The sequence below is a fragment of the Bacillus sp. B1-WWTP-T-0.5-Post-4 genome, from assembly GCF_009183795.1.
Lineage (GTDB): Bacteria > Bacillota > Bacilli > Bacillales > Bacillaceae_G > Bacillus_A > Bacillus_A cereus.
In genome coordinates this window covers 57,672-115,342 of record NZ_WEIJ01000004.1, presented here as the reverse complement: position 1 = coordinate 115,342, position 57,671 = coordinate 57,672, and the positions used below count along the sequence as shown (strand labels likewise).

Below are 57,671 nucleotides of genomic sequence, written 5' to 3'. Positions count from 1 at the left end.
TAGCACCAACAACTGCTGTTCATGGTGTGTTAGTAGATATTTACGGCGTTGGTGTTTTAATTACAGGTCAAAGTGGTGTTGGTAAAAGTGAGACAGCTCTTGAGCTTGTAAAGCGTGGTCATCGCCTTGTTGCGGATGATAGTGTAGAAATTCGTCAAGAAGATGAAGACATGTTAGTCGGAAGTTCACCAGATTTAATTGAGCATTTATTAGAAATTCGTGGTCTAGGTATTATTAACGTTATGACGTTATTCGGTGCAGGGGCAGTGCGAAATTATAAGCGTATTACACTTGTTATTAATCTTGAAATTTGGGATCAAAAGAAAAATTACGATCGCTTAGGTCTTGATGAAGAGAAGATGAAGATTATTGATACAGAACTTACGAAGATTACACTTCCAGTTCGTCCTGGTCGAAACTTGGCTGTTATTATTGAAGTAGCAGCGATGAACTTCCGTTTAAAACGTATGGGAGTCAATGCAGCACAGCAGTTCTCTGAACGATTAATGAGTGCAATTGAGTTAGGAAATCAGGAGTAAACTTTGGAGAGGGAGGTCATATACATATGCTGTTAGCTTCTGTACCACAGCTTGACCGTGTAGCTATCCAACTTGGGCCGTTTCCTGTGTATTGGTATGGGATTATTATCGGTACAGGTGTGCTATTAGGTCTTTGGCTGGCAACTCGCGAGGGAGAAAGGCTAGGTATTCCAAAAGATACATTTGTTGACCTTGTATTAATTGCAGTGCCGATCGCTATTCTTTTTGCGAGAATGTACTATGTTATTTTTGAATGGGAATATTACGCACAAAATCCGAGTCAAATTATTAATATTCGTCAAGGTGGTTTGGCGATTCATGGTGGTTTGATCGGGGCTGTTATTACCGGTGTTCTTTTTGCGAAGCGACGCGGGGTTTCTTTCTGGAAGTTGGCAGATATTGCTGCACCAAGTATTTTACTAGGACAAGCAATTGGCCGATGGGGAAACTTTATGAACCAAGAGGCGCATGGTGATGAAGTAACGAGACAGTTTTTAGAAGGTCTTCATTTACCAGATTTCATTATTAATCAAATGTATATTGAGGGTGTGTACTATCATCCGACGTTTTTATATGAATCATTATGGAATTTTGCAGGCGTAATTTTACTACTTGCATTAAGAAAAGTGAATTTACGTCGCGGGGAGTTATTCTTCACATATTTAATTTGGTATTCAGTAGGACGCTTCTTCGTAGAAGGCTTACGTACAGATAGTTTAATGCTAGGACCACTTCGTATTGCACAAGTAATGTCAATTGGACTTGTTGTTATTTCTATTATTTTCATTATTGTGAGACGAAAAATGGGGCAAGCTGATAAAAGATATTTAGAAAATTAGAGACAAGTAGCATCTTATTATAAGATGCTGCTTCTTTCATATTCAGGAAGGCGAAAGGACTAAGGCGATGAGAATAAATACAGTGTTATTTGATTTAGATGGAACTTTAATTAATACAAACGAACTTATTATTTCTTCTTTTTTACATACTTTAAATACATATTATCCAAATCAATATAAGCGTGAAGATGTGTTGCCATTTATCGGTCCATCTTTGCATGATACTTTCAGTAAGATTGATGAAAATAAGGTTGAAGAGATGATTACAAGCTATCGTAAATTTAACCATGATCATCATGATGAATTAGTAGAAGAATATGAAACTGTATATGAAACAGTTCGAGAGTTGAAGAAGCAAGGTTATAAAGTGGGTATTGTTACAACGAAAGCGAGACAAACCGTTGAGATGGGATTACAGTTGTCAAAGCTTGATGAATTTTTTGATGTTGTCGTGACAATTGATGATGTAGAGCATGTGAAACCACATCCAGAGCCACTTCAAAAAGCGCTTGAATTATTAGATGCAAAACCAGAAGAAGCATTGATGGTTGGGGATAATCATCATGATATTGTCGGTGGTCAAAATGCGGGGACGAAAACAGCTGCGGTTTCATGGACGTTGAAAGGTAGAGCTTATTTAGAAGCTTACAAGCCAGATTTTATGCTAGATAAAATGAGTGATTTGCTACCGATTTTGTCTAATATGAACCGTTCATAAAGGTCCAAGTAAGTTAGTAGAGGAGCGAGCTAATTGCGACGGACAACGCGCTATCCTGTTTCAGGAGAAAATTCATTATGGAATGTGTATAAAACAGTGTCTTTTTGGAAGGTAATGAAAAACTTTATTATTATCCAAATTGCACGTTACACGCCATTTTTATCTGTGAAGAATTGGTTGTACCGCACTTTTTTACGGATGAAAGTAGGAAAGAAAACATCATTTGCGCTTATGGTAATGCCGGATATTATGTTCCCAGAAAAGATAACTGTGGGAGAGAATTCGATTATTGGCTATAACACAACGCTTTTAGCACATGAATATTTAATTCGTGAATATCGACTTGGGGAAATCGTTATTGGAAATGAAGTGATGATTGGAGCGAATGTAACAATATTACCAGGTGTGAAAATTGGAGACGGTGCAACTGTCTCAGCTGGCACACTTGTTCATAGAGATGTACCGAGCGGTGCTTTCGTAGGTGGAAATCCAATGCGTATTATTTATACGAAAGAGCAAATGACCGCCAGAGAAGGTTCATGGTGAAAATGTAACATTTCTCCTCTTTTTTTATGAATAAAAAGGAAATAATTGAGTATAATATACTGTTTTGTTTTTTACGGAATCGTTTATACTTATAGATAGAAGAATGTGTGAACGAAGAAAACAAAAAACTGGAGGATATATGGGGAAAAATCAAAGGATATATAAGGAGAACGGACAAGTTATCTCTTTTAATCAATTAGCGGACTTCTTTTATAAAAAAGGGATGAGAGCTTACAAAGGACAAAAATTGCAAGATGCAATTAAATATTTTCGAAGAGCGGCACAAAGTGAGAAGGAGCCGTTTATTTTATGTCAATTAGCATCAGTATTATCTGAGGCTGGTGAATATCAAGAATCGAATCAAATCTTCTTAAAGTTAGTTAGATCTAATCCAGAACTTGAACAGTGCTATTATTTTATTGCAAATAATTATGCATATATGGGGTTATTTCAACAGGCGAAGAAATATGCGGATCGCTATTTAGAAGTTGCAAAAGAGAAGGAATTCGTAGAAGATACATTAGAACTTCTTGAGATTATGGAAGAAGAAGCAATGGGTGCGGAAGAGATTGAAGATGAAGATGATTTAATTGTTATGCAGGAAGAAGCGAATCGTTATATTCGTAATGGACAATTGGAAGAAGCAATTGCTACATTAGAAATTGTTACGAAAGATTATCCGGAATTTTGGTCAGGTCATAATAATTTAGCCATTGCACATTTTCAATCTGGTAATGTAGACAAAGCACTGAAGTTAACAGAAATGATTTTAGAGAAAAATCCTGGTAATATACATGCGCTTTGTAATACGCTTATTTTTCTATATTCAATTGGAGAGCATAAACAAGTAGAAGCGTTAGCGGGACAGCTAGTTTCGGTATATCCGATTTCATTTGAACATCGTTTGAAACTGGGAACTACACTTGCAACAATTGGTTATTTCGAGCATGCATATAAATGGTTCAAATTATTAAAGCGTCAAGGATATGAGGGAGACGTTAGTTTTTATTATTGGTTTGCATATTCTGCTTATATGGTGAAAGATCAGCAACTAGCTGAAAAAATGTGGCAATATGTCGTGGAATTGCATCCTGATAAAAAGGGAAAAGAACCGTGGAATGCGCTGAATTTAGCAGATGAAGGACAAAACGTGTTATTTGAAGAATTACGAAAATCATTTCAGCAAAGTGCGACGCTAGAAGAACAAATGCTAGCTTTATATTTAATGAATGAATTGTCAACGCCGGAGAAGGTGGGATTCTTCTTTGATATAACGCAAGCGAAGAACGGTGTTCCCATCGTATCACAACTTGCAAAGTACTTCTTTTTACTTAATAGTCATAAGAGTATTCCAGCTGATTTACAGCAATTTGAGCAGTGCGCGAGAATCGCGGATGCATTATACAATTATACGAAAAAAGATGATGAATTAATTGAAGAGTGTTTACACTTTTGGTTTTGTACGTTCATACGTTTATATACATCTGGAGACATATTTACAAATGTGTACGGCTGGTCAGCTGCGATTGAATACATTGTACGCGGCGAACAAGGAAATAAAATGACACAGTCGGAGCTTGGAGATGTATATAATGTATCTGTAGCGACTGTCCGAAAGTATGTGCAAGCTGTTAAGCGTACGCACACATAAGATAAGCAAATCATTGGGAAAAAAATGATGCTAACAGTATAATGAGGGTAACTTAATTGTGTAGGAATGGATAGGAGTGAATAGTGTGTCAGAAGAAAAAATTTATGATGTCGTTATTATTGGTGCAGGACCAGCTGGTATGACAGCTGCAGTATATACATCTCGTGCAAATTTAAGCACATTAATGCTTGAGCGTGGTATTCCAGGTGGCCAAATGGCAAACACGGAAGATGTAGAAAACTACCCAGGTTATGAGTCTATTTTAGGACCAGATTTATCAAATAAAATGTTCGAGCATGCGAAGAAATTTGGTGCTGAATATGCATACGGTGATGTGAAAGAAGTCATCGATGGTAAGGAATACAAAACAATTATTGCTGGTAAAAAAGAATATAAAGCACGTGCAATTATCGTTGCAAGCGGTGCAGAGTATAAAAAAATTGGTGTACCGGGTGAAACAGAACTTGGCGGCCGCGGTGTATCATATTGTGCAGTATGTGACGGAGCATTCTTTAAAGGAAAAGAACTTATCGTAATTGGCGGCGGAGATTCTGCTGTGGAAGAGGGTGTGTTCTTAACGCGCTTCGCATCAAAAGTAACGATCGTTCACCGTCGTGACACGCTTCGTGCACAGAAAATTTTACAAGACCGTGCTTTCCAAAACGAAAAAGTAGATTTCATTTGGAACCACACGATAAAAGAAATCAACGAAGCAAGTGGTAAAGTAGGAAGTGTAACACTTGTGGACGTAAATAGTGGAGAAGAGAAAGAAGTCAAAACTGACGGCGTATTCGTATACATCGGTATGTTACCTTTATCAAAACCATTTGTTGAACTAGGTATTACAAATGAAAATGGTTACCTTGAAACGAACGAGCGTATGGAAACGAAAATTCCTGGTATTTTCGCAGCTGGTGATGTTCGTGAAAAAATGCTTCGTCAAATTGTAACTGCAACAGGTGACGGTAGTATTGCAGCGCAAAGTGCACAACATTACGTAGAAGAATTATTAGAGGAATTAAAAACTGTATCAGAAAAATAAGGGATAATATACCTTGTGAGAAGAAAGCTACCGACAGGAGCTTTCTTCTTTTTTTGTGTGAAAATGTCAAAGTTTTGTCAAAAAATATAAGGATTATAAGCTTTCTTATTGATATACTGGACTTTACGGAAAAAATCACTATAAGAAATGAGGAATTTATTCAGTATGGAATGGCGTAATATATATCGTGGATTTTGTATGGGCGTTAGTGATTTAATTCCTGGTGTGAGCGGCGGTACAATCGCTGTTGTGTTAGGGATTTATGAACAATTGCTTGCGGCAATTAGTGGATTCTTTAGTCGTGAATGGAAAAAACATTTAGGATTTTTAATTCCACTTGCAGCTGGTGTGGCAGCGGCATTTTTAACGTTAAGTCACGTTATTAAATATTTACTTGCAAATCATTATGAACCGACTCAATTTTTCTTCCTCGGTTTAATTATTAGTATATTACCGATGTTAATGAGGGAAGCTGATGCAAAGTCGTCGTTTAAAGGTAAGCACATCGTTTTATTAATAGTTGCAGCAATTCTTGTTGCGATTACAGCTTTCTTTAAACCAGATAAGGCAGCAGATCCAATTACGACGTTAACAATTTTAAATGCAATTGGTTTATTTTTCGCAGGATGGATGGCTAGTATGGCCATGCTGCTTCCTGGAATTAGTGGATCGTTTATTTTATTAATTATTGGTGTGTATCCAACAGCAATTAATGCTTTAACTACACTTAACTTACCTTTAATCGTGGTTATCGGTGCTGGTGTTATGGTTGGATTTGTTGTAAGTAGTAAAGGCATTAGTTTTTTATTAGATCGTTATAAAAGTATGACATTTGCGGCAATTATTGGACTTGTAATCGGTTCGATTGTAATTGTATTCCCTGGGATTCCGACTGGCGGATTTTCAATTATAAGTTCAATTATTACCTTTGTTTTAGGATTTGCGATTGTTACTTATTTCGGTAAGAAATAAGTACTTTAATCCCCTTGGCGATAAAAAGCGTTAAGGGGATTTTTCATGCTATTCATTAAAAGTCTAAGCATTTACATTGCTTGTTATAGAAAGCTTTTTTTAAATTGCTGAGTAGCATGTGCTTAGCGAAAGAGGACTGGCTCCTTCGTTGTAGCAAACTGTTTTTGATAGTATAATGAAAGAAGTATGCAGTGAGGAATTTTACTGCAAGTAGCTGAGGTGAAGAAACATGCAAAGAGTGACAAACTGTGTGTTAATTAGAGATAATGAAGTACTCTTACTCCAAAAACCTCGCCGAAATTGGTGGGTTGCACCAGGCGGGAAAATGGAGCGTGGTGAGACTGTAAGAGATTCCGTTGTTCGCGAGTATCGTGAAGAAACAGGTATTTATTTGAAAAACCCAGCGTTAAAGGGGGTCTTCACCTTTGTCATCCAAGAAGGTGATAAAGTTGTTTCTGAATGGATGATGTTCTCCTTTTTAGCGACAGATTTTGCAGGAGAAAACAAACTAGAGAGCGAAGAAGGCATCATTGGTTGGCATACATTTGATAAAATTGATGATTTAGCAATGGCGCCAGGAGATTATCACATTATTGATTATTTAATTAAAGGAAATGGCATAATCTACGGTACATTTGTATATACCCCAGATTTTGAGTTGCTTTCATATCGATTAGATCCGAGTTAAACCGTCAAGGAGAGGATACAATGACAGAGAATAATGATATAAAAATGGTAATTATTACAGGGATGTCTGGAGCTGGAAAAACAGTAGCTTTACAAAGTTTTGAAGATTTAGGATATTTTTGTGTGGATAATTTACCACCGATGTTATTGCCAAAGTTTATTGAGCTTATGGCGGATTCAAAAGGGAAAATGAATAAAGTGGCACTTGGTATTGATTTACGTGGCCGCGAGTTTTTTGAACATTTATGGGGAGCACTTGATGATTTATCAGAACGTACATGGATTATTCCTCATATTTTATTTTTAGATGCGAAAGATAGTACGCTTGTAACTCGTTATAAAGAAACGAGACGTTCGCATCCACTTGCACCAACTGGTTTGCCGTTAAAGGGAATCGAAGCAGAGCGTAATTTATTAACAGATATGAAGGCACGAGCGAATATTGTGCTTGATACATCGGATTTAAAACCGAAAGAATTACGTGAAAAAATTGTTCACTTGTTCTCAACAGAAACTGAGCAAGCATTTCGTGTAAATGTTATGTCATTTGGATTTAAGTACGGTATTCCAATTGATGCAGATTTAGTATTTGATGTTCGTTTTTTACCAAATCCATATTACATTCCACACATGAAGCCATTAACAGGACTAGATGAAGAAGTTTCTTCGTATGTACTGAAATTTAATGAGACACATAAGTTTTTAGAGAAGTTGACGGATCTGATTACTTTCATGCTGCCTCATTATAAAAGAGAAGGCAAAAGTCAACTTGTAATTGCAATTGGATGTACAGGTGGACAGCATCGTTCTGTTACGCTTACAGAATACCTTGGGAAACATTTGAAACCAGAGTATAGTGTTCATGTATCTCATCGTGATGTGGAGAAGAGAAAGGGCCATTAAGGGATGAAAAAAGAGAGAAAGCCTAAAATTGTCATCATGGGAGGCGGAACTGGACTCTCTGTTTTATTAAGAGGATTAAAGCAATATCCTGTTGATATTACAGCAGTTGTTACAATTGCTGATGATGGTGGCAGTTCGGGTAGATTACGTGATGAGCTAGAAATTCCACCTCCAGGTGACATCCGTAACGTACTTGTTGCGTTATCGGATGTAGAGCCACTGGTAGAAGCTTTATTTCAGCACCGTTTCACAACAGGAGACGGACTGAAAGGTCATGCGTTAGGAAATCTATTGTTGGCAGGTATGACCTCGATTACAGGAGACTTTTTCCATGCAATTACAGAAACAAGTAAAGTATTAAATGTCAGAGGACGTGTATTACCAGCAGCGAATCAAAGTGCGGTACTTCATGCGGAACTTGAAGATGGGGAAATTGTAACAGGTGAATCAAAGATTCCTTATTACGGAAAGAAGATTAATCGTGTCTTTTTAACTCCAGAAGATGTAGAGCCATTGCATGAAACGTTGGCTGAGATTAAACGAGCTGATTTACTTGTTTTCGGTCCTGGAAGTTTGTATACGAGTATATTGCCCAATTTAGTTGTTAACAAAATTGGAGACGCTGTTCTTGCTGCAAAGGCGAAGAAGGTATATGTATGTAACGTTATGACACAAGCGGGTGAAACGATGGGATATACTGCTTTTGATCATGTGCAGGCGTTACACGATCATTTAGGGCAACCATTTATCAATACTGCAATTGTAAATAACCGTGAGATTCCTTGTGAATTACGCAAGTCATATGAGGAAGAAATGTCTACACCAGTTGTAGTGGATGAAGAACGTTTTGTTGAAAATAATATTGATGTTATTCAAGAGGGATTAGCGAAGTATGATGATCATGTTGTAAGGCATGATACGTTAAAGTTAGCGTCCATTTTATATTCATTGTTATAAATATGCGTTGCCTCGTTTGAGGTAGCGCTCCTCATTCATATAGGACAAGAATTTTGTTCCATAATAATCGTATAAGGAGGTGTTGACTGTGTCATTTGCATCAGAAACAAAGAAAGAGTTGACGAATCTTGAGATGAAGGAATGCTGTGAGAAAGCAGAATTATCAGCGTTACTTCGAATGAACGGGTCGCTTTCTTTTTCAAACCGTCGTCTATCTATCGATATTCAAACGGAAAATGCGGCAATTGCAAGAAGGATTTATACGCTTTTGAAAAAAGGATATGACGTGACGGTAGAATTGCTTGTCCGTAAAAAAATGCGCTTGAAGAAAAATAATGTATATATTGTGCGGCTTGTTGAGAAGTCTCGCGAAATATTAGCTGATCTTCATATCGTTCGAGATGACTTTTCATTTATTCGAAATATATCACAAGAATTGATTGAGAAGAAATGTTGTAAACGATCGTACTTACGTGGCGCATTTTTAGCAGGTGGTTCAGTAAATAACCCAGAAACATCATCTTATCATTTAGAAATCTTTTCGTTATATAAGGAACATAATGATGCTATATGTGAACTGATGAACGGATTTGATTTAAATAGTAAGACGTTGGAAAGAAGAAAAGGGTACATTACGTATTTGAAAGAAGCAGAAAAAATTACAGAGTTTTTAAATATTATAGGTGCTCATAATGCACTTTTAAGATTTGAAGATATTCGAATCGTACGTGATATGCGTAATTCTGTAAATCGTTTAGTGAACTGCGAAACAGCTAATTTAAATAAAACAATTGGTGCAGCACTAAGACAGATTGAAAATATTCGTTATATTGATGAGACAGTTGGTCTTGATATTTTGCCGGATAAATTACAAGAGATTGCACAATTACGAAGAGATTATCAAGATGTAACATTGAAAGAGTTAGGTGAGATGGTATCCGGGGGGAAGATTAGTAAGTCGGGTATTAATCATCGTTTGCGTAAAATCGATGAAATCGCAGAGAAATTACGCGCGGGGGAAACGTTAGTAAAAAAATAAGAGGTTAAAGGGGAAATGGAGCTGTGGTTCAAAAACGAGTTCAGGTTTCATTAAAAAACGGTTTACAAGCACGTCCGGCTGCGTTGTTTGTACAAGAGGCAAATCGCTTTCATGCAGATATCTTCATCGAGAAAGATGGAAAGACAGTAAATGCAAAGAGCATAATGGGGATTATGAGCTTAGCAATTGGAACTGGAAGCATGATAACAATTACAACAGAAGGTTCAGATGCAGAAGAGGCTTTAGAAGCATTAGCTGCATATGTACAATAAGAAGCTATCGCGTATATGCGATAGCTTTTTGTTTTTGCGGTTTACTTAAAGGGAGTTTTTGGGATAGGGGGTATGTAGGTGGTTTGTCCTTGTCGTAGATTGTCGGTAAATCGATATGTTGTGTCGAACCGTTGATATATTAAAAAAATCGTTGATATAATTTAAGTTTTGTTCGATATAATTGAAAAATCGTTGATATATTTAGGTGAATACCAGGGTGGGTATCCAGACGGAGGTGCATGATAATAAAAAAGCGCCCTGTAATAGGGCGCTTTTTTTATGTATCCAGCTCCAGCGGCTAGAATCTCCGGTCGCTTCGCCCCTTCATTCGAGGCAAAAAGCGCCTCGGAATCAGGTGCTCCATCGCCCTGCGATTCTAAACGAGCCGCTTTCGCTTTTAGTTATTAACGATTTGTAAAGATCTTATCGATTAAACCGTATTCTAAAGCTTTTTCTGCTGTCATGAAGTTATCGCGGTCTGTGTCGCGTTGTAGTACTTCAAGTGGTTGACCAGTGCGGTCAGCAAGAATTTGGTTTAGTTTTTCACGTAAGAATAGGATACGTTTTGCAGCGATTTCGATTTCAGTCGCTTGACCTTGTGCTCCACCAAGTGGTTGGTGAATCATTACTTCACTGTTTGGAAGTGCATAACGTTTTCCTTTTTCACCTGCTGCAAGTAAGAATGCACCCATAGATGCAGCCATACCGATACAGATTGTTGATACTTGTGGTTTAATAAACTGCATTGTATCATAGATTGCCATACCCGCTGTGATAGAACCACCAGGGCTGTTGATGTAGATGTGAATATCTTTTTCTGGATCTTGAGATTCCAAGAATAAAAGCTGGGAAACGATTGAGTTAGCTACGTTGTCATCAATTGCACTACCAAGCATAATGATGCGGTCTTTTAATAGTCGAGAGTAAATATCGTAAGCGCGTTCTCCACGATTTGTTTGTTCAATTACTGTAGGAATTAAATTCATCTGTTATTTCCTCCTTATAAAGCTTTCTTAGTCTTATAATACAATTATGGTCAATAAAGGTCAAACGAAACCACTTTAAATCAAAAAAATATGTAGTTGTACCATGAAATATTCGCTATGTTTTCGAAATTCCCTGCTTATGTATCTTCAACATCATAACCGAATTACATAAATTTAAACGTTATGAAAATTGGAGAAAAAAGAAAAGAACGCCTTTTAACTGAAGCGTTCTTTCGATAATTAGTCTTTTAAAAGATAGGTTACTTTATTTAAAATCTTTTCGATTTGTTTCGCGTTTTTACTATACATTTCGCTTGCTGATTTCGACTTTGTTTCTAAGGAAAATAGTTCAAGATCAGCATGACATTTTTTTAAAGATGCTAATAATAAAGGTTTGTTTTGAGGAGAAGGCATCTGGAGTTTGTCATTGTAAATGTCGATAGTAAGTTGTCCGTATGAATCCACTTGACCGAGGAAGACATTTTCAATAACAACACCGAGTTTTTCTAATTCTGAATGTAGCCAAGCGCGGTTATGTCCGCTTGCTGAAAGAGGTTCATCTAGTACATTTCCATCCATAATAACAGTTTGTGGTTCTTTCTCGTTTGGTACTTTTAAACCGATGTCTTTTGCTGTAAGTGGCTGGGAATCTTTCTTTAATAATACATTTAATTCTCCGCTTGGTTCTAAGACAGCAAATTCGACTTCAGCTACGCTGAACGCACTTTTTCCACGGAGAAGTTCCAGTAATTCGTCACTCGTATATTTTTCTTTCTTCAAGTTATCTTCGAGTATCTTTCCGTCTTTTATTAATACGGTAGATTTCCCTTCAAAGAAGTCCCGAGCTGTTTTGTTCTTTAAAGAGAGGATTCCTGTTAAAAAAGGTACCACAGCGAAAATGAGTATCGCAAAGACGCCGTGAAAAAATTTTGAATCGAGCCCTGTAGATACTTGGGCAGCGATGTCACCAATCGTCATTCCGGCTATGTATTCAAAAAAGGAAAGCTGAGAGATTTGTCTTTTCCCTAACCATTTCGTAATAGCGAATAAAATAATTAATATGAATACAGAGCGAAGAATGACAAGTGTCCATTCCGGCAGGTGAGACATAGTCGTTTCCTCCAGTCTACTTAAAACCCTTTATATTGAGGTTCTTCACGTTCTAATACTGAAATTCTATCCTTTAAATCAGCGATGACGCTGTCCATTTCTAACATACATTCATGAAATACGCGTTTTGATTCTTCGTCTTGTGAATTTAATGAAAGGGAGCTTAAACTTGCTTGGGCGCCCCTTACACTAGCAAGGCAAGTTTTTACGCTAGCGATAACAGTCATATAAATACCTCTTATCCTTTCGGTTTGAATAATAATGCTCCAATGAAGCCGAAAATAATAGCTGCTGATACACCAGCGCTCGTTACTTTAAACATGCCGGTAATAACGCCAACGATGCCATGTTTTGCAGCTTCTTCCATTGCGCCATGAACGAGGGCATTACCAAAGCTTGTAATAGGTACAGTTGCCCCGGCTCCAGCGAAATCAATTAATGGCTCATACAAATTAAATCCATCTAATATAGCTCCAGCAACAACGAGTGTTGCCATTGTATGAGCGGGTGTTAGTTTGCCGACATCAAACATAAGTTGGCCGATTACACATATGAGTCCGCCAATGACGAAAGCCCAGAAAAAAATCATTGCGTTGCACCTCCAAATTCAATCGAAACGGCATGAGCGATACACGGAATCGTTTCTTCTTGTTGGAATGTAAGTGGAGATAGTAAAGCGCCTGTCGCAACGACAAGTATTTTTTTGAACTCTCCTCTTTTCATTCGGTTTAATAAATGACCGTACACGACTGTTGCGGAACATCCAGGCCCACTAGCACCAGCTATGACAGGTTGTCCTTCTCTATAAATGATAATTCCGCAATCTTGAAATTGTTCGCTCGTTACTTTCGTTCCGTGTTTATGTAGTAAGTCATAAGCAATTTCGCGTCCTACATGTCCGAGATCGCCTGTTACGATTAAATCGTAGTAAGAGGCATCAATTTGGCGTTCACGTAAATGGGCTTCAATTGTATCAACTGCAGCTGGAGCCATTGCGCCTCCCATATTAAACGGATCGGTTAATCCCATATCAACAACTCGCCCAATCGTTGCAGATGTTACTCTTGGACCATGGCCAGTATCGCTTAAAATAGCGGCTCCTGCTCCGGTTACTGTCCACTGTGCAGTAGGCGGCTTTTGTCCACCGTATTCGGTAGGGTAGCGGAATTGTTTTTCTACAGCAGTATTATGGCTTGAAGCTCCAGTTAATAAATATTTTGCACCTTTTGCATTTACGATACTTGCTCCAAGTGCTAAACCTTCCATAGAAGTAGAGCAAGCCCCGAATAATCCGAGATAAGGAGTGCCCAGTGTGCGGCAAGCAAAGCTTGTTGGAGTAATTTGATTAATTAAATCTCCTGCGAGTACGAATTGAATATCATCTTTACGAAGCTCTGCTTTTTCAGTAGCGCGACTACAAGCTTCTTCGAATAAAATTTTATGTGCTTTTTCATAGGAATCTTGTCCGAGCCATAAATCTTCATGAAGGATATCGAAGTCTTCTGGGATGTTCCCCTTTGCTTCAAATGGTCCACCGACAACCCCTGTTGAGATAATGACTGGTTTGTTTTCAAATACCCACGTTCGGTGTCCTTGTAACATTTATAGCCCTCCCCATTGAACGAGAATAGTTTTAATAAGTGCGATGACGAAAGCGGAAAATACACCAAATAAAATAACAGAACCAGCTAGTTTAAACATATTGCCGCCAACGCCAAGGACAAATCCCTCCGTTCGATGCTCAATACATGCGGCAATAACAGAGTTACCAAATCCAGTAACAGGTACAGCTGTACCTGCTCCGGCAAACTGTCCAAAACGATCATATATACCAAATCCAGTTAGTAACATGGAGATGAAAATGAGAGTTGCGACTGTTGGATTGCCTGCTGAGCGTTCAGTGAAATCAAAATATGTGATGTAAAAAGTAGAAATGAGTTGTCCGATGAAGCAAATAAAACCACCGACGAAAAAGGCTTTTATACAATTTTTTAAGACAGGTCGTTTCGGTTCGCGTTCTTGTTCGAATTTTTTATACTCCTGTTGTACAGGGGTTAAGTTTTTATCTTTACTAGCCATTGCAATCCTTCCTTTTCTTTTAAAAAGCGTTAAGTGTTAGACTCCATTTTTTTACCAATGAATTTTAATTGTTTATTAATTTCATCTTTAGATACTTCTTTTTCCTTAATTTTTCTTTCGAGTTTTTCGAGTAACATAAAGATTTTTTTATCTGTACTGACACGAACATCGAAAGTAGGGTGCTCATCACTTAGTTGCTTTTGAAGCTTTTTACGCAGCGGCTTTAATCCAAACCTTTCGTGATGCTCAGGTGTAACTGCTATGTAGAGATCTAAATTTGAATTCACTGCTGTGCTTTTTATAATTTCATCCATAGCGAGAGCTCTTTTTTTCGCTCCTTGTGATATAGATTGATTAAAGGATTCCGTACTCGTCTTTGTTAACTTTGGACCTTTTTCTTTCTCCGTTCGTTTTGCTTCTTCTTTCACTTTTTTATCTAAAGGACTATTATCACATCCGGTAAAAGAGCTAAATAGAAGTGCAAATAATGCGGTTATGAGGCCGAGTTTTCGCATAATTATCATTCCATTTCTATTGCAATATGTAATGTGATAGAAAAAGGATGACTGCATATCATCCTTTTTCTATTTCACAGCAAGACCGATTCGTTATTGCTGTGAGTATTGTGGTTCTTCTTGTTGGACTTCTTCAACGCGTGGGTTTAAAGAATCGATAATCGTTTGTGTTTGCTGCGCAGCTGTTTGGAAAAGTTGCTTAGCTTGTTGGTTATCCGTATCAAGAGCGAATCCCTCTAAGCTAGCTTGTGCACTTTTTAATCCAGAAACAGTTTGCTTTAATTTTGTAATTACAGTCATTGAATGAAGCCCCCTTTGGAATATCAATTCAAAGATTATAATTTGTGAGTTGGGGTGAATTTATGATTGGAAAATTTAGGGGTGGAATAGATTTTATATGCTTTTAGCTAAGGTGCATAAGGTATTATGGGGATATTTTTATTGATTTAGATGGATTTTATTGCTATTATTATGAGAAGAAAATGAAGTGTTTTCTATAATCATGCGCCCATAGCTCAGTCGGATAGAGCGGTGGTTTCCGGTACCACGTCTGCCGGGGGTTCGAATCCCTCTGGGCGCGTCAAAAAGTCCTAACTTACGTTTTGTAGGTTAGGACTTTTTATTTATTCTATTATTTGAGGGTTAAACAAAACAAACTGATGGAAGTCTCATTTTATATGTGTACTTTCAAAATGCCTTGTCTCATTGCTTCTGTTAAAGCTTCGGAGCGTGATCCTACTTTTAATTTTTTGAAGATTTTTGTTAGGTTGTATTCTACAGCTCTTGAACTCATGTACAGTTCATCAGCAATTTGTTTATTGCTACTTCCTTTAGAGACGGATTCTAAGATTTCTAATTCTTTTTGTGTAAGAAGAGCGGTTTTATTTTCAAGTTGTTGAGTCGTTATATCGTCTGTACGTAGTTGACGTAATAACGAAATAGGAAGTAAAGTATATCCGTTTACAGCTGCACGAATTGCCATTAATAGCTCTTGCTGAGAAGCTGATTTACTAATAATGCCGCTGATACCAGAGTTTATTAATAAATTGAATTGGGATACGTATTCAAAACCTGTATATAAAATGATTTTTGCATCTGTTTGAATATGTAATATTTTCTGGGCGAGTTCAATACCACTACAATTGGGCATATTCATATCCAAGAGGTATACGTCAAAAGGTGTAGCGTCACTTTTTATAAGTGCTTCCTGTTCATTTAAAATATATTCTGCTTGCATATCTTCTTCTAATTCAATCATGCTCTTTGTTCCTTCGCCTACAATTTGATGATCATCTACAATTAATACTCGAATCATTATTTACCACCTCGGAACTGTAATGTTTATTTGAAGTCCTTTTTTAGCTTCGGATACTATATGTATTTCTCCACCAATTGATTGAAGCCTTCCTTTTATACCGGAAAGCCCCATATGCTGCTTAGGAGAGTAGGGAGTGTCTATATTAAAACCTTTGCCGTTGTCTCGGTAGTCTAGGAAAATACAGTTATTCTCTTCCCATAAAAAAATCGATACGATGGTTGCCTCGGAATGTTTATCTGCGTTTGTTAGTAGTTCTTGAATGATACGATATAAAGATAAAATTTTGTCAAAATCGTAATGATGCTCTTGAATTGATTCATGATCAAATTGAATTTGAAACTGCACACGTAATTGTGTTTGGGCTAGCAATTCTCTTAATGCACCAATTAAACCAGCATCTGATAAAAGTGATGGACGCAATTCATTACATGTGTCGCGAATTTGTTGTATTACATCGTGCATACCGAAGTGGATTTTTTTAGTTCATTTTTTAATTCTAGTGGAACGGATTTGTTTTTTAGTAAAGAGTCTAGTTTGCGGTACCATACGATTTGATCTTGTAATGCAGAGTCGTGTAAATCTGAAGCGAGTCGGCGCCTTTCTTGTTCAGAAATTTGAAAGAGTAGGCGTGATAAGCTTGCAGAATTTGTTTTGGATTCTAAACTCTCCTGTTCTAGAGAATGAATAATTTCATTAATGGTATACAAGTTTTCGTAAATAAGACGGACGTATGTCGTGACAGTGATGAACCATGATTTTTCATGCGTATTATATTTAATATTATTCACTTTTCTTCCAATCCAGATGTAGTGTTTTATATGTTTAGTAGAGTATAAGTAAATGCCGATGCATCCATCATCCTCTAATAAATCATTAATTAGTAATGCTGCCATACTCCATTTTTTCTTTTTAGAAAGTGTGAAATCTTTCGTTTGTCCATATCCGTTGCATTGTGTATATGTGTTGTCTTTCATATCATATTGAACAAATTGAACAAAAGAAGGTTTCAACATCGAAACGATTTCATTAGTGAATTTTTTCTCTAACTCTTCTGTTTTCATAATAGATGATAGCTGTGCGGTAAACTGTTCAATGTTTACGTATAAGTTTGTTTTAGTCCGAAAGAGGTGATTACGGAATGTAAAATCTAATCTTTCTTTTAATATGAGAAATAGAATGTTTAACGGGAAAATAATAATAAAACTTTGCAGCAGTCGAGAGAGAAAATTGTCTTTGTAATAAATGCTCCAGCTCGTAATGATTGCAATTAATAGAGTTGGGATTAGTGACAGAAATGCGTAATATCGTAAACGATCAAATACAAAATCTATATCAAAAATCTGCTTAGTCGCTACTAAATAAAAATAACCGATTGGAAGAGCGATTAGGAACATAGCTCCAATATCTGCTGAGAGAATCGGTGTACTGAATATTGCATCTGGAAGAGCATAGAGTGTAACGAACGGAAAGAAGGCAATGGAATGGATCGTGAGCATTAATTTTAAAAATGGTTTATGTACTGTATTGTGATATTTGATATAGGCACGGATTAAAAAGTATATGCAAAAGATAATATTTATTGAAAGGTAAATTAGTTCTAATCCATCGGTATTAACTACGGGAAATGGAATGAACATCATTAAAATAGAGAGTGATAGTAAAATGATGCCAATTGCAATGTCGATTTTTAGAAATCTCATAGAAATGACGTATAGTTGTTTTTTCTTGAATAATTCATTCAATAATAAAATGAGAGACATAGGTGTACCTTGAAATACAATACTTAAAATAATGAGGGCGATAAAATCACCTTTACCAGATTCAACTGCAATTAGAAGACTTGAGGAAGTCATGAATAGAAACGTGATCAAAAAGAATGTTTCTCGGTTCAAAGGCTTCTTTGTATAAAGAAAAATAGATAACCCTAAACAAATAAAAGCGAGTAGGAAGGGGAAGTATACAGAAATGATTTTGTCACGATAATCAATGAAATGTTCTGTTCCTTTATAAGTTTGAGTGATATCGTCTTTTTTAACTTGTATTTCAGATGCATTTAGTGATTGGTTTTGATATCCAGGAAGTATTCCTAAATGAGGTTTCTCTTTATTAATTGAATAGATTATATCTCCTTCTTTTAAGTCCGTATGAAAAGCCCAACCGGAGGATTTAATTTTTGCTATTGTGTATGTAGCTGAGTCTGTTTTAGAAATAAGAACGCCGCTATATGGTTGGTTTATTTTATATAAGATATAGCCTTGTAAACAAAAATACAGGATAGTTACACATGAAATGAAAACGAAGTTACGTTGTATCTGCAACGGTTTGGACACCTCTCTTTGTAGGTACATCATTTAATTTCTGAATATTTTTATAATAACATTTAAGAAGTTTTCATACAATCAACTTCATCTGTTGAAATTGCGGTGAACCACATAAGAGTGGTTCGCTTTTTTTACGGTAAATACAGTACGGATTGCGGGCAATAGCATCAGAAAGAAGTCTATGATAAAGATACAACTTAACAAGTTAATGAAGGAGGAAATAGTTATGAAAAAGTTTTTGTTGATGGTAGGCGGGATTGTATTAGGAATGGCGGTTATTTATTTCGTAAAAAGCTAAAAGGAGCTGTTATGGATGGCATTTGAAATTCAAGGATTAAATAAAACATTTGGTGAATATAAAGCCGTTAATGATTTAAATATACGTGTAGAAGAAGGTGGAATTTTAGGGATGCTGGGCCGAAATGGTGCTGGTAAGACGACAACGATTCGTATGATCTTAGATTTAATCAAACCGGATAGCGGCCAAATTCTATGGAATAATCGCCCTTTTTCAAAGAAAGATCTATCTATTGGCTATTTACCAGAAGAGCGTGGATTATACCCGAAAATGAATGTAGTGGAGCAATTGGTGTATTTCGGCAAGTTAGAAGGAATGCCAGCTAATCTTGCAAAAAGGCATGCGTTACAATGGCTAGAAAAATTAGAAATGACACCACATTTAAAGAAGAAAACAGAGGAATTGTCAAAGGGAAATCAACAAAAAATCCAATTGATTTCAGCGATATTGCATAATCCGGAATTCATCATACTAGATGAACCATTTAGTGGATTGGATCCTGTAAATGCAGAGATGTTAAAAAATGTTGTGCTCGAGTTAATTGCGCAAAGAAAAACGATTATTTTTTGTAGTCATCAAATGGACAGTGTAGAAACGTTCTGTGAGGAAATTTGTATTATGAAAAACGGTCAACTTGTATTATCGGGTGCCTTGTCAGATATTAAGAAAAGTTATCAATATAAATATATGACGTTGCAAACGGAAGGGGATATTGAACCTATTCTTAAGGAGAAGAATTTCAATTTTGAAAAAGTTAATCGTACGTTCATGATTAAAGTTAATGATGGAGAGGATGCATTTTCGCTGCTTGAAGATATTAAAACTAAACAATATATCCGAGATGTTTCTATTAAAGAACCTTCTTTACATCAAATCTTTGTTGAAAAGGCGGGTGCATAAGTAATGAGGAATTTCTGGATTGTTTTAGGGCAAACGTACTGGGACCGTGTGAGAACGAAAATATTTATTGGGATGACATTGCTATTAATAGGAGGAGGGATATTCTTATTCTCTTTTCCAACTTTAGTACAAAAGTTTTCTGGAGAGAAAGAAAAAGCAAAGGTTGTATTTATTTCTGAAGTACCTAATGTTACGGTGGATCAATCTAATCTTAGTAAAGCTCTTCCAGAATGGGATTGGTCTTTGGGAGATAAAACAAAATTAAATCAATATAAGCAAGAATTGTTAGATAAGAAAGTCGAAGCGCTCTTTATATTAAAAGAGGGTGCGGGTGCTGAACCAGTATTAGATTACTTTATGAAGCTAGATAATCCTAAGTTGATTCAAAGTGCACAGGTATTTGTACAAAATCAGTATTTTCAAAGTGCGGTAGTTAAGCAGCAGTTATCAGAAGAGGCTGTGAAATCACTGACGATGAACGTGCAAGCGACAAAACAAAACTTAAATAATGAAGAAACAAGTTCATTTTTACTAGTATATTTATTAGTAGCGATTATGTACTTAGCAATCACTTCATATGGAAATGCTATCGCGACAGCAGTTGCATCAGAGAAAGCCTCACGTGTTATGGAAGTGATGGTCACAAAAGTATCTCCTGTCCATATGGTTTTCGGGAAAATTTTAGGAGTCGGTCTTGCTAGTTTGACACAGTTATTTATCTTCTTCTTTAGTATGGCGCTATATATTAAATCTGGAATTTTTAAAGTATCGGATTCGTTTTTTGGAGTGAATATTGATGTAAATATGATTACAGGTGAGCACGCTGCATATTTCTTGTTATATTTTGTTCTCGGTTACTTCGTTTATGCGGCACTTTTCGCAGTGTTTGGTTCTATGGTAAGCAGGCCAGAAGAATTATCTGGAACAACGATGCCAATTACTCTTATATTGATGGGGAGCTTAGTGGTGGAGTTATTAGTAGTGCTTGATAACCCTGAAGGGCTAGTATCAAGGGTGACATCATATGTACCGTTTACAGCTCCAATTAGTATGATAGTTAGGATTATTAATGGGTCTGTGAGTGGTATGGAAATTGCAGCGTCTATATTGGTTCTGTTAAGTAGTATTAGCCTGATTTCTTTATTTGCTGCGAAAGTATATCCAAAGGGTATTTTGCGAAGCGGTAAGAGCTTGAAGTTATTTCAGCTTTTGAAAAATAGTTGATTAGTGGAAGAGAAGATGGGATCTTCTCTTTTTTTATTGCCCGTTTTAATATCTTGTATTAATATTTACTATTAGTACTTAGTGTTAAAAATAAACGTTATTATTTTCTTTCAATATTATTCAAATTTCGGTTGTAAGTTGTAAATCTCATTAATACATATAAATTAATAATATTTTGGAATGGGTGTCTGTGATAGCATTCTCCTTTTACCAAACTTATTGTACAATAGAAACAAGGGGGAGATTAGTTTGAAGGCAAGTCTTTTACAAGAACAAAGCTTACGTTTGGCAATGACACAAGAGTTAAGGCAAGCGATTACAATGCTCCAGTATAATGTACAAGAATTATCGGAGTTTTTGTATGAGCAATCGTTAGAGAATCCCCTTATTGAGTTAGGTGGTTTTGAGAGGGAGAAGAAAAAGAGCTCTAACAACAGTAAAAATACCAGCAAACAAGTCGAGAATCAGATGGAGATCTACAGTGTGGATTCTACAACGATTCAGCAACATTTATTAAATCAAATACAGTATTATAAAATAGATGAAGAAGAGCGAAAAGTAGCTTCTTTCATTATTATGAACATGGATGGAAATGGATATTTACAAGAAACGAATGAAGAGTTAGCAGAGCTCCTTTCTGCACATATTCATGTAGTCGACCGTTCTGTAGAGCTTGTCCAATCACTGGAGCCAGCAGGGGTAGGGGCGCGTAATATTCAGGAATGTTTAACTTTGCAATTGAAGCGCTTACAAAGACGTAATGGATTAGCAGAAGAGGTTGTAGAAGATCATTTCGCTTATTTCGTGAAGAAAGATTGGCGAAAGCTCGTTCAAGTGTTGAAGTGTAGTAATGAGGAATTGCAGAGTGCGGTAAATTGTATAACGTCATTACAACCAAAACCAGGTCTTGCGTTTTCTTCAGATAAACCACTTTACATTGTACCTGATATGGCGGTAAAAAAAGATGGCGATCGCCTCGTTTTACAAATGAATGAGAGAAATATGCCGAGAATTGAAATTCATTCTGAATATAGTGCGCTTCTTAATAATAGTGAAAGTGAAGTAGCATCTTACGTATCAGAAAAGTATCAGCATGTGCAGTGGATTATGCGCAGTTTGAAGCAGAGAAAACAGACATTGCTGCAAGTAATGACTATTATTATGGAAAAACAACGTGATTTCTTCTGGAAAGGTTCAGAGTATTTAAGACCTCTCGCTTTAAAAGAGGTAGCGGAAGAGTTAAGTGTGCATGAATCGACAATTAGTCGTGCGACGCGAAATAAATATGTGCAAACACCACACGGTTTATTTGAGATGAAATCGTTCTTTAGCAATGCCGTTTCGACGATTGAAGATGAAGCAGTTTCTACAAAACGTGTAAAACAATTTATTCAAACGCTAATTGGGGCAGAGGATAAGAAAAAGCCACTTTCAGATCAAAAGATTTCAAAATTATTAGAAGAAGAGCATGAAATTGTTATTTCTCGAAGAACGGTGGCGAAGTATAGAGAACAAATGCATATCCCAGCTTCGTCATTACGAAAAACGATCGGATAGGTGAAGAAGATGAAAGTTGTACTGTATACTAAAAAAGATTGTGGCCTTTGCGTGAAGGCAAAACAAGTTTTACAGGAAGTACAATGTGAATATTCTTTTCAAATCGAGGAAATAGATATATATGAAGATAATGACCTTTTAGAAAAATATCACTTAATGATTCCGGTTGTAGAAATGGACGGAAAACAAGTAGAATATGGTAACATTCACAAAGGTGTCATAATAAACTATATAAAGAATGCAGTTAAGAGTTGAATAAGTTTCTATCTCCTGTTACAATAATACACGTAGCAGGGATTATTTTTTTAACCTATGTGGGACACAAAATGTCACTACGGGACGTAAAGTGACCACAAAGGAAAAATGAACCGATGTAGTGAGGAGAAAAGATATGCGCTCATGGATTCAGAACACAAAAAAATTATTACCTGATCTGCTACCTGTTATGCAAACGAGAATGCAAATTCTTCAATACATTAGGCTCATGCAGCCGATTGGAAGAAGAAACTTATCAGCAAGTCTCGGTATGACAGAACGAGTATTGCGAAGTGAAGTTCAAGTTTTGAAAGAACAAAACTTAGTTCACGTCGCTTCTTCTGGAATGACTTTGACAGAAGAAGGAACAGCTTTAGTTCTTGCTTTGGAAGACTTTATGAAAGAAATTTCCGGGTTAAAGGTTTTAGAAAAGCAACTTAAGGAAACATTAGACTTGGATGAAGTTTTCGTTGTCCCTGGTGATAGTGATGAATCACCTTGGGTCAAACTGGAGATGGGCCGTGCTTGTGTGACTTGTATAAAAGACCGTCTGACAGCGAATAATATCGTTGCTGTGGCTGGAGGAACTACGCTAGCTGCTGCTGCGGACATGATGCAACTTGATTGCAAAGATTTACATATGCTATTTGTCCCAGCACGTGGTGGAATTGGAGAAGGCGTCGAGTTAGAAGCCAATACCATTTGTGCCAAGATGGCGCAAAATACGATGAGTAATTATCGCTTATTGTATGTTCCAGATCATGTTAGCAGCGAAGCATATGCGTCTATTGTGACAGAGCCTTCCGTGAAAGAAGTTCTTGAGTTGATTCGATCTTCCAATATCGTCATTCATGGAATAGGTGATGCGTTAACAATGGCACGTCGCAGAAGTACTTCAGAAGCAGATTGGTTAAAGATTCAGGCAAGCGAAGCAGTTGGCGAAGCTTTCGGTTACTACTTTAATGAAGAAGGAAATGTTGTTCATAAAGTAAGAACAGTTGGTATGCAACTAGAGGATTTACAAAATGTATCTCACGTTGTTGCAGTCGCTGGAGGTTCTTCAAAGGCAAAAGCAATACAGGCTGTAATTAAACAAGGGCACACTTCAATTCTAATTACAGATGAAGGTGCAGCAAAACAGTTAACAAAGGGTTTTACCCTTTAATATAATCCCCCAAGGAGGAAATTCAAATGACTAAAATTGGTATTAATGGATTTGGACGTATCGGACGTAACGTATTCCGCGCAGCTCTTAACAACTCTGAGGTAGAAGTAGTAGCAATCAATGACTTAACAGATGCTAAAACATTAGCTCACCTTTTAAAATATGACACAGTTCACGGAACTTTAAATGCAGAAGTATCTGCTAACGAAAACAGCATCGTTGTTAACGGTAAAGAAATTAAAGTTATCGCTGAGCGTGACCCAGCTCAATTACCATGGAGCGACTACGGAGTAGAAGTAGTAGTAGAATCTACTGGCCGTTTCACTAAAAAATCAGACGCTGAGAAACACTTAGGTGGATCAGTTAAGAAAGTTATCATCTCAGCTCCAGCTTCTGACGAAGATATCACTGTAGTTATGGGTGTTAACCACGAACAATACGATGCAGCTAACCACAACGTAGTATCTAACGCTTCTTGTACTACAAACTGTCTAGCTCCATTCGCTAAAGTATTAAACGAAAAATTCGGCGTAAAACGCGGAATGATGACAACAATTCACTCTTACACTAACGACCAACAAATCTTAGACTTACCACACAAAGATTTACGTCGTGCTCGTGCAGCAGCTGAAAACATGATCCCAACATCTACTGGTGCAGCTAAAGCTGTAGCATTAGTATTACCAGAACTTAAAGGTAAATTAAACGGTGGCGCTGTACGTGTTCCAACTGCTAACGTTTCTCTAGTTGACCTAGTTGTTGAACTTGACAAAGAAGTAACAGTTGAAGAAGTAAATGCAGCATTCAAAGCAGCAGCTGAAGGCGAATTAAAAGGTATCCTTGGATACAGCGAAGAGCCATTAGTATCTATCGACTATAACGGATGTACAGCTTCTTCTACAATCGATGCATTATCTACAATGGTAATGGAAGGTAACATGGTTAAAGTACTTTCTTGGTACGATAACGAAACTGGTTACTCTAACCGCGTAGTAGACCTAGCAGCTTACATGACTTCAAAAGGTCTTTAATTCTTAATTATATAAGTTATCAATGACAAAACGAGGGAGAGGGTTTGTTCCCTCTCTCTCTTCTTTCGTTTTAAAAGCAAATGTGTTAAGCTTTTGAGTGGGTTTTGTCAATCCTAACTAGTAGTCGGAGGGAAATCCAATGAACAAAAAATCAATTCGTGACGTAGATTTAAAAGGTAAGCGTGTATTTTGCCGCGTTGATTTCAACGTACCTATGAAAGAAGGCAAAATTACAGATGAAACTCGTATCCGTGCAGCTCTTCCTACAATTCAATATTTAGTAGAGCAAGGTGCGAAAGTTATTTTAGCAAGTCACTTAGGCCGTCCAAAAGGTCAAGTAGTAGAAGAAATGCGTTTAACTCCAGTAGCAGCACGTTTAGGCGAGCTTCTTGGTAAAGACGTTAAAAAAGCGGACGAAGCATTCGGACCAGTTGCACAAGAAATGGTTGCAGCAATGAACGAAGGCGACGTATTAGTTCTTGAAAACGTACGTTTCTATGCGGGCGAAGAAAAGAACGATGCAGAACTTGCGAAAGAATTTGCAGCACTTGCTGACATCTTCGTAAACGATGCATTCGGTGCAGCTCACCGTGCTCACGCTTCTACAGCAGGTATCGCAGACTACCTACCAGCAGTATCTGGTCTATTAATGGAAAAAGAGTTAGATGTACTTGGTAAAGCACTTTCTAACCCAGAACGTCCATTTACAGCTATTATCGGTGGTGCGAAAGTAAAAGATAAAATCGGTGTAATTCGTCATCTATTAGACAAAGTAGATAACTTAATCATCGGTGGTGGACTTGCTTACACATTCGTTAAAGCTTTAGGTCATGAAATTGGTCTATCTCTATGTGAAGACGACAAGATTGAACTAGCTAAAGAATTTATGCAACTTGCAAAAGAAAAAGGCGTAAACTTCTACATGCCAGTTGATGTTGTAATCACTGAGGAATTCTCTGAAACTGCAACAACTAAAATCGTTGGTATCGACTCTATCCCTTCTAACTGGGAAGGCGTGGACATCGGTCCTAAAACACGTGAAATTTATGCAGATGTAATTAAAAATTCTAAGCTTGTTGTATGGAATGGACCAATGGGTGTATTCGAAATGACTCCATTCGCAGAAGGTACAAAAGCAGTAGGACAAGCATTAGCAGATGCAGAAGATACATACTCTGTTATCGGCGGTGGTGACTCTGCAGCAGCTGTTGAAAAATTCGGTATGGCTGATAAAATGAGCCACATTTCTACTGGCGGCGGTGCGTCATTAGAATTCATGGAAGGTAAAGAGCTTCCAGGTGTAGTTTGTCTTAACGACAAATAAGTAGCAGCCAAAGAAAAAGGACGGTGCAAAGCATGCGTAAACCAATTATCGCAGGTAACTGGAAAATGAATAAAACTCTATCAGAAGCAGTTAGCTTCGTAGAGGAAGTTAAAGGTCAAATCCCAGCAGCTTCAGCTGTTGATGCAGTAGTTTGCTCTCCAGCTCTATTCTTAGAGCGCCTTGTAGCAGCAACTGAAGGAACTGACTTACAAGTAGGTGCACAAAACATGCACTTCGAAAAAAATGGTGCATTCACTGGCGAAATTAGCCCAGTAGCACTTAGCGACTTAAAAGTTGGCTATGTAGTACTTGGCCACTCTGAGCGTCGTGAAATGTTTGCCGAAACAGATGAGTCAGTAAACAAAAAGACTATCGCAGCATTTGAACATGGTTTAACACCAATCGTATGTTGTGGTGAGACTTTAGAAGAGCGCGAAAGCGGAAAAACATTTGATCTAGTAGCAGGTCAAGTGACAAAAGCACTTGCAGGTTTAACAGAAGAGCAAGTTAAAGCAACTGTTATCGCTTATGAGCCAATCTGGGCTATCGGTACAGGTAAATCTTCTTCTTCTGCAGATGCAAACGAAGTATGTGCGCACATCCGTAAAGTTGTTGCAGAAGCTGTTTCTCCAGAAGCTGCAGAAGCTGTTCGTATCCAATACGGCGGTAGCGTAAAACCAGAAAACATTAAAGAGTATATGGCACAATCTGACATCGACGGCGCTTTAGTTGGCGGTGCTAGCTTAGAGCCTGCTTCGTTCTTAGGTCTTCTGGGGGCGGTAAAATGAGAAAGCCAACAGCTTTAATCATTCTTGACGGTTTCGGACTTCGTGAAGAAACTTACGGGAATGCTGTAGCACAAGCTAAGAAACCTAATTTTGATGGTTACTGGAACAAATTCCCTCACACAACGCTTACAGCTTGTGGTGAGGCGGTAGGTCTTCCAGAAGGTCAAATGGGTAACTCTGAGGTTGGTCACTTAAATATCGGTGCTGGCCGCGTAGTATATCAAAGCTTAACACGCGTTAACGTTGCAATTCGTGAAGGTGAGTTCGATAAGAACGAAACTTTCCAAAATGCAATTAAAAGTGTAAAAGAAAAAGGTACTGCACTTCATTTATTCGGTTTACTTTCTGACGGTGGTGTGCACAGTCACATGAACCATATGTTTGCTCTTCTTCGCCTAGCAGCAAAAGAAGGCGTGGAGAAAGTTTATATCCATGCATTCTTAGACGGCCGCGATGTTGGACCACAAACAGCAAAAGGTTATATCGATGCAACGAATGAAGTAATTAAAGAAACAGGAGTAGGACAATTCGCGACTATCTCTGGTCGTTATTACTCTATGGACCGTGACAAGCGTTGGGATCGCGTAGAAAAATGTTACAGTGCTATGGTGAATGGTGAAGGCCCTACTTATAAATCAGCAGAAGAGTGTGTAGAAGACTCTTATGCGAACGGTATCTATGATGAATTCGTATTGCCGTCTGTAATTGTTAACGAAGATAACACGCCAGTTGCAACAATCAATGATGATGATGCAGTTATCTTCTATAACTTCCGTCCAGACCGTGCAATTCAAATTGCTCGTGTATTTACAAACGAAGACTTCCGTGAGTTCGATCGTGGTGAAAAAGTACCTCACATTCCAGAATTCGTATGTATGACACACTTCAGTGAAACTGTAGATGGTTACGTGGCATTCAAGCCAATGAACCTTGATAACACTTTAGGTGAAGTTGTTGCGCAAGCGGGATTAAAGCAACTTCGCATCGCGGAAACTGAAAAGTATCCGCACGTTACATTCTTCTTTAGCGGTGGTCGTGAGGCTGAATTCCCAGGAGAAGAGCGTATCTTAATTAACTCACCGAAGGTTGCAACGTATGACTTGAAACCTGAAATGAGCATTTACGAAGTAACGGACGCTTTAGTAAATGAAATCGAAAATGATAAACATGATGTTATCATTCTTAACTTTGCGAACTGTGATATGGTTGGCCATTCTGGGATGATGGAACCAACAATTAAAGCAGTAGAAGCAACTGACGAATGTTTAGGAAAAGTTGTAGAAGCGATTCTTGCAAAAGATGGTGTAGCACTTATTACTGCTGACCATGGTAATGCTGATCAGGAGTTAACTGCTGATGGCGGTCCTATGACAGCTCATACAACTAACCCGGTTCCTTTCATCGTTACAAAAAATGATGTAGAGCTTCGTGAAGGTGGTATTTTAGGAGATATCGCTCCAACAATGCTTACACTTTTAAATGTGGAACAACCGAAAGAAATGACAGGTAAAACAATTATTAAATAATTTGCTTATATAAAAAGGAGAGAATTTATTATGTCAACAATTATTGATGTTTATGCTCGCGAAGTCCTTGACTCTCGTGGTAACCCAACTGTAGAAGTAGAAGTTTACACAGAAAGCGGCGCTTTCGGACGCGCTATCGTACCAAGTGGTGCATCTACTGGTGAGCACGAAGCAGTAGAATTACGTGACGGTGACAAATCTCGTTACCTTGGTAAAGGTGTTGTTAACGCAGTAAACAACGTTAACGAAATTATCGCTCCAGAAATCGCTGGTTTCGATGTAACTGACCAAGCTGGTATCGACCGTGCTATGATCGAATTAGATGGCACTCCAAACAAAGGTAAACTAGGCGCTAACGCTATCCTTGGTGTATCTATGGCAGTAGCTCACGCAGCAGCTGACTTCGTAGGTCTTCCATTATACCGTTACCTTGGTGGATTCAATGCAAAACAATTACCAACTCCAATGATGAACATCATCAACGGTGGTTCTCACGCTGATAACAACGTTGACTTCCAAGAGTTCATGATCTTACCAGTTGGTGCTCCAACATTCAAAGAATCAATCCGTATGGGTGCTGAAGTATTCCATGCACTTAAAGCTGTATTACATGACAAAGGTCTTAACACTGCAGTAGGTGACGAAGGTGGATTCGCTCCAAACCTTGGTTCTAACCGTGAAGCTTTAGAAGTAATCATCGAAGCTATCGAAAAAGCTGGTTACAAAGCTGGCGAGAACGTATTCTTAGGAATGGACGTTGCTTCTTCTGAGTTCTACAACAAAGAAACTGGTAAATATGACCTTGCAGGCGAAGGCCGTACTGGCTTAACTTCTGCAGAAATGGTTGATTTCTATGAAGAGCTTTGCAAAGACTTCCCAATCATCTCTATCGAAGATGGTTTAGACGAAAACGACTGGGATGGTCACAAATTATTAACTGAGCGTATCGGTGATAAAGTACAATTAGTTGGTGATGATTTATTCGTAACTAACACTCAAAAACTTGCTGAAGGTATCGAAAAAGGTATCTCTAACTCAATCTTAATTAAAGTTAACCAAATCGGTACTTTAACTGAGACTTTCGAAGCTATCGAAATGGCTAAACGTGCTGGTTACACAGCAGTTGTATCTCACCGTTCTGGTGAAACTGAAGATGCTACAATCGCTGACATCGCAGTTGCAACTAACGCTGGCCAAATCAAAACTGGTTCTATGAGCCGTACTGACCGTATTGCTAAGTACAACCAATTATTACGCATCGAAGACGAACTAGGCGAAATCGCTGTTTACGATGGTATCAAATCTTTCTACAACATCAAACGATAATTGTAGAAAATAAACGACAGACCGTGAGAAATCACGGTCTGTTTTTTTATGCTAAAATTGTTCACCCGTCATAAGTGACATGAAATGTTTGAAGAAGCGGTTATAATCAAAATCAATTGCTATTTGATGACTCGGCCAATCAATAAATGGTTTAGATTCTCCTAAAGAGCGAAATTCTCCAATGCTTGCCCCCTGTGCATAAGATTCTGTCATGACAACGATAGGTGATTTGTGATAGGTAAACATAGAGTTATCAAGTAAAGCGAGTATTGGTATTGTATCATGGAAGGGGCTCCCCTTTAAATGTGGTAGGGCGTCTTTATAATATCCGTAGTAATAATGATCAAATAACGGTTTGACAAGTGGAGCTTTTCCTTTTGCCTCAATGTATTCTGCCATTTCTGGTGTAATGATGGAGTATTGAGTGACGTTTAATGGGTATATGTACATGTTAGCTGTGGATTGAAGGACTATATTGGCGGCAGTAGGATCGCCATAAAAGTTTGCTTCGGAAATAGGGGTAACATTACCAGGATGTAAAAAGGCACCGCCCATTACATAGTAAGATTTAATTTGTTTCATTAACTGTTTGCACATGATAAACAAAATTGCTAGGGAGGTAAGTCTTCCTAAACTCACAATAATTAATTCATCTTTATGCTGTTCAATAAGAGGAATAACTTCAAAAAAATTCTCCATTTCTCCGTTAGTCACATTCACCTTTGGAATAATTGGACCGAGCCCCTGTTTTCCATGTACATCCGTAAAAAACGCAGGTGGGGCACCAGTAAGGGGACGTTCTGAACCACCGAATATCTTGATATTTCTATTCTTTGTTTTGTTATTAAAAAAATGAGCATTTTCTACGGCCATTTTTTTTGGAACATTGCCGTAATCAGCAACGATACCGACGATTTCTATTTCATCGATAAAGAATGCTAAGAGGAGAGCCATCGTATCATCAATCCCAGGATCACAAAAAATGAGAACTTTTTTGGGCATATGTTCACCACCTATCTTGTTTATCCCGTACAAACCAGCTTGGTGAGGGCTAATAATCAATAAGGATGAGGGGAATCTCATGGATTAAAGTTTCACTTTATATATATGTAAGTTTAAGAATAAAAAGATTATTTTATTGAAATAATAGTCTTTTAAATTCAGAAAATAAAAACTTTTTATATTAGGTCAAGGTTTTTGACATAATTTTCGTTTAGAAATGCAGTCATATCAAGGTTGTAAGCGTATAACATAGGCTGTTTTTGCTGTCAAGTTGATAAATTGCAGCTTTTTACAATTTATACTATGATAAAGATATTAACAGAAGATCGTATAAACATGAGGGATGATGAACATGAAATTTACAAAGATTCTTGTCCAAATTGCTGCTCTTTACGTGTTTTATATGGTTGGAACTTGGGTGCAAGAAATGTTAAATATTCCGATTCCAGGAAGTTTGATTGGAATGTTCCTCTTACTTGTTTTACTTAGCCTAAAAGTTCTGCCAGTGAAATGGTTCGATTTAGGAGCAGAAACACTCGTTGCTATTATGCCGTTTTTATTAATTCCGCCAACGCTTGGCCTAATGAATTACGGTGCTTTTTTTATGAGTAAAGGAATTTCTCTTTTCATTACAGTTGTAGCGAGTACATTTTTAATTATTATTGTCGCAGGACATACAGGACAATATCTTGCGAATAGGAAGGAAAGAGAGTCGCGATGAGCCAAATATTAATCGGAGTCGGTTGGGTTCTTTTTACGGTGCTATTATATCAATTATCTAAAAAAATCTATAAATTATTTCCAACACCATTCACCATTCCAATGCTTGTAGCAACTGGATTAATGGCTTTCCTATTTATCGTGCTTGATATACCGTATCAACATTATATGGAAAGTGGTGGTGGCTGGATTGCAAAGCTACTTGGACCCGGTGTTGTAGCATTTGCAATTCCTCTTTATAAACAACGTCATGTTCTGCAAAAATATGTTGTACCGATTGCTGGTGGCGTATTAGTAGGTACAACAGTTGCAATCGCTAGTGATTTTGCGATTGCTTCACTTATGGGAACGGATAAAAGCTTAATCTTATCGTCTTTACCAAAATCGGTGACAATGCCAGTTGCGATGAGTGTTTCAGAGCAAGTCGGTGGTGTACCTTCCTTAACAGCAGCTTTCGTTGTTATTGCAGGTATTACTGGAACGATTACAGGACCCCTTTTATTAAAATGGAGCCGTGTTACAAACTCAGTTGGTAAAGGTATCGGATTTGGATGTGCTTCTCATATTATGGGTGTTATGAGAGCGATGAAAAATAACGAACATGAAGGTGTTATTGGATCGGTAACAATGACATTAACAGCAATTTTGACATGTTTACTTGGACCGTTATTTGCGATGATGTTTATGTAATAGAAGAAAAGCGAGAGCGCCTCTATAGCTCTCGCTTTTCTATAGAATTTATGCTACAGTTACAATAACTGAATCTTTGTAGGAGGTACGCCAAGTGCATACGTTATTATCAGTTTTACTTATTATTGTATCGATTTTAATGATTGTTATGGTACTTATGCAATCTAGTAATAGCTCAGGCCTTTCAGGTGCAATTTCAGGCGGTGCGGAGCAATTATTTGGTAAGCAAAAGGCACGTGGAATTGAAGCGGTATTAAACCGTATTACAATTGTTTTAGCTGTATTGTTCTTTGTATTAACAATTGGTGTTACGTACTTCAATTTATAGAATTGAAAGAAGAAGCGTTAGTGAATGGTACTAATGGTTCTTCTTTTTTTGTTTTGCTATTTGAAAGATGTTTCTAATTAGATTATAGAAATACAAATATGGTACACTAGATATAGAAAGAATACGACTAGATTACAGAAGAGAAAGAGGAGAAATACATGATGAAATTAGCATCTCCGAAACCATTTACATTTGAGGGTGGAGACCGCGCTGTTTTATTACTACATGGATTCACAGGGAACTCAGCTGATGTACGTATGTTAGGGCGTTTCTTAGAAAAGAAAGGCTATACTTGTCATGCGCCAATTTATAAAGGGCACGGTGTACCACCAGAAGAGCTTGTTCATACAGGGCCTGAAGATTGGTGGCAAGATGTAACGGAGGCATATCAGCTTTTAAAAGATAAAGGTTTTGAGAAAATTGCTGTTGTTGGATTGTCACTTGGCGGCGTATTTTCTTTAAAATTGGGTTATACAGTACCGGTTTTAGGTGTAGTACCAATGTGTGCACCTATGTATATTAAGAGCGAAGAAACGATGTACCAAGGTATATTGGCATATGCCCGCGAATATAAAAAACGTGAGCAAAAATCAACAGAACAAATTGAACAAGAAATGTTGGAATTCCAAAAGACACCGATGAATACATTAAAAGCATTACAACAATTAATTGCTGACGTACGTAACAATGTGGATATGATTTATGCACCAACATTTGTTGTACAAGCACGTCATGACGAAATGATTAATACAGATAGTGCTAACATTATTTATAACGGTGTAGAATCTACGTTAAAAGACATTAAATGGTATGAAGACTCTACGCATGTCATTACACTTGATAAACAACGTGACGAGCTACATGAGGATGTATATAACTTCTTGGAGCAACTAGATTGGTAAGATCTAGTTGCCTCTTTTTTTCATAAGGAATTTTTTGTGAAAACTGTAAAAATCATAAGGGGAGTATTGAAGTTTCGCTTTATACATCCCCTATCTTTCGGATACACTAAATAATATAAGGTTTTAAAGGAGGTATTTTTGCTTGGAAGAAATCACACAAGAACATATTGATAAGTTGTTATTATTTATGAGAGAAGAAGCGTATAAACCGCTAACGATACAAGAGTTAGAAGAGGCATTTGGAATTGAAGGTTCTGAGGGCTTTAAAGATTTTGTAAAAGCACTTGTAATGATGGAAGAGAAGGGACTTGTTATTCGTACACGTAGCAACCGTTACGGTCTTCCTGAAAAGATGAATTTAATACGCGGTAAGTTAATTGGACATGCACGTGGTTTTGCATTCGTTGTACCAGATGAGAAGAAAACGGGAGACGATGACCTTTTCATACCGCCTACAGAATTAAACGGTGCGCTTCATGGCGATACAGTATTAGCACGCCTTAGTTCCCAATCGAGTGGTTCGCGTCAAGAAGGTTCAATTGTACGCATTTTAGAACGCGGAACGAAAGAGTTAGTTGGTACATATACAGAATCGAAAAACTTTGGGTTCGTTATACCTGACAATAAGCGCTGGACAAGTGACATTTTCGTATTGAAAAGTGCATCTATGGGCGCTGTAGAAGGTCATAAAGTAGTTGTGAAAATTACGAGCTATCCAGAGAATCGTTTAAGTGCAGAAGGTGAAGTTATTCAAATTCTAGGTCATAAAAATGATCCAGGAGTAGATATTTTATCTGTCATTCATAAACATCACTTGCCTTTAGCGTTCCCTGAAGAAGTGATGGAACATGCCAACAGTGTACCAGAAACGATTTCAGAAGAAGATTTAAAAGATCGCCGTGACTTGCGTGACCAAATGATCGTAACGATTGACGGTGCAGACGCAAAAGATTTAGATGATGCTGTTACAGTAACGAAACTTGAGAACGGTAACTACAAGCTAGGCGTTCACATTGCGGATGTAAGTCATTACGTTCAAGAAGGTTCTCCAATTGATGTAGAAGCAGCGGAAAGAGCGACGAGTGTGTATCTTGTTGACCGTGTAATTCCGATGATTCCACACCGTCTATCTAACGGTATTTGTTCATTAAATCCGAAAGTAGACCGTCTGACATTATCTTGTGAAATGGAAATCAACAACTTAGGTGATGTTGTTAAACACGAGATTTTCCAAAGTGTGATTAAAACGACAGAGCGTATGACTTATGCTGACGTAAGAAGCATTTTAGAAGATGAGGACGAAGAGTTAATTAAGCGTTATGAGCCGCTCGTACCGATGTTTAAAGAGATGGGTCAATTGGCACAAATTTTACGTGAAAAACGTATGCGCCGTGGTGCAATTGACTTTGACTTTAAAGAAGCGAAAGTATTAGTGGATGAAGAAGGAAAACCGACAGACGTTGTCATGCGCGATCGTTCTGTATCAGAGAAGTTAATTGAAGAATTTATGCTTGTTGCGAATGAAACAGTAGCAGAGCACTTCCACTGGATGAACGTACCATTCATGTACCGTGTCCATGAAGATCCGAAAGAAGATAAGTTAGAGCGTTTCTTCGAGTTTGTAACGAACTTCGGATATGCGGTAAAAGGACGTGCGAATGAAGTACATCCTCGTGCGCTGCAACAAATTCTTGAAATGGTTCAAGGGCAGCCAGAAGAAGTAGTTATTTCAACAGTAATGCTTCGTTCTATGAAGCAAGCGCGTTACGATGCGGATAGCTTAGGACATTTCGGTTTATCAACTGAGTTCTACACGCATTTCACATCACCAATTCGTCGTTACCCGGATACAATTGTTCATAGATTAATTCGTGAATACATTATTAACGGTAAAGTCGACAACGAAACGCAAGCAAAATGGCGTGAAAAATTACCTGAGATTGCAGAGCATTCTTCTAATATGGAACGTCGTGCTGTTGAAGCAGAGCGTGAAACAGATGAGATGAAAAAAGCAGAGTATATGGTTGATAAGATCGGTGAAGAGTATGACGGTATGATTAGCTCTGTAACAAACTTCGGTTTATTCGTAGAGCTTCCAAATACAATTGAAGGTCTTGTACACGTTAGTTATTTAACGGATGATTACTACCGTTATGACGAGCAACATTTCGCTATGATCGGAGAACGTACAGGAAACGTATTCCGCATCGGTGACGAAATTACAATTCGCGTTATTAACGTAAACAAAGACGAGCGTGCAATCGACTTTGAAATCGTTGGCATGAAAGGCACACCTCGCCGTAAGTTCAAAGATCGTCCAGTCGTTATCGAGCAGCCAAGAACAGGCAGAAAGAAACGCGGTGGACGTAGCGAGCGCAGTAATGAGCGCGGCGGTGAACGTGGCACAGGTAGAAAATTTGACCGTGGTGGTAAAGGAAAAGGAAGAGGATCTGCATCTGCATCTGCATCCGCTTCTGCTAGCCAGCCAGGAAAAAAAGATGGTAACGGTAAGAAGAAAAAAGCATTCTTCGAAAACGTACCAGGATTCAAGAAGAAAAAGAAAAAGCGTAAGTAAGAAAAGAGTGGCTTCGCTTTGATGAAAAGCGGGGCCGTTTTCTTTTTTCTTCGTGGCTTGAGAGCGAGCCACTTTCGCTTTTTGTATAATCCAGCTACAGTGGCTAGAATGTTTGGCGGCTTCGCTTCTTCTCTAGAGGCAAAGAGCGCCTCAAGGTCAGAAGCTCTATCCGCCTCACATTCTGAACGAGCCACTTTCGCTTTTTATTAACATTTGTTACAATAGTAAAAATAGAGGAGGGACGTTATATGCCAAAAGGTACAGGTAAGGTTATTGCACAAAATAAAAAAGCGTTTCATGATTATTTCATCGAAGAAACATACGAAGCAGGGCTTGTCCTTCAAGGAACGGAAATTAAGTCGATTCGCGCTGGTCGCGTGAACTTGAAAGATGCGTTTGCACGTGTACATAATGGTGAAGTATGGGTTCATAATATGCACATTAATACATACGAACAAGGGAATCGTTTCAACCATGATCCACTCCGTACGAGAAAATTACTTCTTCATAAAAAAGAAATTGATAAGCTAGCGGGCGCTGCAAAAGAAACAGGTTACGCATTAGTTCCACTTAGAATCTATTTGAAAAATGGATTTGCAAAAATGGCACTTGGTTTAGCAAAAGGTAAGAAACAATACGATAAACGTCACGATTTAAAAGAGAAAGAAGCAAAACGTGAAATTGCACGCGTGTTCCGTGATCGCCAAAAGATGTAATACAGATATTTACATTTGTAAAACGGCGCGCGTATGATATAATAACTTATGTAAGGTTGTTGCACATTGAAAAACAGCTCTTAGTAGCTATCACGATATTTTCTTCGTATGCTCCATTTTTATCATGGGGACGTTACGGATTCGACAGGGATAGTTCGAGCTTAGGTTGCGAGTCGAGGGGATCGGCCTCGTTAAAACGTCAAAGCCTATAATTGGCAAACAAAACAATCTTTCTTTAGCTGCTTAATTGCACTAAAGGTTCCTCCCTCCATCGTCCATGTGGTAGGGTAAGGGACTCAAACTAAGTGGACTACGCCGGAGTTCGCCGTCTGAGGACAAAGGAAGAGAACAACCAGACTAGCAACTTGGAAGCCTGTCGATAGGCCGAAGAGTTCGCGAAATGCTAATATATCGACTACACTCGTAGAAGCTTAAGTGCCGATATTTTTGGACGTGGGTTCGACTCCCACCGTCTCCACCAATACATATTTGGTGGTTTTTTATTTTGTATGATATGAACCATAACTTTGCCAGGTTGGCGAGGTTATGGTTCTTTTTGTTTGTGGTTTTATAGAATGCTGAAGTTGATGGGACGATATCTCTGAAATAGAAAATAAAGAAATGGTTATTGACGATAAGCAGGTAGATAATATAGCTGCTAGTAAACGCCCAATTGTTGAGTTCTTATTATTTTTTCACTTTATTCGAATCTTCATATGTTTTGTGTTTTTATCCATACCTATTGTAAGATTATATAGAGTTCTCCTAATAAACTGTTTTAATGGATTATTTAGGGGTTTTAAATTTATAAATCTTAAATTATTTTTTTGGGATAATTTTTTTATCTAAATAATTTATATTGAAGTAGAGGTGAACCATCGGTGAAGCAGGTGTTGGTGATTAAAAATGAACGGTCTTCAGCAAAGAAAATCGTAAGCGGTTTAACGCAAGAAGGCTACTTCATTTTAAAACTTCACAATGAAAACGAAGGTTTAAATATAATATATGAACAAGATTGGGATATTATCATATTGGATTGGGATTCATTAAGTATATCTGGACCAGAAATTTGCAGACAAATACGACTTGTTAAAACGACACCGATCATTATTGTGACTGACAATATTTCTAGTAAGGATTGCGTAGCAGGGTTACAAGCAGGAGCAGATGATTATATAAGAAAACCATTTGCGAAAGAAGAATTAGTAGCAAGAGTTCAAGCAATTTTAAGGAGAAGTGATTGTAACCAGCAAAAGGAGATAAACTTTTTTCAGTTTAAAGATCTCTTTGTTGATGCATCTAGCAATATTGTGAAAAAAGGTGGCAAAAACCTCTCGCTTACTAAGCGGGAGTACGATTTACTTGTATTTTTAATCAAGAATAAAAACACAATATTGAGCCGTGAAATGCTTTTGAATCAAGTATGGGGATATAATGTAGTAGTAAATCCAAATGTAGTAGACTTATATATTGGGTATGTAAGAAAAAAGTTAAAGTGCGAGAAGAAAGAGAGATATATTCAAACGATACACGGCAGAGGCTATTCAATGATTGAATGATAAAATAAGGTAATAGAAAACGAGTAAAACTATTACATTCAGTTTTACTCGTTTTTTTGTTAAATGTGATAATCAAATAGTTTCTGAGAAATATTAATAGATGAAAACTGTAAAAAGAATATTTCTATCAGGCAATGGATTATGAAAACATTAGCTATTAATGAGCATCTTTTGGGTAGTGTGGAGGGGACGATTCTAGCTCGCATTAGTTGAGACCGGATCTACTGAAAGTGTCTACTCGAAAAAAATCGACACGCTCTGAAGAATAAAGGTTAATCAATACGCCCGACTTCACATATTACTTTTTATGCCTGATTTTATGAATTCACACCATTCACAAGATTTTCACAGAATTAATGACTATACTAATTAACAGGATGTTCAAATGAAAATGATTATCAATAGCGATTCAATTGAATAAAAGTTACCTTCTAATTCAATCTATGGATGTCATCATTTTCGAAATAAATCACACTATAAGGAGTATACATATGAAAAAATCTATGCTTTTAAAATTAGTGAGTATTCTAGCAGTTTTCACTTTAATGTTAGTAGCTTGCTCAGATTCAAGTAAAGAAACTTCGAAGGCTAATAATAAAGATAATGGTAGTGATAAGCCAAAAACGGTTGAAATCACTGATGCTCATGGAACTGTTAAAGTCCCTGTAAACCCAAAGAATGTAGTTGCTTTGGATAACAGAACTTTTGAAACTTTATCTGATTGGGGAATTAAATTAGCGGCTGCTCCAAAGGATATCATGCCTGCTGATTCAGCATATAAAAAGGATGAAAAAGTTCAAAATATTGGGAATCACCGTGAACCAAATCTAGAAATTATTGCAGCGGCAAACCCTGACCTTGTAATCGTTGGTCAAAGATTTGCTGACCATTACGAAGAAATCAAAAAATTAGTACCAAATGCAGCAGTTATTGATCTTAATTTTGATGTTTCTGAGAAAGCTACTAAGCCTGGCGAAAACTTAGTAAAAGGACTTAAAGATTCTACAATTACTTTAGGAAAAATCTTTAATAAAGATAAAGAAGCTAAACAATTAGTAGCTGATTTTGATAAATCTATTGAAAAAGCAAAATCTGCTTATAACGGAAAAGATAAAGTTATGAGTGTTATCGTTACTGGTGGTAATATTGGTTTTGCTGCGCCGCACTCTGGTCGCGTTTGGGGACCAATGTATGAAATTTTCGGTTGGACTCCAGCGTTAGAAGTTTCAAATTCTACTGCAGGTCATAAAGGTGATGACGTTTCTGTTGAAGCTATTGCACAAACAAATCCTGATTGGATTTTCGTATTAGATCGTGATGCTGCAACATCTGATGCAGCTAAGTCAACACCTGCTAAGGATGTTATTTCTAAATCACCTGCTCTTCAAAACACAACTGCTGTTTCTAAAAAACAAGTTATTTATGCACCAGAAGATACTTACACAAATGAATCAATTCAAACTTATATAGAGTTATTTGGAAATATGGCAAAAACTTTAGCTAAGTAGTGTAAAGGGGTACGAAACAGTGTCAAAAAATATGATTTCTAGGGTTGAGAATATTTCTCAACCCCAGTTTTATAATCAAAATAAAATATGGACAAAACCTTTTATAATAGCAGTTATAGTTGTTATAATTTTAGGGATTATATCACTGTTTACTGGAGTTTATGATATACGTGGACAAGAGGACGGGACAGAGATGTTTTTCATAACTCGTGTTCCGAGAACAGCTGCATTAATGCTTACTGGAGCTGCGATGGCGATGGCAGGGCTCGTAATGCAACTCATTACACAGAATCGCTTTGTTGAACCTACTACAACGGGGACTATTGAATGGTCAGGCTTAGGCCTGCTTTTTGTGTATTTATTATTTCCTGCCCCGACTTTAGTTCAAAGAATGACTGGTGCAATCATTTTTTCTTTTATAGGAACTATGATTTTCTTTCTATTTTTAAGAAGAGTTAAGCTTCGTTCGTCTTTAATTGTTCCGATTATTGGATTGATGCTTGGAGCAGTAATTTCTGCAGTGTCTACTTTTTTAGGACTCCTTTTTCAAAAGACGCAAAGTATTGAAACTTGGTTTGTAGGTTCATTTGCTAACATTCAGGTGGGAAGATATGAATATTTATGGCTGATTGTTATCATTACTTTTCTTATTTTTATGTATGCTAATAGATTGACTTTAGCTGGACTAGGAGAAGATGTCGCAACAAGTCTTGGAGTTAATTACAATAGAATTGTTCTTTTTGGGACTGCTCTTATCTCTGTTGCAGTTGGAATTGTTGCAGCTGTTATTGGACACTTACCTTTCTTAGGATTAATTGTGCCAAATATCGTTTCAATGTTTAGAGGTGATGATCTTAGGAGTAATTTACCTTGGGTTTGTGTGATCGGAATGGGATCAATAACTGCCTGTGATATCATTTCTCGAACAATTATAAAGCCTTTTGAATTACCTGTTTCATTAATCCTTGCAACAGTGGGAGCAGTCGTGTTTATTACTATTTTATTGAGAAAAAGAAAACCAAGGAGGCTACGATGATCACATTAGAATATAGAAATAAAGAAAATGTCGAAATCGATTCTAGCCTTCATAATGAAAGTAGATCAGCTAGCGCTTTTCGTTCTAAGAAGGAAGCAAGGCGTTATTGGATTTTACTGATAACATTGATTGGTTTAGGTCTCCTTTCTTCATATGGCCTTTTAGTGTATAACAATCCAGTTCCGATAGATTCACCTTCTTTTATCCCAGTCGTTAAGAGAAGGATAGTAGCTATTGTTGCAATGATTATTGCTGCGGTTTGCCATAGCTTGTCGACAGTTGCTTTCCAATCTATTACGAATAATAAAATTATTACTCCTTCACTTTTAGGTTTCGAATCACTTTATTCAGCAATTCAAACGAGTACAGTATTCTTCTTTGGTGCTAGTGCGTTAATAAATTTTAATGGAATTGGATCATTTTTATTCCAAGTTGTTGTTATGGTCTTCATGAGTTTGATACTTTATGGATGGTTACTTTCCGGTAAATACGGGAATTTACAACTTATGCTTTTAGTTGGAATTATTATTGGTACCGGGCTAAATTCTGTGTCAACTTTCATGAGAAAACTACTTGCGCCTTCAGAATTTGATATTTTACAAGCAAGATTATTTGGTTCTGTTAATCATGCAGATCCTGCATATTTTCCTATTGTAATTCCTATGATCATAATTGTAGCAGTATTAATTTTTGCTCATTCTAAGAATTTGAATGTTTTGTCACTAGGAAAGGATGTTGCTACTTCTTTTGGAGTTAAATATCAACCTAGTGTAATTTATACGCTTGTATTAGTAGCTATTTTGATGTCTATTTCAACAGCTCTAATTGGGCCACTTACTTTCTACGGCTTTTTAGTAGCGACTTTGAGTTATCAGGCGGCGTCAACTTATGATCATAGATATATTTTCCCAATGGCTTTTGCCATAGGATTTTTAATAATGACGAGTGCATACTTTTTAATGTATCATGTATTCCATGCTCAAGGTGTAGTTTCAGTTATTATTGAATTATTTGGTGGAATCATATTTTTAACTATAGTTTTAAGGAAGAGGGCTTTATGATAAAAATTGATAATGTTAAAAAGTTCTATACTGATAAGGTAAAAATAGGACCTTTGGATATTGAAATACCAAAAGCAGGCTTTACTTCTTTAATTGGACCAAATGGTGCTGGAAAGTCAACGACACTTTTGATGATTGGCAGACTTTTAGATATGGATGAAGGTCAAATTCAGGTAGCAAATATGGATGTTTCTGAATCTAAATCGAAAGACTTAGCAAAAGTTTTGACTATATTGCGACAAGAAAATCATTTTGTAACTAGGCTTACAGTTAGACAATTAGTTGGATTTGGGCGCTTTCCTTATTCAAAGGGAAGGTTGACTAAAGAAGATGAGGTTATCATTTCTAAATATATCGATTTCTTAGATTTAACTAGTTTAGAGAATAGATATTTAGATGAGCTTTCTGGTGGTCAAAGACAAAGGGCATATGTAGCGATGGTACTGTGCCAAGAGACGGAATATGTACTTTTGGACGAACCTTTGAACAACCTTGATGTTGCTCGTTCTGTTCAAATGATGGAGCATTTAAGACGTGCAGCTAATGAATTTGGAAGAACAATTTTGACTGTTATGCATGACATAAATTTTGCAGCTAAATACTCGGATAAAATTTGTGCTATGAAAGATGGACAAATTGCTGCTTTTGGAACAGTAGAAGAGGTTATGGACTCAACACTTTTGACAGATATTTTTGAAACAAAAATAGAAATTATTAATGGTCCTTATGGGCCAATAGCAGTTTATTAGTTATAAAATGTCTTGCGTAGATTATGCAAGACACTCTAGTTGAAGTTGCTGTCTGTATTTTATAGGCAGCAGCTTTTTTTATGTGATTACTCATAAAATGCAAAAGAATGCTTCACCTTTTCAAGTATGTACCAAACGAAAAAATATCTCTGTATAATTTTTCAAAAGAATTCAGCTTGTTTTTTGTATATGTAATATTGCATATCAGAGTGTATTGATAAAAGTGTAAGGGGTCACTATAATGAGGGCATAAAGATAAATCACATTTTCGTAGCAATAAAAAGGAGGAAATAATATGGAAATCGCAATGGCAGTTTTAAAATTTGTAGGTGGCGTAATCCCGTTAATTCAAGAACTTTTAAAAGCATTTATGTAAATTTATTAGTTAGCAATCATTTATCAATCATTATCATATTTTACTAAAAAAAGAACGGGGTGATTTTTCTGAATATTAAGAAAAACACTAAAAGAAGAAAGTTCCTTGCATGTTTATTAGTTAGTCTATGCACTATTAATTATTCATCTATTTCCTTCGCAGAAACACAAGCAAGTAATGCAACTGATGTAACCAAAAATGCTAGTGGCATTGATACTGGTATAGCAAATCTTAAATATAATAATCAAGAGGTTTTAGCTGTAAATGGTGATAAAGTAGAAAGTTTTGTTCCGAAAGAAAGTATCAATTCAAATGGTAAATTTGTAGTAGTGGAACGCGAGAAAAAATCACTTACAACGTCACCAGTCGATATTTCAATTATTGATTCTGTAGTGAATCGCACGTATCCAGGAGCTGTACAACTTGCTAATAAAGCTTTTGCAGACAATCAACCGAGTTTATTAGTGGCTAAGAGAAAGCCTTTGAATATTAGTATAGACTTACCGGGCATGAGAAAAGAAAATACAATCACTGTCCAAAATCCGACATATGGTAATGTAGCTGGAGCAGTAGACGATTTAGTATCTACTTGGAATGAAAAGTATTCTACAACACATACGTTACCTGCAAGAATGCAGTATACGGAATCTATGGTTTATAGTAAATCACAAATTGCAAGTGCTCTTAATGTTAACGCTAAATATCTTGATAACAGTCTAAATATTGATTTTAATGCGGTTGCAAATGGAGAGAAAAAAGTGATGGTAGCGGCGTATAAGCAAATATTTTATACGGTAAGTGCTGAACTACCTAACAATCCATCCGACCTTTTTGATAATAGCGTTACTTTTGACGAGTTAACTCGAAAAGGCGTAAATAATTCGGCTCCACCTGTTATGGTTTCAAATGTAGCTTATGGTAGAACGATTTATGTAAAATTAGAAACAACATCTAAGAGCAAAGATGTACAAGCTGCTTTTAAAGCCTTACTTAAGAATAACAGCGTTGAAACAAGTGGACAGTATAAAGATATTTTTGAAGAAAGTACCTTTACTGCTGTAGTATTAGGCGGAGATGCGAAAGAACATAACAAGGTTGTTACTAAAGATTTCAATGAAATCCGAAATATTATTAAAGATAATGCTGAATTAAGTCTTAAAAATCCAGCATACCCAATTTCATATACAAGTACTTTCTTAAAAGATAATGCAACTGCTGCTGTTCATAACAATACAGATTATATTGAGACGACAACTACAGAATATTCAAGTGCTAAAATGACACTTGATCATTACGGTGCTTACGTTGCTCAATTTGATGTATCTTGGGATGAATTCACATTTGATCAAAAGGGTAACGAAGTACTAACACATAAAACGTGGGATGGTAGTGGAAAAGACAAAACGGCTCATTACTCTACAGTTATCCCTCTTCCACCGAATTCAAAAAATATAAAAATTGTAGCAAGAGAATGTACAGGTCTTGCATGGGAATGGTGGAGAACAATTATTAATGAACAAAACGTTCCATTAACAAATGAAATAAAAGTTTCAATTGGAGGAACAACATTATACCCAACAGCTAGTATTAGTCATTAAGTATAAAAAAACACTTTTTCCACGGAAGAAGTGTTTTTTTATAGGGAATACAAATAAAATTATTTTCAAAATATGTGGTTGGAATTCAAGTAAACGCAATTTTAGTGAATACATTTTAAAGTCTTGCAATCAAATCAATCTTGATATATAGTTTAGTTAAGTAAACTAAATCAAATTGTATTCGGGGGTTTTGAAATGGAAAAAGAAATAATTTCAAACGAAAATAAACAAAAAAAGCCATTGCTTTTTAAAATTGGAATAGGACTTCTAATCATATATGTTCTACTTTGGGGAAGTGCTTTAATCATACCATTTACTTCACTTTCGACGCAGGTAAAGACCATTGTCATTCCAGGGTGTATAGTAATAGGAGAAATTCTATTTTTGATAGGTGCTGTCTTTGTTGGAAAAGAAGTGGTGGCAAAATATAAAAAGTATTTAAACCCGAAAAATTGGAGAAGAAAAGGTGAGAGAGAGAAGTATGATAAATAAAAATATAGCTGAGGAAATCAATCAAACACTTGAAGAACTATGGATATTACTTGAAACGAAAGAAAGATCTTATACGAATTTTAATTTAAATAATCAGCAATATACGTTGTTAACATTAATTATTAGGTACCCATCATCCACTCCTAAAGAGTTAGCTGAAAAAATGAATGTGACGAAAAGTGCCATTAGCCAGCAGTTAGTGAAACTTGAAACGGAAGGATATATTTTCAGAAGGCAACATGCAGAAGATAAACGTGCATTTTCAGTTGAATTAGGTGAGAAAGGCTTGTTATATAAAAAAGAAATGGACGCATATATGCAACAGGTTTCTGAAAAATATTATGCAAGTTTATCACCTGAAGAGTTAACAAACCTTTTATCAGCGCTTCAAAAGCTAACGAAAGTAATTGATGAGCTGTAGTGGTTATTCAATGTAAAAAATAGTATACGCTGAACAAAACGGTCAGCGTATACTAATTCATGTTTCGAATATAAAAAGTAGATTTTTAATCAAATCAATTAAAAACTAAATTGTGGTTTCATATCACCTTTATAAGGTTCATGTTCAACGAATATAGTTATATCCTTACCAGTTTGGTCTTTACCAGTTCTTTTATACGTAAATTTATTCTTATTTAGTTCAGTAAGCTCAAGAGCAGCACCGTATTTATTATTTCCAATTGAAACATGGGCTCTTATTTTATTTTCGTGTACAACATCGAAGTAGCCATAATCACCGCGGCTTTGACCTGTTTCGCTATTGAAGAACTCATATTTATTAGATTTGTCATCAAATTTTGCTAAACTTATAAAATTCGAATTAAACTGTGTTACATCGTTACCAGCTTCGTCTAATACCTTTGTTCCGTGCCAAAGGGTACCGCCTAGAATTTTATCTCCATCAACGTTTTTAACAATATCTCCTGTAGTCGTGTTCAGCTGCTTGTCCGGATCAGTGAAAGAAAGTTCTTTTTCTTTATATGGGACATGTTCAACGAAAACTTCTACATCTTTACCGTTAGCGTCTTTCCCCATTCGTTTATAAGTAAATACATTTTTGTTTAGTTTTGTCATGTCAACGACAGCTTGATACTTCATTGATTCTGAAATTAATATTCTCTTCTTCCCATCATTTGTGACAAAGAAGGTTCCTTTATCGCCACGACTTGCACCTGTTTTAGCATCAAAAAATTCATATCTGCCTGACTTCGCATCATATTTTGCAAGACCAATGAAGTTTGCATTCTCTTTTGTTAAGTCATTCTTATCTTTGTCATACACTCGTGTACCTTGCCAATTTGTCTCGCTAAGAATATTAGCCATTTTTTGCCCTTTAGTTAATTTATTTTCCTTTTTTGTTTCTTTAGCAACTTGTTCTTGTTTTTGTTTCCCATGATTTTCTTCAGCTTTAGTACCAGCACACCCTGTTAATGCTAATGTGAATCCGAGCAATACGGATGATAGTGCTTTTGCTTTTTTGTTCATGTTTTATCGTCTCCTTATTTTATGATTTCAAGTAGTACGGTTAGCGATTATAGTAGCAGTGCGTCATATATGAACTTAGTTGCTACGTTTCTTATGTTAATACCCGACTATAAACTGCCTCTAAATAAAACATTAAAAAAAGATAAACTAATTCCTAAAATTTGTTCATATTTATAAAAAATTGCTAGCTTGCTGTAGTGCCTACGAGTAATCCAAAAAATACATTGTAAAGAAGAAGGAAAGCCGCTAATAATAATGTAATTGCTAATTGTAGCTATGCGGAAGTAATAACGTTGTGAAACGATTTTGGGGTATATAGTTTCAGTGTGAAAAAAGTGAAAGTTGCTATAAGTACAAATGGATTTTGTGGACTTCACGGCAAAGTTATAGATAGAGTGACATTGCAGGGTTAAAAACCATAACTTTGCTGGAGGATCGGGTTATGGTTTTTTTATGAGGAAATACGATTTTAAGTTTTTGCTGAAGGTGTTTTTCTAGGATATGCTGTGAGTGATTGGAGTGAGGTAGTGTCAGATATTGTCGACCGATCGATATATTGGAAAAATCGTTGATATATTGTGAGTTGTGATAGATATATTGGAAAAATCGTTGATATATTGTGAGTTATGATAGATATATTGAAAAAATCGTTGATATATTTGTAAAGGGGTGTTTGAGGTGATTGTGAAAGAAAGAAAAATGCCGATTTATATAAGACAGTTAGAAGCACTGCTTAGAAGGTTACCTGTACATCATCCAAAACGAAATTTAATTGGAGAAAACTTGGCAAAACACATGGCGGGGTATAAAGGGGAGCAAGCAATTGATTATCCACTTAGTTTTATTTCTGAGAAAGAGTATAGTGTTTTACATGATGTTCGCTTATCTAATCATGATCAATACTTTCAAATTGATACTATTATCATTTCCACAAAGTTTCTTCTTTTTCTTGAGATAAAAAATATAGCAGGTACATTAATGTTTGATGCAAAGTTTAATCAACTTATCCGAATAACAGAAGGAAATTCAGAGGGATTTCCAGATCCGGTTTTACAAATAAAAAGGCAAGAAATACAATTAAAGAAATGGTTAAGCTTACATGGATTTTCCTCTAGTCTTCCAATCGAGTCCCTCGTTGTTATTAGCTCGCCTCGTACCATTATAAAATCTTCAGATGACAATCTTCTTCATACAATTATTCATAGTGCAAATTTACCTCATAAAATAAAGTGGTTTGAAAGTAAATATAAGAGAAAAGTTATAGATAATGTAGATAGGCTCATTCATCAAATATTAACGGAGCATTCTCCACTTCAACAAAATATACTTGAGCAATATAAAATAGAAAAAGAGGAGTTGTTAAATGGAGTACAATGTGAGAAATGCTTAGTTATTCCAATGGTTAAAGTGAAGAAGGGCTGGCGTTGTACAAGTTGTAAAGATTTTTCAAAAGTGGCACATGAGGATGCTATACGAGATTATGCATTGCTCATTAGTACGACATGTACGAACGGTAATTTGAAAGAGTTTCTCCATGTTTCGTCGGGTATGGTTGTAAACAGAATTCTCCACACACTAAATCTCCCCTACACTGGAAACAACAAAGGACGAATATATGATTTAACTTCTTTCCAATCGTAATTTTGCTATAATAAATAAGTACTTATACGAAGGGGAGTCTAAAGAGAAAATGAAGTCATTTAATATCGATCATGTTATAGCTAGCGTTTTGCAATGGATATTAAATATAGCTTTAATTATATTATCCATTGTGTTATCGATTTTCTTAGTGAATGAGACAATTACGTTTGTGCAGTATATTTTTTCGGCAAAAGAGTATACGTCTTATAAATTGGTTGAAAGTATCATCGTCTATTTCTTATACTTCGAGTTCATTGCATTAATTATTAAGTATTTTAAATCGAACTATCATTTCCCGTTACGTTATTTTATTTATATCGGAATTACGGCCTTAATTCGATTGATTATTGTGTCTCATGAGGAACCGATGGAGACGTTATTATACGCAGGAGCAATTCTTGTTTTAGTTATTGCTTTATACATATCGAATATGAGAGATTTGAGAAAAGAGTAGTAGTGCAGACATAAGTTTGCACTACTTTTTTATATCTTGACCTTCAAGTTGCTTGAAAGTTTACAATGAAATTAGGGCGTTTGAAATCGAAAAAAATTGAGAAATTAAGTGAAGAGGTTTCTTTTACTTGGAGGTTATAGGAATGAATCAGGAATTGAAGTTACGTCCATTGGAACGAGAAGATTTAAAGTTCGTACACGAACTGAATAATAATGCGCATATTATGTCGTATTGGTTTGAAGAGCCATATGAGGCATTTGTGGAGCTGCAAGACTTATACGATAAACATATACATGATCAAAGCGAACGCCGATTTATCGTTGAGAAAGACAATGAAATGGTTGGATTAGTTGAGTTAGTAGAAATCGATTATATTCATCGTAGAACAGAATTCCAAATTATTATTGATCCGAATTATCAAGGATATGGTTATGCAGTGGATGCGACGCGTTTAGCAATGGATTACGCTTTTTCCGTACTAAATATGCATAAGATTTATTTAGTTGTAGATAAGGAAAATGAAAAAGCAGTACATGTTTATAAAAAAGTTGGGTTTATGATAGAAGGTGAGCTTATCGATGAGTTTTTCGTTGATGGTAATTATCATAATGCGATAAGAATGTGTATGTTCCAAAAGGCATACTTTGGCACAAAATAACTGACTGGAAGAGCTATAGATAAAATATTATCTGTAGCTTTTTTGTGATGCGAAAAAACATTTTTATTGCAAAACGATAAATAATTGTTGATTTTTAATAATTTCAGGCGTATTATGATGGTAATAAAATCAGTGAGAATTAAAGGAGAGTATATGATGAAAAATAAATACGTAGTAGCTATTTCTTTCATGATTTTAGCGATTATTTCTTTAACTATACATGCTTCAAACAGTAAAGTAGGAGCGGATGGATTCCTTGAAGAACCTTTCTTTTTCCTAGTACCGATAAGTTATGTATTATTCCTTAGTGGTATTGGTGTATTATTATTTGGATTTATTACTTCAAAGCTGAAAAAGGGCAATAAATAGGGGTTACCAATAGGGACGAAACACTCACTATGAAATAGAAACATACCATATGGAAGAAAAAGAATAAGTGAGATGAATCATGATGAACCATCATTTTTATAATGGAAGACAAGTAGGAGCAGCTATTACGCTGGCTGGGGCACAGGGAACAATTCATGCTATGAATCAAGCTATTCAAATGCAACAACAAGTATATTTTGCACAAATGATGCAAAATCAGTATATGCCGTATTCACAGCTTCCGATGCAAATTGTACATTACGATGTACATCCAGCTGGTATATTTTCCATTCCATATGGCGGAACATACTTCTTATGAAAAAAAGCGACTCAATAGAGTCGCTTTTTTTTTATATTCCGCCTAGCTTCATTCCAAGGAATGCGAAGAGGATACCAATTATGTAAGTAGCGCTTAAGTATAAAAGGAAAGTGCTAATATTTTTTCGATTGAGAAGTTGAACAGCTTCTAGTTTAAACGTAGAAAATGTAGTGAATGCACCCATAAATCCAGTACCTAATAATAGTTGCCAGCCTGTAGTGACCCCGTTGCCAATTATATATCCAAGTAAAAACGCCCCTGTTATATTAATAAGGAATGTAGCAAGTGGAAATTGTGTTTTATTTCTTTTCTTAAACCAATTGCTAATTGCAAATCGTGTAATCGCACCGAAAAATCCTCCTGTTGCGACTAATAAAGCTTCTATCATGAGTAATCACCTTCTGTAAGAGATTTCTTAATTAAGAAATCTCCAAGTGTATAGCCAAGGCCAGACATAATGAGGCCACCAAGTATGCTGCATGATACATATAAGAAGGCTATGCTCCACTCAGAATGATTGATCAATTGCACAGTTTCTACACTAAATGTTGAAAAAGTCGTAAAGGAACCGATGAATCCAGTTCCGATGCCTGTGATAACCTCTGAAGGTAAGATGTTTAGCCGAGCGATATAAGTAGTTAGCCACGCTAAGAAAAAGCAACCGATTAAGTTAATGAGTAATGTTGCCAATGGAAATGAATGATGCCAAAATGTGTTGATATTAAGACCTAAATAATAACGAGAAAGAGCTCCTAATATACCAGCAATGCCAACGATAATATAAATCAATTTTCTCACCTCTTTAAATAGCTTGCTCAAAAAAATAGACTCCTACCAGTATCCATACTGGTAGGAGTCATTAGCTAAGCAGCGTTTATGGCGAACTCCATCGCCTATGATTATTACATATAGTGTACTAAATATACCGTTTAATTTCCAGTGAGGAGGAGGGTGTAACTTTTCTTTTTTTGATGTCTGAAGGCTTTTTAAGTAATTAAAATGGTATTGATTACTTATCAACTAAATATAGTGATATACGGTTTTAATTATGATAAAATGTTTCTTATGTGTGTCGTTTTGTTTTATTTGACTGAAAATAAAGAAAAATAAATTTGCGTGAAAAGGAGTCATTTATTTGAAGAAATTTTTAAAAATCGTATTTACATGTGTTTTAGTAGTAGCGGGCATTGTAGGAGGATTTCTAGCTTATATGACACTTACTAAAGAACAGCCTGCTGATGTTATAAGCTTGAAGGTAGAGAATAATAAGGAGCGCGTATTAGCGACTGGAAATGAGTTTAAAGTTACAACATTTAATATTGGATATGCTGGGTTAGATAAGGATCAAGATTTCTTTATGGATGGTGGAAAGGGATCTGGTTCAAGTAGTAAAGAGCAAACGGAAACTAATTTAAAGAATATGCTTTCGTTTTTACAAAATGAGAATAGTGATTTTGCACTATTACAAGAAGTTGATATAAAGTCACTTCGTTCATTTGATGTAAATGAACATGAATTTTTGAAAAAAGGATTACCTGATTATGTTTCGTCATTTGGCAAGAACTACGATACGAAATGGGTTCCAGTGCCAATAACAAATCCAATGGGATATGCGGAGGCTGGATTAAGTACGTTTTCTAAATACACTGTTCAAGAAGCGAAGAGGTTCCAGCTGCCTGGAATGGAGCCTTGGCCAAAGCGTTTGTTTGATTTAGATCGAGCAATTGTGGAATATAAAATTCCTGTTAATAATGGAAAACATGTTAGACTCGTAAATTTACATTTGTCTGCTTATGATGAAGGCGGGAAAATTAGAAAACAGCAAGTAGAGTACTTAAAAGAATATATGAACAAGCATTATGAAAATGGTGATTACGTAATAATGGGCGGAGATTGGAATCAATTAGTTTCAAACGCTCAATTAAGTGATCCGAAGTTCGTGAAAGAGCGCCCTGAGTGGTTAGTAGAGTTACCGAAGGACTTTACAGACGGTGGCTTTAAGTGGGCTGTAGATCCGTCTGTTATGACTGTGAGAGATGATGTAAAGAAATATGTAGAAGGTGAAAATTTCGTCACTATTATTGATGGCTTTATCGTTTCACCGAATGTAGAGATTGTAAATGTACAAGGGAAAGATTTAAAGTTTGAAAATAGCGATCATAACCCAGTAAGTGCGGTATTTAAACTGAAGTAATTGATATGTATAAGTAGAAGGTGGGGCTTCATATGGATTGGTTAAAGAGGACTTGTTTTTCTAACCTTGAGAAAGAATCACAGAAAAATCATTTATTACTGTTTATAACGATTTGTAGTTTCTTTCTTGGGATAATCGCAATTGGGTATTATGGATATATTTTTACAGAGAGAGCCATAGCGTTTTGGATTTGTGGTATTTCTGTCGTTGCATTTGGAACGCTGTTTACTTTTATAAAAAGTATGGAATCAGCGTATAAATATATCATGACATTTATGTTGCTTACAATGTCTTACATTATGGTACAAGCTTTTAATGAAAGCCCGGCTGTATTTCAAATGGTCTATTTTACATTAGCTGTTTCACTTATTTACTTAAGTGAGCGTCTCATTTTAATTCTTGGCGGGGTAGCTGTTGTGATCACATTTATCCTTTGTAGCTATTGGCCGGAGCAATTTTTTGCTTATACAGCCTCGTCTGAAGCTGCTAATTTCGCAAGTTTGTTAGCGATTGTAACAATCGCTATGTGGGGCGTCACGAAAATTGGTTCTAATCTGCTCCTTCGTTTAAGTGATGAGAAGCAAGAAGTAATGAGAAAAGCTCAGGAGTTAGAAGAGACGCAAAGACTTATTGAAGAAACAGTTGTGAAACTAGATAGTAATTTCAATCATTTAAGACAAAATATGAACACGTCGATGGAATCGATGAGTGAAATTAATTTTGCCTTTGAAGAGGTGGCAGTTGGTACGCAATCACAATCAGAGATGATGTATCGTTCGGTAGAAGTATTGAATGATATGGAGGGAAATATTGAACAAATCATCTCTCAAGTAAGAACTGCATCGGCTCGTGTGGATGAAAGCTTAGAAATTTCAAAAGGTAGTGTACATACTCTAAGAAATTTTGAAACTAACATGAGAAGTTTAAATGATGTTGTTTCACAGTCTGGAATTATATTTAGAGATTTAATGATGCAATCGAAACAAATTAATGAAATTGTAGATGTAATAACGAATATTTCAAGTCAGACGAGTTTGCTAGCTTTAAATGCAAATATTGAAGCTGCGAGGGCAGGCGAGCATGGAAAAGGTTTTGCTATTGTAGCGAGTGAAGTGTTAAAGCTTGCTGAAGAATCAAATCGTTCTGCGGGAAGAATTCAAGGGATTTTGAAGGAGTTTAGTAATCAAGCAAGTAAGGTAGAAGTGCAGGTAGAGAAGTCAGAAAGAGTACAAGAAGAATGTAACGAGATGTTAGCAAGCGTTTTAACAAATGTAACTGATTTAGGGAAGTTTATTGATGCGATTAATGAAGTAATGCGAGAGGTTGTTGTTCATCAAGAAAGTTTCCAAGTTAAAACAACGAATATCGTAAAGGATGTTACGCATGCTTCTAACGTAATTCAGCAAACTTCTACAGCTACAGAAGAAGTGCTAGCGAGTGTGGAAGAAGAAAAACATCGAAATGATACGTCAGTGAAGACGTTACAAACTGTTAGCGAGCAAGTGAAGTTGTTAGAAGATATTTTAGAAAAGTAATATTGCTTGGAAAGAGCACGAATGATGTGCTCTTTTTTCATTGAAACGAATACTTGATAGGAATTTAATTGCTTTTCTGCGCGTTTTCTGCCAAGCTTAAGGAGATAAAATTCAGCTAATAGCGGAATTAAAATACTTCAAAGAAAGAATTAAATAGGTGACGCATATGATCGAAGTTAAGACTTCTGAACTTAGTGATGGAGAATTTAATAGAGGTGTATTTGCAACTCGTGATATTAAAAAAGGTGAGTTGATACACGCAGCACCAGTTATCTCTTATCCGAATGAACAGCATGAACACATTGAGAAAACATTACTTGCTGACTACGCATTTGAGTATGGAATCAATCATACGGCAATCCTTTTAGGATACGGTATGTTATTCAATCATTCATATACACCGAATGCAACGTATGATATTGTCTTCGAGAACCATACGTTTAACTTCTATGCTTATAAGGATATAAAAGCAGGAGAAGAAATTTTAATCAATTATAATGGTGAAGTTGATAACGATGAGCTGTTATGGTTTGATAAAGAAAAAGAAGAGAACGAAAAGTAATATAAAGAGTATAGAAAGAGCGCATTCTGTGGGATGTGCTCTTTTTTTATTGATGTAAATAAAGTAAAAAGTACAAAAAAATACCACTTTCTTTTTGTGTGGTATAGTAAGATACTGAGGGATAGTGTTTTGAAAAAGTCACATATTTTACAAATTGTTGTCTTTCTGATGACATGTCAAGTTTAGTAGTCCATTTGGGTTGCTTTATTATGCAATATATATTTTAATATGAGTGGCACCTCTTATAAATTAAGAGGTTTATAGGTGTCTCGAATTGATTTTGGGTACACTGTATCCACCACTTTAGGTTCTTTCATGTACGTGGGGATATTATGGGCCCGTATAACGGGATAAAATGAATATAGAAATAGAGGAATCGTAAAATGAATATGCAAGAGGTTTATAAATATTTAAGTACGGTATTGCCTGAAGGACATGTTAAACAAGATGAAATGTTAAAGAATCATACGCATATTAAAGTTGGCGGAAAAGCAGATGTTTTTGTTGCGCCTACAAATTATGATGAAATTCAAGAAGTTATCAAATATGCGAACGAATATAATATTCCAGTTACGTTTTTAGGAAATGGATCGAATGTCATTATTAAAGATGGTGGAATTCGCGGGATTACAGTAAGTTTAATTCATATTACAGGTGTTACTGTAACAGGAACGACGATTGTAGCACAGTGTGGTGCAGCAATTATTGACGTATCACGTATTGCCTTAGACCATAACTTAACGGGTCTTGAGTTTGCTTGTGGTATTCCAGGTTCAGTTGGCGGAGCATTATATATGAATGCTGGTGCATACGGCGGTGAAATTTCGTTTGTATTAACAGAAGCTGTCGTAATGACAGGTGATGGAGAGCTACGTACTTTGACGAAAGAAGCATTTGAATTTGGATATCGTAAGAGTGTATTTGCGAACAACCATTACATTATTCTTGAAGCGAGATTTGAACTTGAAGAAGGTGTACATGAAGAAATTAAAGCAAAAATGGATGATTTAACGTTTAAACGTGAGTCAAAACAGCCTCTAGAATATCCTTCATGTGGTAGCGTATTTAAGCGCCCACCAAATAACTTTGCTGGTAAGTTAATTCAAGACTCAGGACTACAAGGTAAGCGAATTGGTGGAGTAGAAGTTTCTTTAAAACACGCTGGGTTTATGGTGAATGTTGATAACGGAACAGCACAAGATTACATCGATTTAATTCACTTCGTACAAAAGACAGTTGAAGAGAAATTTGGCGTGAAGTTGGAGCGAGAAGTAAGGATTATTGGAGAAGATAAGGAATAACAAAATACGTATGAAGATATGAATTATTTCAAAATAATATTTGGGTATTGTTGACAATTTGTTTTCAATTCAATATAATGGCTAATAATTTAACAAATAACATACGTTGAAAGAGCCCAGTAGCAGTTTGTCACTGTTAACGAGAGAGCTAGGGGTTGCTGGAACCTAGCACAAACAAACTTGCGAATTACACTCTGGAGTATCTTAGGTAATGCTAAGCGGACTAGCAATCGATATTATTGCTAAGAGTGGTATGAGTAGCTATGCTATTTATGCAAACTGGGTGGTAACACGGTGAATAATCGTCCCTATGTCTATCGTAGACATAGGGGCTTTTTGTTTTTAAAAAATAAAGGGGATGACAAAAGATGAATATTATTGATGAATTAGAATGGCGCGGCGCCGTTAATCAGCAGACTGACGAAGAAGGTTTACGTAAGCTAGTAGAAGAGAAAAAGATTTCGCTATACTGCGGAGTTGATCCGACTGGTGATAGTATGCATATTGGACATTTGATTCCGTTTATGATGATGAAGAGATTCCAATTAGCTGGTCATCATCCTGTTATTTTAATTGGCGGGGCAACAGGAACAATTGGTGATCCGAGTGGACGACAATCAGAGCGTCAACTTCAAACGTTAGAAGTGGTTCAGCATAATGTAGATGCGTTAACAGCACAAATGAAAAAGCTATTTGATTTTGGTGGAAATAGCGAAGTGAAGATGGTAAATAACTATGATTGGACACATGAAATAAATATTATTGAGTTTTTACGTGATTACGGGAAAAACTTTAGCATCAATAGCATGTTAGCGAAGGATATTGTAGCAAGCCGTTTAGATACAGGTATTTCTTTCACGGAATTCACGTACCAAATTTTGCAAGCGATGGACTTCCATCATTTATACACGAAAGAGGATGTTCAACTTCAAATTGGTGGTAGTGACCAATGGGGAAATATTACGAGTGGTTTAGATTTAATTCGTAAGTTAGAAGGTCATGAGGCGAAAGTATTCGGATTAACGATTCCGTTATTATTAAAATCGGACGGTACGAAGTTTGGTAAATCAGCAGGTGGTGCGGTTTGGCTTGATCCTGAAAAAACGACACCGTTTGAATTTTACCAGTTCTGGGTAAATACAGATGACCGTGACGTAATTAAATACTTGAAATACTTTACGTTCTTAACGAAAGAGCGTATTGATGAATTAGCAACGAAGGTAGAAGCGGAACCTCATAAACGTGAAGCGCAAAAAGTGTTAGCAGAAGAAATGACGAAATTTGTTCATGGAGAAGAGGCGTTCCTGCAAGCTGAGAAAATTACAGCAGCGTTATTTAGCGGAGATATTAAATCGTTAACAGCTGATGAAATTGAACAAGGCTTTAAAGAAATGCCAACATTCCAGTCTTCAAAAGAGACGAAAAACATCGTAGAGTGGCTAGTCGATTTAGGAATTGAACCATCTAGACGACAAGCACGTGAAGACATTAATAATGGTGCGATTTCTATGAATGGTGAGAAAGTAACAGATGTGGGTACGGATGTTACTGTAGAAAATTCATTTGATGGAAGATTTATTATTATTCGTAAAGGGAAGAAGAACTACAGCCTTGTGAAGTTAGGCGAATAGTTTGTGTGAAAGGATGGGAGTAGGAAGAATACTTCCATCTTTTCGTATACACAATTTGGACATAAAATAATCAGTAAATTTAGATAATTAAAAGGGTTATATTATTCTTCTGACGAATAAATAAGTTAGAGAAAATTACGGATAAAAATAGCCCGAACCATGCAGGGCATGATTCGGGCTTATATTCAGATTAGTAAGCTAAGCTGAATAGACCTTTAATGTGTGATAAGTAACGAACGTTACTTGCTTCTTTCATTAATGATGCTGGTAAGCCTTTAAGTGGAGTATTGCTTGCTCCGATTGTAGCAACCGCATCTTTACG

Annotated in this window: 60 protein-coding genes, 1 tRNA gene, 1 other RNA gene, 1 pseudogene, 1 riboswitch and 1 other annotated feature (2 of these 65 cut by a window edge); of the genes and pseudogenes, 48 read left to right on the top strand and 15 right to left on the bottom strand. The window is 36.4% G+C overall.

Translation table 11 applies throughout. The features are described 5' to 3' along the window. The 12 genes from hprK to GBN91_RS14775 all read left to right on the top strand — a co-directional run. Positions 1-539: the 3' portion of an HPr(Ser) kinase/phosphatase gene (hprK, locus tag GBN91_RS14830; protein WP_001127250.1), read on the top strand. The gene continues 391 nt to the left of window position 1, outside the view; 539 of the gene's 930 nt are visible here — the last part of the coding sequence; the start codon falls outside the window, past its left edge; the stop codon is at positions 537-539. A 26-nt stretch (positions 540-565) separates the two neighbouring features. Then, a complete protein-coding gene (gene lgt, locus GBN91_RS14825; RefSeq protein ID WP_000922850.1) occupies positions 566-1,378 on the top strand; it encodes a prolipoprotein diacylglyceryl transferase in 813 nt (270 codons plus the stop codon). A gap of 67 nt (positions 1,379-1,445) precedes the next feature. After that, on the top strand, positions 1,446-2,096 hold the full coding sequence (ppaX, locus tag GBN91_RS14820) for a pyrophosphatase PpaX (RefSeq protein ID WP_001222402.1): 651 nt from the start codon (positions 1,446-1,448) through the stop codon (positions 2,094-2,096). Between the two features lie 33 nt (positions 2,097-2,129). Continuing rightward, positions 2,130-2,642, top strand: coding sequence for an acyltransferase (locus GBN91_RS14815; RefSeq protein ID WP_001255070.1), 513 nt, complete (start codon positions 2,130-2,132; stop codon positions 2,640-2,642). A gap of 139 nt (positions 2,643-2,781) precedes the next feature. After that, positions 2,782-4,293: a tetratricopeptide repeat protein gene (locus tag GBN91_RS14810; protein ID WP_000517720.1), complete on the top strand. Its 1,512-nt coding sequence runs from the start codon at positions 2,782-2,784 to the stop codon at positions 4,291-4,293. Between the two features lie 85 nt (positions 4,294-4,378). Then, positions 4,379-5,335: a thioredoxin-disulfide reductase gene (trxB, locus tag GBN91_RS14805; RefSeq protein ID WP_001288078.1), complete on the top strand. Its 957-nt coding sequence runs from the start codon at positions 4,379-4,381 to the stop codon at positions 5,333-5,335. Positions 5,336-5,500: 165 nt separating this feature from the next. Then, a complete protein-coding gene (locus tag GBN91_RS14800; protein WP_000455197.1) occupies positions 5,501-6,307 on the top strand; it encodes a DUF368 domain-containing protein in 807 nt (268 codons plus the stop codon). 229 nt (positions 6,308-6,536) lie between these two features. Beyond that, positions 6,537-6,995 carry an NUDIX hydrolase gene (locus tag GBN91_RS14795; RefSeq protein WP_001190080.1) on the top strand — a complete coding sequence of 153 codons (459 nt, stop codon included), beginning with the start codon at positions 6,537-6,539 and terminating at the stop codon, positions 6,993-6,995. A 20-nt stretch (positions 6,996-7,015) separates the two neighbouring features. Further along, on the top strand, positions 7,016-7,897 hold the full coding sequence (gene rapZ, locus GBN91_RS14790) for an RNase adapter RapZ (protein ID WP_000138459.1): 882 nt from the start codon (positions 7,016-7,018) through the stop codon (positions 7,895-7,897). A 3-nt stretch (positions 7,898-7,900) separates the two neighbouring features. After that, entirely contained in the window at positions 7,901-8,854 is a 954-nt protein-coding gene (locus tag GBN91_RS14785) for a gluconeogenesis factor YvcK family protein (protein ID WP_000712188.1), read from the top strand. Between the two features lie 88 nt (positions 8,855-8,942). Then, positions 8,943-9,893 (top strand): DNA-binding protein WhiA, encoded by a 951-nt coding sequence (gene whiA, locus GBN91_RS14780; protein ID WP_000006558.1) that lies wholly within the window; start codon positions 8,943-8,945, stop codon positions 9,891-9,893. 23 nt (positions 9,894-9,916) lie between these two features. Next, on the top strand, positions 9,917-10,165 hold the full coding sequence (locus tag GBN91_RS14775; protein WP_000250307.1) for an HPr family phosphocarrier protein: 249 nt from the start codon (positions 9,917-9,919) through the stop codon (positions 10,163-10,165). A 404-nt stretch (positions 10,166-10,569) separates the two neighbouring features. On the opposite strand, the gene clpP is transcribed toward GBN91_RS14775, so the two are convergent. From clpP to GBN91_RS14735, 8 genes are all read right to left on the bottom strand, one after another. Then, positions 10,570-11,151, bottom strand: a complete 582-nt coding sequence (gene clpP / locus GBN91_RS14770; protein WP_001049162.1) for an ATP-dependent Clp endopeptidase proteolytic subunit ClpP — start codon at positions 11,149-11,151, stop codon at positions 10,570-10,572. A gap of 240 nt (positions 11,152-11,391) precedes the next feature. Beyond that, the gene (locus GBN91_RS14765; RefSeq protein ID WP_000018924.1) at positions 11,392-12,261 is read right to left on the bottom strand and encodes a DUF421 domain-containing protein; all 870 of its coding nucleotides are present in this window, start codon (positions 12,259-12,261) and stop codon (positions 11,392-11,394) included. 20 nt (positions 12,262-12,281) lie between these two features. Continuing rightward, positions 12,282-12,488, bottom strand: coding sequence for a DUF1657 domain-containing protein (locus tag GBN91_RS14760; protein WP_000215909.1), 207 nt, complete (start codon positions 12,486-12,488; stop codon positions 12,282-12,284). Positions 12,489-12,499: 11 nt separating this feature from the next. Beyond that, on the bottom strand, positions 12,500-12,850 hold the full coding sequence (gene spoVAE, locus GBN91_RS14755) for a stage V sporulation protein AE (RefSeq protein WP_000575919.1): 351 nt from the start codon (positions 12,848-12,850) through the stop codon (positions 12,500-12,502). Next, entirely contained in the window at positions 12,847-13,863 is a 1,017-nt protein-coding gene (gene spoVAD / locus GBN91_RS14750) for a stage V sporulation protein AD (protein WP_000938972.1), read from the bottom strand. The genes spoVAE and spoVAD overlap by 4 nt, the downstream gene beginning before the upstream one ends. Further along, entirely contained in the window at positions 13,864-14,340 is a 477-nt protein-coding gene (spoVAC, locus tag GBN91_RS14745) for a stage V sporulation protein AC (protein ID WP_000146953.1), read from the bottom strand. 29 nt (positions 14,341-14,369) lie between these two features. After that, complete coding sequence (locus GBN91_RS14740; protein WP_001228545.1) at positions 14,370-14,855, bottom strand: YhcN/YlaJ family sporulation lipoprotein; 486 nt, start codon at positions 14,853-14,855, stop codon at positions 14,370-14,372. A 93-nt stretch (positions 14,856-14,948) separates the two neighbouring features. After that, on the bottom strand, positions 14,949-15,155 hold the full coding sequence (locus tag GBN91_RS14735; RefSeq protein WP_000216166.1) for a DUF1657 domain-containing protein: 207 nt from the start codon (positions 15,153-15,155) through the stop codon (positions 14,949-14,951). 204 nt (positions 15,156-15,359) lie between these two features. Here GBN91_RS14735 and GBN91_RS14730 point away from each other — a divergent pair. After that, positions 15,360-15,435, top strand: a tRNA-Arg gene (locus GBN91_RS14730). 93 nt (positions 15,436-15,528) lie between these two features. Here the strand turns inward: GBN91_RS14730 and GBN91_RS14725 are convergent. After that, positions 15,529-16,170 (bottom strand): response regulator, encoded by a 642-nt coding sequence (locus GBN91_RS14725; RefSeq protein ID WP_000621765.1) that lies wholly within the window; start codon positions 16,168-16,170, stop codon positions 15,529-15,531. 3 nt (positions 16,171-16,173) lie between these two features. Further along, positions 16,174-18,524, bottom strand: a pseudogene (locus tag GBN91_RS14720) (sensor histidine kinase). A 283-nt stretch (positions 18,525-18,807) separates the two neighbouring features. Between GBN91_RS14720 and GBN91_RS14715 the strand changes: the two are divergent. The 10 genes from GBN91_RS14715 to eno all read left to right on the top strand — a co-directional run bounded on the left by GBN91_RS14715 (position 18,808) and on the right by eno (position 29,888). Continuing rightward, positions 18,808-19,692: an ABC transporter ATP-binding protein gene (locus GBN91_RS14715; protein ID WP_000863491.1), complete on the top strand. Its 885-nt coding sequence runs from the start codon at positions 18,808-18,810 to the stop codon at positions 19,690-19,692. Positions 19,693-19,695: 3 nt separating this feature from the next. Beyond that, positions 19,696-20,916 carry an ABC transporter permease gene (locus GBN91_RS14710; protein WP_001243610.1) on the top strand — a complete coding sequence of 407 codons (1,221 nt, stop codon included), beginning with the start codon at positions 19,696-19,698 and terminating at the stop codon, positions 20,914-20,916. A 249-nt stretch (positions 20,917-21,165) separates the two neighbouring features. Next, positions 21,166-22,473: an RNA polymerase factor sigma-54 gene (gene rpoN, locus GBN91_RS14705; protein WP_152121657.1), complete on the top strand. Its 1,308-nt coding sequence runs from the start codon at positions 21,166-21,168 to the stop codon at positions 22,471-22,473. 9 nt (positions 22,474-22,482) lie between these two features. After that, a complete protein-coding gene (locus GBN91_RS14700) occupies positions 22,483-22,728 on the top strand; it encodes a glutaredoxin family protein (RefSeq protein ID WP_000869730.1) in 246 nt (81 codons plus the stop codon). Between the two features lie 136 nt (positions 22,729-22,864). Next, positions 22,865-23,893 (top strand): gapA transcriptional regulator CggR, encoded by a 1,029-nt coding sequence (cggR, locus tag GBN91_RS14695; RefSeq protein WP_001258185.1) that lies wholly within the window; start codon positions 22,865-22,867, stop codon positions 23,891-23,893. A 26-nt stretch (positions 23,894-23,919) separates the two neighbouring features. Further along, entirely contained in the window at positions 23,920-24,924 is a 1,005-nt protein-coding gene (gene gap / locus GBN91_RS14690; RefSeq protein WP_000161236.1) for a type I glyceraldehyde-3-phosphate dehydrogenase, read from the top strand. A 139-nt stretch (positions 24,925-25,063) separates the two neighbouring features. Further along, complete coding sequence (locus tag GBN91_RS14685) at positions 25,064-26,248, top strand: phosphoglycerate kinase (protein ID WP_001036350.1); 1,185 nt, start codon at positions 25,064-25,066, stop codon at positions 26,246-26,248. 32 nt (positions 26,249-26,280) lie between these two features. Continuing rightward, the gene (gene tpiA, locus GBN91_RS14680) at positions 26,281-27,036 is read left to right on the top strand and encodes a triose-phosphate isomerase (protein WP_001231038.1); all 756 of its coding nucleotides are present in this window, start codon (positions 26,281-26,283) and stop codon (positions 27,034-27,036) included. Beyond that, positions 27,033-28,562 carry a 2,3-bisphosphoglycerate-independent phosphoglycerate mutase gene (gene gpmI, locus GBN91_RS14675; RefSeq protein ID WP_001231158.1) on the top strand — a complete coding sequence of 510 codons (1,530 nt, stop codon included), beginning with the start codon at positions 27,033-27,035 and terminating at the stop codon, positions 28,560-28,562. The genes tpiA and gpmI overlap by 4 nt, the downstream gene beginning before the upstream one ends. Positions 28,563-28,592: 30 nt before the next feature. Next, entirely contained in the window at positions 28,593-29,888 is a 1,296-nt protein-coding gene (eno, locus tag GBN91_RS14670) for a phosphopyruvate hydratase (RefSeq protein ID WP_000103951.1), read from the top strand. A gap of 51 nt (positions 29,889-29,939) precedes the next feature. On the opposite strand, the gene GBN91_RS14665 is transcribed toward eno, so the two are convergent. Next, the gene (locus GBN91_RS14665; protein WP_016123756.1) at positions 29,940-30,890 is read right to left on the bottom strand and encodes a nucleoside hydrolase; all 951 of its coding nucleotides are present in this window, start codon (positions 30,888-30,890) and stop codon (positions 29,940-29,942) included. Positions 30,891-31,242: 352 nt separating this feature from the next. Between GBN91_RS14665 and GBN91_RS14660 the strand changes: the two genes are divergently transcribed. The 15 genes from GBN91_RS14660 (at position 31,243) to GBN91_RS14585 (ending at position 45,621) form a co-directional block, all read left to right on the top strand. Beyond that, on the top strand, positions 31,243-31,611 hold the full coding sequence (locus GBN91_RS14660) for a CidA/LrgA family holin-like protein (RefSeq protein ID WP_000673222.1): 369 nt from the start codon (positions 31,243-31,245) through the stop codon (positions 31,609-31,611). After that, complete coding sequence (locus GBN91_RS14655; RefSeq protein WP_000078309.1) at positions 31,608-32,300, top strand: LrgB family protein; 693 nt, start codon at positions 31,608-31,610, stop codon at positions 32,298-32,300. The genes GBN91_RS14660 and GBN91_RS14655 overlap by 4 nt, the downstream gene beginning before the upstream one ends. A 94-nt stretch (positions 32,301-32,394) precedes the next feature. Continuing rightward, on the top strand, positions 32,395-32,628 hold the full coding sequence (gene secG, locus GBN91_RS14650) for a preprotein translocase subunit SecG (protein WP_000557264.1): 234 nt from the start codon (positions 32,395-32,397) through the stop codon (positions 32,626-32,628). A gap of 161 nt (positions 32,629-32,789) precedes the next feature. After that, the gene (gene estA, locus GBN91_RS14645) at positions 32,790-33,530 is read left to right on the top strand and encodes a carboxylesterase (protein WP_179951853.1); all 741 of its coding nucleotides are present in this window, start codon (positions 32,790-32,792) and stop codon (positions 33,528-33,530) included. Between the two features lie 142 nt (positions 33,531-33,672). After that, the gene (gene rnr, locus GBN91_RS14640) at positions 33,673-36,105 is read left to right on the top strand and encodes a ribonuclease R (protein WP_152121655.1); all 2,433 of its coding nucleotides are present in this window, start codon (positions 33,673-33,675) and stop codon (positions 36,103-36,105) included. Between the two features lie 248 nt (positions 36,106-36,353). After that, complete coding sequence (gene smpB, locus GBN91_RS14630; RefSeq protein WP_001123920.1) at positions 36,354-36,821, top strand: SsrA-binding protein; 468 nt, start codon at positions 36,354-36,356, stop codon at positions 36,819-36,821. Between the two features lie 126 nt (positions 36,822-36,947). Beyond that, positions 36,948-37,302, top strand: a transfer-messenger RNA (tmRNA) gene (gene ssrA, locus GBN91_RS14625). 400 nt (positions 37,303-37,702) lie between these two features. Beyond that, complete coding sequence (locus GBN91_RS14620; RefSeq protein ID WP_033691999.1) at positions 37,703-38,380, top strand: response regulator transcription factor; 678 nt, start codon at positions 37,703-37,705, stop codon at positions 38,378-38,380. Between the two features lie 491 nt (positions 38,381-38,871). After that, complete coding sequence (locus tag GBN91_RS14615) at positions 38,872-39,888, top strand: siderophore ABC transporter substrate-binding protein (protein WP_000749445.1); 1,017 nt, start codon at positions 38,872-38,874, stop codon at positions 39,886-39,888. Between the two features lie 19 nt (positions 39,889-39,907). After that, on the top strand, positions 39,908-40,924 hold the full coding sequence (locus GBN91_RS14610; protein ID WP_086388916.1) for an ABC transporter permease: 1,017 nt from the start codon (positions 39,908-39,910) through the stop codon (positions 40,922-40,924). Further along, the gene (locus tag GBN91_RS14605; RefSeq protein ID WP_000631250.1) at positions 40,921-41,985 is read left to right on the top strand and encodes an iron chelate uptake ABC transporter family permease subunit; all 1,065 of its coding nucleotides are present in this window, start codon (positions 40,921-40,923) and stop codon (positions 41,983-41,985) included. The genes GBN91_RS14610 and GBN91_RS14605 overlap by 4 nt, the downstream gene beginning before the upstream one ends. Next, complete coding sequence (locus tag GBN91_RS14600) at positions 41,982-42,734, top strand: iron ABC transporter ATP-binding protein (protein ID WP_000590071.1); 753 nt, start codon at positions 41,982-41,984, stop codon at positions 42,732-42,734. Before GBN91_RS14605 ends, GBN91_RS14600 begins: the two co-directional genes overlap by 4 nt. 435 nt (positions 42,735-43,169) lie before the next feature. Beyond that, complete coding sequence (alo, locus tag GBN91_RS14595) at positions 43,170-44,708, top strand: anthrolysin O/cereolysin O family cholesterol-dependent cytolysin Alo (RefSeq protein ID WP_000576726.1); 1,539 nt, start codon at positions 43,170-43,172, stop codon at positions 44,706-44,708. Between the two features lie 195 nt (positions 44,709-44,903). Beyond that, the gene (locus GBN91_RS14590; protein ID WP_000409981.1) at positions 44,904-45,200 is read left to right on the top strand and encodes a transporter suffix domain-containing protein; all 297 of its coding nucleotides are present in this window, start codon (positions 44,904-44,906) and stop codon (positions 45,198-45,200) included. Then, on the top strand, positions 45,190-45,621 hold the full coding sequence (locus GBN91_RS14585) for a MarR family winged helix-turn-helix transcriptional regulator (RefSeq protein WP_000608841.1): 432 nt from the start codon (positions 45,190-45,192) through the stop codon (positions 45,619-45,621). Before GBN91_RS14590 ends, GBN91_RS14585 begins: the two co-directional genes overlap by 11 nt. A 98-nt stretch (positions 45,622-45,719) precedes the next feature. Here the strand turns inward: GBN91_RS14585 and GBN91_RS14580 are convergent, their stop codons facing one another. Continuing rightward, positions 45,720-46,685, bottom strand: a complete 966-nt coding sequence (locus GBN91_RS14580; protein ID WP_001034144.1) for a DUF4822 domain-containing protein — start codon at positions 46,683-46,685, stop codon at positions 45,720-45,722. Between the two features lie 684 nt (positions 46,686-47,369). On the opposite strand from GBN91_RS14580, the gene GBN91_RS14575 reads away from it, so the two are divergent. The 5 genes from GBN91_RS14575 (at position 47,370) to GBN91_RS14555 (ending at position 50,126) form a co-directional block, all read left to right on the top strand. Beyond that, complete coding sequence (locus GBN91_RS14575; RefSeq protein WP_086388955.1) at positions 47,370-48,326, top strand: nuclease-related domain-containing protein; 957 nt, start codon at positions 47,370-47,372, stop codon at positions 48,324-48,326. A gap of 49 nt (positions 48,327-48,375) precedes the next feature. Continuing rightward, positions 48,376-48,780 carry a phosphate-starvation-inducible protein PsiE gene (psiE, locus tag GBN91_RS14570; RefSeq protein WP_000834708.1) on the top strand — a complete coding sequence of 135 codons (405 nt, stop codon included), beginning with the start codon at positions 48,376-48,378 and terminating at the stop codon, positions 48,778-48,780. A gap of 142 nt (positions 48,781-48,922) precedes the next feature. Beyond that, positions 48,923-49,438: a spermidine N1-acetyltransferase gene (gene speG, locus GBN91_RS14565; protein WP_001071090.1), complete on the top strand. Its 516-nt coding sequence runs from the start codon at positions 48,923-48,925 to the stop codon at positions 49,436-49,438. 117 nt (positions 49,439-49,555) lie between these two features. After that, a complete protein-coding gene (locus GBN91_RS14560; RefSeq protein WP_152121653.1) occupies positions 49,556-49,807 on the top strand; it encodes a DUF3955 domain-containing protein in 252 nt (83 codons plus the stop codon). A 79-nt stretch (positions 49,808-49,886) separates the two neighbouring features. Beyond that, positions 49,887-50,126, top strand: a complete 240-nt coding sequence (locus tag GBN91_RS14555) for a DUF3947 family protein (RefSeq protein ID WP_025709820.1) — start codon at positions 49,887-49,889, stop codon at positions 50,124-50,126. A 31-nt stretch (positions 50,127-50,157) separates the two neighbouring features. Here the strand turns inward: GBN91_RS14555 and crcB (GBN91_RS14550) are convergent, their stop codons facing one another. Both crcB (GBN91_RS14550) and crcB (GBN91_RS14545) read right to left on the bottom strand, forming a co-directional pair. Next, positions 50,158-50,514 carry a fluoride efflux transporter CrcB gene (gene crcB, locus GBN91_RS14550; protein ID WP_000568587.1) on the bottom strand — a complete coding sequence of 119 codons (357 nt, stop codon included), beginning with the start codon at positions 50,512-50,514 and terminating at the stop codon, positions 50,158-50,160. Beyond that, positions 50,511-50,915: a fluoride efflux transporter CrcB gene (crcB, locus tag GBN91_RS14545; protein ID WP_000639312.1), complete on the bottom strand. Its 405-nt coding sequence runs from the start codon at positions 50,913-50,915 to the stop codon at positions 50,511-50,513. Before crcB (GBN91_RS14545) ends, crcB (GBN91_RS14550) begins: the two co-directional genes overlap by 4 nt. A gap of 54 nt (positions 50,916-50,969) precedes the next feature. After that, positions 50,970-51,029, bottom strand: a riboswitch (Fluoride riboswitch). A 232-nt stretch (positions 51,030-51,261) separates the two neighbouring features. Between crcB (GBN91_RS14545) and GBN91_RS14540 the strand changes: the two genes are divergently transcribed. The 5 genes from GBN91_RS14540 to tyrS all read left to right on the top strand — a co-directional run bounded on the left by GBN91_RS14540 (position 51,262) and on the right by tyrS (position 57,349). After that, entirely contained in the window at positions 51,262-52,320 is a 1,059-nt protein-coding gene (locus GBN91_RS14540) for an endonuclease/exonuclease/phosphatase family protein (protein ID WP_000714051.1), read from the top strand. A gap of 32 nt (positions 52,321-52,352) precedes the next feature. Continuing rightward, positions 52,353-53,855, top strand: coding sequence for a DUF4077 domain-containing protein (locus tag GBN91_RS14535; protein ID WP_016123730.1), 1,503 nt, complete (start codon positions 52,353-52,355; stop codon positions 53,853-53,855). A gap of 166 nt (positions 53,856-54,021) precedes the next feature. Continuing rightward, positions 54,022-54,417: an SET domain-containing protein gene (locus GBN91_RS14530; protein WP_000573649.1), complete on the top strand. Its 396-nt coding sequence runs from the start codon at positions 54,022-54,024 to the stop codon at positions 54,415-54,417. Between the two features lie 383 nt (positions 54,418-54,800). Next, positions 54,801-55,718 carry a UDP-N-acetylmuramate dehydrogenase gene (murB, locus tag GBN91_RS14525; RefSeq protein WP_001057102.1) on the top strand — a complete coding sequence of 306 codons (918 nt, stop codon included), beginning with the start codon at positions 54,801-54,803 and terminating at the stop codon, positions 55,716-55,718. 97 nt (positions 55,719-55,815) lie between these two features. Beyond that, positions 55,816-56,031, top strand: a binding site (T-box leader). Between the two features lie 55 nt (positions 56,032-56,086). Continuing rightward, a complete protein-coding gene (tyrS, locus tag GBN91_RS14520) occupies positions 56,087-57,349 on the top strand; it encodes a tyrosine--tRNA ligase (protein ID WP_001021096.1) in 1,263 nt (420 codons plus the stop codon). A 190-nt stretch (positions 57,350-57,539) separates the two neighbouring features. Here tyrS and GBN91_RS14515 read toward each other — a convergent pair whose 3' ends face one another. Then, positions 57,540-57,671 carry the 3' portion of an NAD(P)/FAD-dependent oxidoreductase gene (locus GBN91_RS14515; protein ID WP_006918768.1) on the bottom strand. It continues 1,047 nt past the right edge of the window, so 132 of the gene's 1,179 nt are visible here — the last part of the coding sequence; the start codon falls outside the window, past its right edge; the stop codon is at positions 57,540-57,542.

What these genes read in the sequence shown, in the direction of transcription:
- lgt (WP_000922850.1), top strand. Translation starts at nt 566, where the DNA reads ATGCTGTTAGCTTCTGTACCACAGCTTGACCGTGTAGCTATCCAACTT.
- ppaX (WP_001222402.1), top strand. Translation starts at nt 1,446, where the DNA reads ATGAGAATAAATACAGTGTTATTTGATTTAGATGGAACTTTAATTAAT.
- GBN91_RS14810 (WP_000517720.1), top strand. Translation starts at nt 2,782, where the DNA reads ATGGGGAAAAATCAAAGGATATATAAGGAGAACGGACAAGTTATCTCT.
- GBN91_RS14800 (WP_000455197.1), top strand. Translation starts at nt 5,501, where the DNA reads ATGGAATGGCGTAATATATATCGTGGATTTTGTATGGGCGTTAGTGAT.
- GBN91_RS14795 (WP_001190080.1), top strand. Translation starts at nt 6,537, where the DNA reads ATGCAAAGAGTGACAAACTGTGTGTTAATTAGAGATAATGAAGTACTC.
- rapZ (WP_000138459.1), top strand. Translation starts at nt 7,016, where the DNA reads ATGACAGAGAATAATGATATAAAAATGGTAATTATTACAGGGATGTCT.
- GBN91_RS14785 (WP_000712188.1), top strand. Translation starts at nt 7,901, where the DNA reads ATGAAAAAAGAGAGAAAGCCTAAAATTGTCATCATGGGAGGCGGAACT.
- clpP (WP_001049162.1), bottom strand. Translation starts at nt 11,151, where the DNA reads ATGAATTTAATTCCTACAGTAATTGAACAAACAAATCGTGGAGAACGC.
- GBN91_RS14765 (WP_000018924.1), bottom strand. Translation starts at nt 12,261, where the DNA reads ATGTCTCACCTGCCGGAATGGACACTTGTCATTCTTCGCTCTGTATTC.
- GBN91_RS14760 (WP_000215909.1), bottom strand. Translation starts at nt 12,488, where the DNA reads ATGACTGTTATCGCTAGCGTAAAAACTTGCCTTGCTAGTGTAAGGGGC.
- spoVAE (WP_000575919.1), bottom strand. Translation starts at nt 12,850, where the DNA reads ATGATTTTTTTCTGGGCTTTCGTCATTGGCGGACTCATATGTGTAATC.
- spoVAD (WP_000938972.1), bottom strand. Translation starts at nt 13,863, where the DNA reads ATGTTACAAGGACACCGAACGTGGGTATTTGAAAACAAACCAGTCATT.
- spoVAC (WP_000146953.1), bottom strand. Translation starts at nt 14,340, where the DNA reads ATGGCTAGTAAAGATAAAAACTTAACCCCTGTACAACAGGAGTATAAA.
- GBN91_RS14740 (WP_001228545.1), bottom strand. Translation starts at nt 14,855, where the DNA reads ATGCGAAAACTCGGCCTCATAACCGCATTATTTGCACTTCTATTTAGC.
- GBN91_RS14735 (WP_000216166.1), bottom strand. Translation starts at nt 15,155, where the DNA reads ATGACTGTAATTACAAAATTAAAGCAAACTGTTTCTGGATTAAAAAGT.
- GBN91_RS14725 (WP_000621765.1), bottom strand. Translation starts at nt 16,170, where the DNA reads ATGATTCGAGTATTAATTGTAGATGATCATCAAATTGTAGGCGAAGGA.
- GBN91_RS14715 (WP_000863491.1), top strand. Translation starts at nt 18,808, where the DNA reads ATGGCATTTGAAATTCAAGGATTAAATAAAACATTTGGTGAATATAAA.
- GBN91_RS14710 (WP_001243610.1), top strand. Translation starts at nt 19,696, where the DNA reads ATGAGGAATTTCTGGATTGTTTTAGGGCAAACGTACTGGGACCGTGTG.
- GBN91_RS14700 (WP_000869730.1), top strand. Translation starts at nt 22,483, where the DNA reads ATGAAAGTTGTACTGTATACTAAAAAAGATTGTGGCCTTTGCGTGAAG.
- cggR (WP_001258185.1), top strand. Translation starts at nt 22,865, where the DNA reads ATGCGCTCATGGATTCAGAACACAAAAAAATTATTACCTGATCTGCTA.
- gap (WP_000161236.1), top strand. Translation starts at nt 23,920, where the DNA reads ATGACTAAAATTGGTATTAATGGATTTGGACGTATCGGACGTAACGTA.
- GBN91_RS14685 (WP_001036350.1), top strand. Translation starts at nt 25,064, where the DNA reads ATGAACAAAAAATCAATTCGTGACGTAGATTTAAAAGGTAAGCGTGTA.
- tpiA (WP_001231038.1), top strand. Translation starts at nt 26,281, where the DNA reads ATGCGTAAACCAATTATCGCAGGTAACTGGAAAATGAATAAAACTCTA.
- gpmI (WP_001231158.1), top strand. Translation starts at nt 27,033, where the DNA reads ATGAGAAAGCCAACAGCTTTAATCATTCTTGACGGTTTCGGACTTCGT.
- eno (WP_000103951.1), top strand. Translation starts at nt 28,593, where the DNA reads ATGTCAACAATTATTGATGTTTATGCTCGCGAAGTCCTTGACTCTCGT.
- GBN91_RS14665 (WP_016123756.1), bottom strand. Translation starts at nt 30,890, where the DNA reads ATGCCCAAAAAAGTTCTCATTTTTTGTGATCCTGGGATTGATGATACG.
- GBN91_RS14660 (WP_000673222.1), top strand. Translation starts at nt 31,243, where the DNA reads ATGAAATTTACAAAGATTCTTGTCCAAATTGCTGCTCTTTACGTGTTT.
- GBN91_RS14655 (WP_000078309.1), top strand. Translation starts at nt 31,608, where the DNA reads ATGAGCCAAATATTAATCGGAGTCGGTTGGGTTCTTTTTACGGTGCTA.
- estA (WP_179951853.1), top strand. Translation starts at nt 32,790, where the DNA reads ATGAAATTAGCATCTCCGAAACCATTTACATTTGAGGGTGGAGACCGC.
- smpB (WP_001123920.1), top strand. Translation starts at nt 36,354, where the DNA reads ATGCCAAAAGGTACAGGTAAGGTTATTGCACAAAATAAAAAAGCGTTT.
- GBN91_RS14615 (WP_000749445.1), top strand. Translation starts at nt 38,872, where the DNA reads ATGAAAAAATCTATGCTTTTAAAATTAGTGAGTATTCTAGCAGTTTTC.
- GBN91_RS14605 (WP_000631250.1), top strand. Translation starts at nt 40,921, where the DNA reads ATGATCACATTAGAATATAGAAATAAAGAAAATGTCGAAATCGATTCT.
- GBN91_RS14600 (WP_000590071.1), top strand. Translation starts at nt 41,982, where the DNA reads ATGATAAAAATTGATAATGTTAAAAAGTTCTATACTGATAAGGTAAAA.
- GBN91_RS14590 (WP_000409981.1), top strand. Translation starts at nt 44,904, where the DNA reads ATGGAAAAAGAAATAATTTCAAACGAAAATAAACAAAAAAAGCCATTG.
- GBN91_RS14585 (WP_000608841.1), top strand. Translation starts at nt 45,190, where the DNA reads ATGATAAATAAAAATATAGCTGAGGAAATCAATCAAACACTTGAAGAA.
- GBN91_RS14580 (WP_001034144.1), bottom strand. Translation starts at nt 46,685, where the DNA reads ATGAACAAAAAAGCAAAAGCACTATCATCCGTATTGCTCGGATTCACA.
- psiE (WP_000834708.1), top strand. Translation starts at nt 48,376, where the DNA reads ATGAAGTCATTTAATATCGATCATGTTATAGCTAGCGTTTTGCAATGG.
- speG (WP_001071090.1), top strand. Translation starts at nt 48,923, where the DNA reads ATGAATCAGGAATTGAAGTTACGTCCATTGGAACGAGAAGATTTAAAG.
- GBN91_RS14560 (WP_152121653.1), top strand. Translation starts at nt 49,556, where the DNA reads ATGGTAATAAAATCAGTGAGAATTAAAGGAGAGTATATGATGAAAAAT.
- GBN91_RS14555 (WP_025709820.1), top strand. Translation starts at nt 49,887, where the DNA reads ATGATGAACCATCATTTTTATAATGGAAGACAAGTAGGAGCAGCTATT.
- crcB (WP_000568587.1), bottom strand. Translation starts at nt 50,514, where the DNA reads ATGATAGAAGCTTTATTAGTCGCAACAGGAGGATTTTTCGGTGCGATT.
- GBN91_RS14535 (WP_016123730.1), top strand. Translation starts at nt 52,353, where the DNA reads ATGGATTGGTTAAAGAGGACTTGTTTTTCTAACCTTGAGAAAGAATCA.
- GBN91_RS14530 (WP_000573649.1), top strand. Translation starts at nt 54,022, where the DNA reads ATGATCGAAGTTAAGACTTCTGAACTTAGTGATGGAGAATTTAATAGA.
- murB (WP_001057102.1), top strand. Translation starts at nt 54,801, where the DNA reads ATGAATATGCAAGAGGTTTATAAATATTTAAGTACGGTATTGCCTGAA.
- tyrS (WP_001021096.1), top strand. Translation starts at nt 56,087, where the DNA reads ATGAATATTATTGATGAATTAGAATGGCGCGGCGCCGTTAATCAGCAG.